Here is a 56,473-nt window from a genome sequence, read left to right as displayed (position 1 = left end):
GTTTGCCGAGCGCGGTAACCTGAACAAGGGGCTCGCGGCCCTGACGGATTATGTTGGGGCGACCCACTATCTGCTGGCGCGGTATGACCTGTCGCAGGATAATGGCCTGGACTTCGTCGTCTGCTCGGACTGGCCGTTCGATGTCGTTCAGCGACTCGGCAAGGTGATGTCCCAGCTCCATTCGAAGACCAACGAAATGGAAAAGTGCCTGTCGGTCATGCAGCCGGTCTTCATGAGCCTGCCGGATGATATCGACGTCAGCCGTGGCATCAGCCACGAATATTGCGCCATCACCTTCAATGTCGGCCGCACGCGGCTGTCGCTGATGCTTCTCTTCCCGCAGGACGTGATCCTGTCGCAGGAGAGCCTCCGGGATGTCGGTCTTCTCACCGGCTATTTCGCCAGCTTTACCACCGAGCGCGACGTTCGGTCGGATCGCGAATTCGAACTGACCGAGCGCGAGCTCGAATGCCTCTTCTGGATCGCGGAAGGCAAGACCAGCGACGAGATCGCCGTCATCCTCGGCATCTCGCGCAATACGATCAACAATTACATCACCAGCGTCATGCGCAAGACGGCCACAAAGACACGCTCCGAGGCCATCGCATACGCCGTTCGCAACAACCTCGTTTAGGAAAGCCGGCCATGACCTATTTCCTTCCGAATTCGCGTACACCGGACGATAGCAAGGCCGGTCGGCAGCAGGCTGCCAGGGCGTCACGGGCCGCGACGCTCGTCGCCCGGTTGCAGGCGATGCAGAAGCAGATCAATGCCAAGCATTTTGCCGTCCTGCGTCTGAATGGAAATAGCCTGCCATCGGCCCGCAAGCTGAACTGCGTCATCGATAACTGGGGTGCAACATCCGAGGCTACCGCGCACGAACTGGTCACCGCCTACGGTGCCGACATGCTCGCGCATCTGGATGCCTCGCTGCTCCCGGTGCTGTGGAATGGCACGGGCGAGCATCAGGCGGCCGAGGCGGGTGACTTTGTCCGCTTCACCCATCGATTCCCCACGCGCCTGCTTCCCTATTCCGGCATCGCTTTCCCGGTCCGGCTCGGGGCACAGGGCAACGGTTATGTCATCTTCACCGGCAGCTATATCGACCTGACGAGCGAGGTGATCATCGATCTGCACGGCCGTAGCTGCCAGATCATGACCGACCTTCTGGCCGCCGACGAGCGCCGGATGCCGCCTTCTGAAATGCTCAGCGACCGCGAGATCGGTTGCCTGCAGATGGCCGGGGACGGCTATATCAGCGAAGAAATCGCCGAAAAAATGGGACTGTCGGTCCATACCGTCAATGCCTATCTCGGCGCGGCGACGACCAAGCTGGATTCGGTCAACAGAATCCAGGCGATCGCGAAGGCCATCCGTCTCGGTTACATCAGCTGAAGCATGTCGCGCAGAAACGCACAGCGGTTTTGCGGTAACGACATGCGATAAGACAATAAGCGAAGAGATTGGTTTCGGCCATCATGGCCGCAGATCCGTGCCTCAGCCCGCCATCGCGGTGGGATAGGATCGAACGAACTTGGCTGCATTCAGGCTGTGCGCCAGGAAAGCCGTGTTCTCATCGGGGTCGCTGGAAGGCGTCTGGAAGTTGATGTGGTTGATCTCGAGGCCGGCTGTGTCCTTGCCGAGCGCGAGCTGTGCATAGACCGTGACGCCGTCCGGCTTCAATTCCAGATCCAGCGTGATTTCCGGCTGCGTATCCCAGTCCAGCTTGTAATTGCCACCGATTCCGAAATTCACCGTGCCGGGCAGAAAATAGAGTTCGGCAGCGGACGAGACCAGATCGGCCAGGCTCGCATGCGATTCAAACCGCAGCAGCGCAATGAAGTCGGCTGCATCGATCAGCCGCAATTCCGTCGCCACCGGACGAATCGCTTCGGCTACAATTTTCTCGCGTTGTTCGGAATATTCGCATTTTTTCATCGGGATTACGTCATCCGTTTCGTTTCGGCTGCGTTGCATAGACCCGGTGAATGAGTTCGGCGACTGCCTTGTAAAACACCGGTGGAATCACACTATCCACCGAGACTTGCGCAAACATTGAGCGTGCGAGAGGCGGATCTTCGAAAACCGGAATGCCGTTCTCCTCCGCCATTTCACGAATTTTGAGCGCGACCAGGTCCTGACCCTTGGCAACAACCACCGGCGCATCGCCTTCCTCGCGCACGTAACGCAGCGCGACGGCATAGTGGGTCGGGTTTGCAATCACCAGCGTGGCGCGGGGAACCGACGTGATCATGCGCCGGCGCGCCCGGTCGCGGGCAATGGAGCGAAGCCGCGCCTTGACGATCGGATCGCCCTGCGACTGCTTCAGTTCTTCCTTGACCTCCTGCTTCGTCATCCTGAGCTCGGTGTGCCAGTGGTGTCGCGTCCAGAAAAAGTCCGCGATGGCAATGATTGCGGTGGCGATTAGGATGACGATCATGATCTGATTAAGATCGTCGGACATGGTCGCGAAGATCGTCAACGGATCGGAAAACATCGATTCTAGCGACGCGTAGTAGTCGTTCCACAGGACGAGAACGATGACGACCGAGACGATCAGGATTTTGAACAGCGCCTTGGCGAACTCGACGAGACCCTGGATGCCATAGATGCGCTTGAACCCGGAAACGGGCGAAATTCGTTCCATCTTCGGCGCGATGCGGTCGAGGACCGGCGTGGGCAGGTTCTGCAAGACGGACGAACCGATACCGAAAACGATCACCAGGATGAAGAACGGGATCAACAGTGCGCCTGCCTTGGAAAACAGGTGCGTGATCAATGCGACGACATCAGTTGACGTTTCGATGCGCCACGCCTCCGGCTGCTCGAAGATATCCTTGAGCGATTCGGCGACGACGGTGAAACCCTGGGGCAGGAAGAAAACGATGAAGATGTAGATGGCCGCGACCGAGGCAAACATGGTCACTTCGCGCGAAAACGGCGTATTGCCTTTCTCGATTGCGTCGGAGATTTTTTTCTCGGACGCGTCTTCTGTTTTACTGTCCTTGTCCTGATCGTCCGACATCGGAAGAAGACCTCACGCGCTGCGTCTTCGTTGCGGAGACGAACCGATCGCCCGGGTCTTTGCGACCGGCATCATTCGCTCCACGACGGCTAAGCCGTCGGGACCGTTGTGAGCCGAGGTTTCAGGGCATGCAAGGGGACAGGGCACCGAAATGCCGGCGCTTCACAGAAACTCGCGGGAATCCGGGAGGATTTGAGGTGCGGATCAGGCTGCGACCGCAGCCTTTTCCTTCAGCTCGATCTGGCCGCTGGCGGCAAGACGGATGGCTTCCTGGGTGATCGAGCGGCGGGCAATCGCGATATCGCGCGGATTGATGCCGGCATCGCCGGAAGCGAGATCCGATTCGATCATGCGGCGCTGGCGAGCGCCGATCGAGGCAAGCACCGCCTCGCGCAGGTCCATGCTGGAGCCGCGCAGCGCCATGGTGATGATGTCGCCGGAAACGTCGTTGAACAGCTGAACGCGGCTGCGCTGCGGCATGAGCAGGACGTCGTCGAACAGGAAGATCTTCGGACGGACCTTCTTGACCGATTCGGTGTTGATCGATTCGAGCGATGCGAGCAGCGTATCGACCTGAGTCTTCTCCAGCTCGTTCATGACCTCGGCGATCTTGATCGAGCCGGTCGAATTGCGATCGGCTTCGAGTTCGCGGATCAGCTCCATGACGCGGGTCTCGATGATCTGTGCAGCCTTCGGGCTGACATTCTTCATGTTGACGGCGCGGTTGATAATGTCGGCGCGATCGGTTTCCGGCAGCTGCAGCAGAACCTTGGCGCCGAAGGTCGATGGCATCATCGACAGGACGTAGGCGATCGTCTGGGCATGTTCCTTGCCGAGGCTCTGGGCGACGGCGACCGGATCGGAATCCTGCAGGCGATCCCAGATATTGGCTTCGTAGGAGGCAAAGGCGGTGCGGCGGCCGAGCAGCCCGTCGACTTCATCCGGCGTCAGGCCTTCTTCGAGAATGCCTTCGATCGCCTTGGCGTTGTCCATCAGGCCGGCGCCTTCGGTGAACAGGTCCTCGAACTCGTTCACCAGGATTTCAAGTTCGTGGGGCGGGATCGAACGGAGCGACTGGGCAGCGGCGATAATGCCCTGCAATTCGCTCTGGGTGAAGAATTTCAACAGTTTGCCGGCAACGGGCTTGCCCATCGCAAGCAGAACGGCTGCGGCCTTGTCCATCTGGGAGAGGGGCTTGGAAACCGCCGTACTTTCAAAACTGTCAAAATCCATCATGGATCGATCCTCATGACCCTAACCGGGTTCAAACTTTACTGGTACCCTTGATTTCGATGAGTTTAACACCGAAACGTGTCTCGTCTTCCTCGAGAACCGTGATCTCGCCGCGGCCGATGACCCTGCCGTTGACGACGATCTCGACCGGTTCGCCGATTCGCCGATCCAGCGCGATCGTTGCGCCTTCCGTCAGATTCATAAGACCCGAAACTTGCATGCGGCTGGAGCCGAGGACGATCTGGACATCGATCGGGATGTCCATGATCAGGTCCATGTTGGCATTCATGCCACTGCCTGGCTCGCTGGCCGGCCGATCCTCGAAGCTGCTGCCGCCGAAATCGCTGCCGCCGAACGAACCGGTGTCGAATGAGGAGGATGCTGAACCACTATCGAGATCGCCGAAGCTCGTGGCGCCGAAATCACCGCCGAAGCTGTTGAGGTCGCCATCCGTGCTGCCGAATTCGCTGCCGAAATCCGATGTTTCGCCGAGCGTCGATGTCGCGCCGAAGTCCATGCCGAAATCGGTCTTCGGCGTGGTGCCGGCGGCGTCGTTTTGCAGGACGCCACGCAGATCGTCGATCGCCTGATCAAGCTCGGCGTCGCCGGCGTTCAGGATCGTCTGGTCGTCAATTGGTGCTTTCTTCGTAGCCATGTGCAAACTATTCCAGTTGAAACTTGCCCCAACCATGTTGCCGGGTAAGGCAGGGGATTTTTAACTCATGAGATGATGGAGAATGTCGCTCTCCGAACCTTGGGTATCCTTGATCCGGACCGTGTATTTGGTGCCGGACCGGCCGAACTCGCAGATGTACATGTCACGGCCGTTGGCATTGACCTCGACGCGCACATCCCTGGCGTCCTGGAAGGGAATGACGTCGCCCGGCTGCAGGCGGCTGATCGTGTCGAGCGTAAGGCTCTGCAGGTTGACGCGTGCCTCCAGCGTCACCGTCGAGCGACGGACCTGCTGTTCCAGCTGCTCGCCCCAGGCGGTCTTGGCCTTGCGCGCCTGGCCGACACCCTTCGGGAAAACGATGTTGGTCTTGAGGAGAATCTGCTGTGGCACGATGATCGAAAAGGTCGACAGAACCGGGCCAAGGCCCATCGTGACATTGATGCAGGCGGCGTAGGGATCGGTTGCTTCCGGGTCCGCTGCCGGCCGCTGGCTGGCATTGTAGGGTCGGCTCAGGGTCGGTTCGAAACCGCCGGGCGCGTTGACGGCCGATTTCAGCACTTCCGCGATCTTCTCGAAGACCATTGTCGCGACATCAAGCTCGATGGTGGACAGGTTGCGCGGCTTTGGCTCCTCGATGCCGGTCGGCGGTGCGCCGAGCAGCACTTCCATCAACGTGATGATGACGGGGCTGTCGCAGCTGATGATGAAATCCGGGCACCAGTTGCGCAGGGTCGTGTCGCACAGCGCCACGCCGTTGCCGAGCCTGGCGATCAACTCGGATTTCAGGCCGGTGTCGAAGCCGGCATAGCCGATCTCGATATCCAGACCTGTCTCGTTCTGGAAGATATCCGGCAGAAATTCGGTGAAGACCTGCCCGAGGTCGGCACAGAGCTTGCCGATCGTCTTGTTGTCGCCCAGCGCGCCTGTCATGCGGGCGAGCAGCTTGCGGTCGAAGGTGTAGACGTTGTTTTCCAAAGCCGATGTCATCCGATCAAGCCGCCTTGCTTTCGCCGCCGCCGCCCGGGTTCATCATTTCCTGCTCGACCGAATCGATCGACGGACGCTCGTAAGCCGAGATGGTCTTGCGGCCGTATTCGAGCGCAACCTGGGGAACCGAGCCGTTCATGTAGGCCAGCAGCGTCTGCTTGACGATGATGTAGAGGCGGTTTTGCTTTTCGCGCACCGACTTGACGTTGGCGATGACCGGAGCCACGACGCAGTAGGATAGGAAGATGCCGAGCATGGTTCCGACGAGGGCGGCTGCGATCTTGCCGCCGAGAACTTCAGGCGATTCCGAGATGGCGCCCATGGCCTTGATGACGCCGAGAACGGCCGCGACGATACCGATGGCGGGGAAGGCGTCGCTCATGGTGGTGAGCGCGTTGTACACCTTCATCTTGTCATGGGTGATCGTGTTGATTTCCTCGTCCATCAGCGCTTCGATCTCATGGCTGCGGGCATTGCCGATGATGATCAGGCGAACGTAGTCGCAGATGAAGGCCGTCAGTTCCTTGTTCTTCAAAACGGTCGGCGCCGACTGGAAGATCGAGGATTCATCGGGATTGTCGATGTGGCTTTCGATCTCGTTGCGTGACTTGGTGCGCAGGTCGCGCATCAGGCTGTAGAGAACGCCGAGCGTATCGAGATAGTTGCGCTCCTTGGGAACCTTGTGGGCGAAGGCTTCACCGAGCGCCTTGCCGGTGTCCTTCAGCACTTTCATCGAGTTCGCCATGACATAGCCGCCAAGGCCTGCACCGCCGATGATGACGAGCTCGAACGGCTGGTTCAGAACTTCCATATGGCCGCCCATGGCGATGAAGCCGCCGAGAATACAGCCTATGGTCAAGACGAGACCGATGATGATGTTCATTGAGATACCTGCCGCAATGATGGATTTTCGACGGTAGAGTTAGGCCTCCAGCCTTGCGTGAGGCTGGCTGTTTGGCCCCGATTACCGCCTTTGCGTGCAAACAGGTTCGCGCAAGCAAGCTGCGGCAATTTCCGTTCGATCGGCGCTATCCGCGCCATTTCTAATGGATGAACGGGGAAACGTCGTGACGACGACCTATACCAGCTACCAGATGATAGCAGGCAACCTGTCCAAATCGCTGGAACGGGTGTCCGCACAGCCGGATGTCGCCCGCGAGACCGAATATTACCTGAAGAACATCGGCAACGTGAAAACGATCGATGATTTCTTCGCCGACACGCGACTTTATAATTACGCGATGAAGGCGCATGGCCTCGAAGACATGGGCTACGCCAAGGCGTTCATGCGCAAGGTGCTGACCGAGGGCATCGACACCGACGAAGCCTTCGCCAAGCAGCTCACCGACAGCCGCTACACCGACCTGGTCGAATCCCTCAACTTCGCCCGTCAAGGCACGACAGCGACATCCTTCGACAAAGCGCAGAAGGGCGTTGCCGACAAATATGCCCGCCAGACGCTCGAACAGAATGCGGGTCAGGAAAACTCCGGTGTGCGTCTGGCGCTGTATTTCGAACGCATGGCGCCGTCCATCACCAATGCCTATGGTCTTCTGGCCGACAACGCCTTGGCAGAGGTGACGCGCACGCTGCTGCAGATGCCCGTCGAATTTGCCGCTTCCCATATCGACAAGCAAGCCGAAACGATCGAAAAGAACATCAATCTCAAGGATTTCAAGGATCCGGCCAAGCTGACGAAGCTGCTTGAGCGTTTCACGGCACTTTGGGAAATCAACAATTCCTCAGACCCCTATGACCCGCTCGCCGTCTTCGGCTCGTCGAGCGGCTACGGCATTTCCTCCGATCTTCTTCTTTCCATCAATACGCTGAAACTCGGGGGACGCTGATATGCAAACCGGTCTTTACGTTGCTGTCTCCTCGCAGATGGCGCTTGAAAAGCGCATGAATACGTTGGCCGACAACGTCGCCAATTCGACGACTGTCGGCTTCCGTTCGACCGAGGTGAAATTCAACCAGGTCCTGGGCGACACGCAGCCGACGAAGGTGTCCTTCGTCTCCGAAGGCCAGGAGTTCCTGAATACCAACAATGGCGGCCTGACCCGCACCGGCAACCAGCTCGATTTCGCCGTCAAGGGCGAAGCGTGGTTTTCGATCGATACGCCCGGTGGCGCAGCACTGACCCGCGACGGTCGCTTCACGGTGACGGACGGTGGCGAACTCGTCACGCTCAAAGGCTATCCGGTGCTTGACGCCGGCGGCGCACCGATCCAGCTCAATACGCAGGCGGGCGACATCAAGGTCGGCGCTGACGGTGCCATTCAGCAGAACGGCACCCAGATCGCAGCGCTCGGCCTTTATGAAGCCGATTTCAGCAACGGCTTTTCTCGCTACGACAACAGCTCCGTCATCCCGAATTCGCAGCCCGAGCCGGTCGTTGACCGCATGGATGTCGGCGTGATGCAGGGTTATGTCGAGGAATCCAACGTCAATCCCGTCCAGGAAATGTCCCAGCTCATCATGGTGTCGCGCGCGTTCGAAAATATCACCGCGCTGTTGCGTGATAGCGAAGGCTCGCTCGACGAAGCAATCAAGACGCTTGGCGGCAGCAAGTAACAGTTACCGATCTTCACAAACGACTGACGCCAACCCGCTGATGCTCCCCGGAGCAGGGTCAGGCAGACGGCAGGAGCCGGAATGCAGAACGAGACGATCCAGATCCGAAATTCCTCGACCTCGCTGGCCGCGCTTGCCGGCCTTGTCGGGCGTTATTCCAATCCGGAATTCTCGATCGCCCCCGGTGGCCATGTCCAGTCGATTTCGGCAGGGTATTATACGGTCAGTGGCCTTTCCCGGCATGTACGCCTTGGTGACTTCGTCGCCCACAAGAGTTCGACAGGCACCCATCTCGGCGAAGTCGTCAAGGTCGAGCAGGAAACCGTTGTGGTCTGCCCGATCGAACCGGGCGATCCGATCGGCATCCACGACACAGTCATCCGCAAGGGCGCCTTCCGTATCGCGCCGACCGCATCTTGGTGCGGCCGCACGATCAATTCTCTGGGCGAACCGATCGACGGAGGCGGGCCGCTGCTGCAGGGCGATATCCGCCGCCCGATCTCCAACACAGCGCCGCCCTCAATGACCCGCAAGCGCGTCGAGCATGGATTCCGCACCGGCGTGCGCGCCATCGACATCTTCTCGCCGCTCTGCCTCGGCCAGCGCCTCGGCGTTTTCGCCGGCTCTGGTGTCGGCAAGTCCACGCTGCTGTCGATGCTCGCTCGCGCCGATGCCTTCGACAAGGTTGTCATCGCGCTGGTCGGCGAACGTGGTCGTGAAGTGCGCGAATTCATCGAGGACACGCTCGGCGACAACCTGGCGAAATCCGTTGCCGTCGTCGCCACCAGCGACGAAAGCCCGATGCTGCGCAAAATGGCGCCGCTGACGGCCGTCACCATCGCCGAGCACTACCGCGACCAGGGTGACAATGTTCTCCTGATCGTCGACAGCGTTACCCGTTTCGCCCATGCCATCCGCGAAGTCGCGACCGCTTCCGGCGAGCCGCCGATCGCGCGCGGCTATCCGGCTTCCGTCTTCACCGAACTGCCGCGCCTTCTGGAGCGTGCAGGTCCGGGCGCCGAAGGTGCCGGCACGATCACGGCGATCATCTCAATTCTGGTGGACGGCGACAATCATAACGACCCGATCGCCGACTCGACGCGCGGTATCCTTGACGGCCATATCGTCATGGACCGCAGCCTGGCCGAAGAGGGCCGTTATCCGCCGGTCAATCCGCTGGCGTCGGTCTCCCGTCTGGCGCGCAAGGCTTGGACGCCGGATCAGGAAAAGCTGGTTTCACGGCTGAAGTCGCTGATCCACCGTTTCGAGGAAACCCGCGACCTGCGCCTGATCGGTGGTTACAGGCCTGGTAGCGATCCGGATCTCGACATGGCGATCAAGCAGGTGCCGGTGATCTACGACATTCTCAAGCAGACGCCAGGCGAAAAGCCGGCCTTTGATGCATTTACCGATCTGGCGAATGCGCTGAAGGCGGCAGCCGGCATGGGTAGTAATCCAGGGACCGTGCAGAACACGCGGGCGAGGGGGTAACGGTGACTGATTACGACGCCGACGAAATCGTGCCGCAGCGCAAGCGGACGGAACGCACGCCGATCATCGACAAGGCGCTGGGCGCGACCGGTATTGCGCTCGCTGCACTTGCTACCTTCTTCCCTTGGTATGCCTTCCTGCATCAGGACAAGTTCTCGATGCCGACGCTTTGGCAGGGCACGACCCAGGAAATGCCGGCCGGCAACGGCGGGCAGGCTTCACCGGTCGCTTCGCTGAACCGCGATGCGGATACGCAGGCCGCCCTCGACCAGCTGACGACAGCAACGGTCCCGGGCGAAATAAAGAAGCCCGGCGGCGAAGACGACCGCGAGCAGCCGTTCCCGGCCGCGACGGGCTTCCGTCTGATGCACGTCGCCAACGGCCGTGCGCTGATCGAAGACAGCAGCGGCATGTATATAGTCAAAATCGGTTCGACCCTGCCGGACAACAGTCGACTGGCAACATTGGAACAGCGCGACGGGCGCTGGGTGATGATCACCTCCAAGGGCGATATCTATAGGGCTGAGTGATCGCGCGATCCTTGATCGCCGACAGCCCCTGTGTCCGCATGCGCCTTCCGGCCGTGCGGAGCAGCATGGTTCATGATGCGCCAGATCCTTTCCCGTTCTCAAAATTCCGGTTTTCGGACACCAATGCGGGGCACGCGACAGCCGTCCCTGCAGCATTCACGGCCGTTGCCGTCTTTTCACCATCCGCATCAGTCCCACGCAAGATTGCTTCCCTAGGTTCGGGAGCAACAAGCATGGAGTCGCATGATGCAACCTATACAGCTTTTTGATCTCGCGTCCCGGCAGGCGCAATGGCTGGCAGTTCGCCAGAACGTCGTGGCCGGGAATATCGCAAACGCCAATACGCCGCACTACGCCGCCAAGGACGTCAAGCCGTTCCAGAGCGTGATGCAGGAAACCGGCTTCCAGATGGCCGCGACCAACCCGGCCCATTTCACTCAGAGCCCGATGGCGGCTCAGGTGACAGAAACCAGCATGATCGACGATGCACAGGTCGAGCAGTCGGGCAACAGCGTCCAGCTGGAAAGCGAACTGATGAAAACCGGTGAAATCAAGCGCGACTACGAGCTCAATACCGGTCTCGTGAAGGCGTTTCACCGGATGATGCTCATGACGGTACGGAAATAACGGCCATGGATCCTCTGGTTTCAGCTCTCAAGGTGTCAGCCACCGGTCTCGAAGCGGAATCGACGCGCCTGCGCGTCGTTTCGGAAAACATCGCCAACGCCCGTTCGACCGGCGATGCGCCGGGCGCGGATCCTTACCGCCGCAAGACGGTCAGCTTCGCTGCGGAAATCGACCGGATCAGTGGCGCATCCACCGTTGAGGTCCAGCGGCTCGGCACCGACGATTCGAACTTCACCATCGAGTTCGATCCGGGCAATCCGGCCGCAGACGACAAGGGCATGGTCAAGCTACCGAACGTCAACGTTCTCATCGAGATGGCCGACATGCGGGAAGCGAACCGCTCTTATGAGGCCAATCTCCAGACCACGCGCCAGGCCCGTGATCTGATTTCCGCAACCATCGACCTTCTGAAGGCTTCGCAATAATGATCGACGCAATCAAGACCATCAGCGCCGCGATCTCCTCGGTTCAGGACGTCGCCTCCTCCTCGAGCACCGCATCGGCGCAGAGCATTTTCGGCGGCGCGGCCGCCGCCGGCCAGACCCAGAGTTTTGCCGACGTCATGAGCAGCATGGCCACCGACATGGTCGGCAGCCTGCAGAAGTCGGAAGCGGCCTCGATCCAGGGCATCCGTGGAGAAGCCAATACCCGCGAAGTCATCGACGCCGTCATGAATGCCGAACAGTCGCTGCAAACCGCCATCGCCATCCGCGACAAGGTGGTCAGCGCCTATCTCGAAATCGCACGTATGCCGATCTAAAGGACAGATACAATGAAGGCTCTCTCGATCGCCGCGACCGGCATGAATGCGCAGCAGCTGAACCTGGAAGTGATCGCGAACAACATCGCGAACATCAATACCACCGGTTACAAGCGTGCGCGGGCGGAGTTCTCCGATCTCCTGTACCAGACCGAACGCGCCCAGGGCGTGCCGAACCGCGCCAACCAGGCCATCGTTCCGGAAGGCGCGATCGTCGGTCTCGGCGTACAGACATCCGCCGTGCGCAACCTGCATCTGCAGGGCAGCCTGATCTCCACCGGCAACGATCTCGACCTCGCGCTGGTCGGTCGTGGCTGGTTCCAGATCGAGACGCCGGATGGCGAAACGGCCTATACCCGCGCCGGCGCTTTCAACACCAATGATACGGGCCAGCTCGTGACCATCGACGGTTACACGGTCGCCCCGGCCATCACGGTTCCGCCGAATGCGAGCGAGATCACTGTTTCCACCTCTGGCGAAGTCTTCGCCAAGATCGACGGCAGCTCCATCCCGACATCCATCGGTCAGCTGACCATCGCCAACTTTGTCAACGAAGCCGGTCTCGAGCCGCAGGGCGACAACCTCTTCAAGGAAACGCCAGCCTCCGGCACCCCTGTCATCGGTACGCCGGCCGATCCGGGCTACGCCCAGATCAAGCAGAAGTATCTCGAAGCGTCGAACGTCGATCCGGTGAAGGAAATTACCGACCTGATCTCCGCCCAGCGCGCCTATGAAATGAACTCGAAGATCATCCAGGCCGCCGACGAAATGGCCGGCACGGTCAGCAAGAACCTGAGATAATAGAGGGAATGGCAAACATGACGTTCCGCCGGACTGCCAAAGCATCGATCCCGGCCGGCATCGCCACCCGCAGGGGACTTCTCCTGCGGACGCTGGCCGTCGCCGGTTCCATCTGCGCATGCCTGATGTCCGCGGATGCGGCCCTTGCCGAACAACGCATGGCGGTCATTCCCACGCAGACGATCTATCCCGGCGAAGTCATCGCCGCCAATCAGTTGCAAGCGGTCGAGGTTACCAATCCGGCACTCACCGGCAACTACGCCACGTCGCTCGACCAGGTCACCGGCAAGGTAACCAGCCGGACACTGCTCGCCGGCCGCGTCATTATTGTTTCCGGATTGCGTGATCCCTACGCTGTCGAGCGCGGCAAGGCGGTGCGGCTTGTCTTCACCAATGGACCGCTGACCATCACGGCCGGCGGCGCTCCGCTGGACAATGCTGCGATCGGCGATCTCATCCGGGTTCGCAACACCGATACCGGCGTCATCGTCTCCGGCACGGTGATGGAAGACGGCACAATTCATGTGGTGGCAAAATGATCTTTCGTTTCGGCAAATGGTGCCTGGCATGTCTGGCGGTGCTGGCGATGGCAATCGCGCCGGCCGAAGCCGCGTCGCGCATCAAGGACATCGCCTCGCTGCAGTCGGGTCGGGAAAACCAGTTGATCGGCTATGGTCTCGTCGTCGGCCTGCAGGGCACCGGCGACAGCCTGCGCTCCTCGCCGTTCACCGAGCAGTCGTTGCGGGCAATGCTGCAGAACCTCGGGATCTCGACGCAGGGTGGTGAATCCCGTTCGCAGAACATCGCAGCGGTGCTCGTAACCGCCAACCTGCCGGCCTTTGCCAGCCCCGGCAGCCGCATCGATGTTACGGTCGGTTCGCTCGGCGACAGCACGTCGCTGCGCGGCGGTACGCTGGTCATGACTTCCCTTTCCGGCGCGGATGGCCAGATCTATGCAGTCGCGCAAGGCTCCGTCGTGGTTACCGGCTTCAGTGCCCAGGGCGACGCGGCATCGGTGACGCAGGGCATCACCACGTCGGGCCGCGTCCCGAACGGCGCCATCATCGAGCGTGAGTTGCCGGCAAAATTCAAGGATGGCTTCAATCTGGTTCTCCAGTTGCGCAATCCGGACTTCTCCACCGCTGTCGGCATGGCGGCCGCGATCAACCGGTTCGGAAAGACGCAGTTCGGCGGCAGCATTGCCGAAGCACGCGACTCGCAGACCGTCGTGATCGACAAGCCGAAGATGGCCGACCTGTCACGGTTGATGGCCGACATTGAAAACCTTGTGGTCGAAACCGATGTGCCGGCCCGTGTCGTGATCAACGAACGCACCGGAACGATCGTCATCGGTCAGGATGTCCGGATCAACCAGGTTGCTGTCAGCTATGGCACGCTCACCGTGCAGGTCTCGGAAACGCCGACGGTCGTCCAGCCGGAGCCCTTCTCGCGCGGTGAAACCGCTATCGAGCCCAACACGACGATCGAGGCCTCGCAGGACGGCGGTACGGTTGCCATCCTCAATGGGTCGAACCTGCGCTCGCTGGTTGCCGGGCTCAACAGCATCGGCGTGAAACCGGACGGAATCATTTCCATTCTTCAGGGCATCAAGACTGCCGGTGCCCTTCAGGCGGAGCTCGTATTGCAATGACCGTGCATAGCATCCTTGGCCCATCCAACAGCCTGCGTCGCCGTCTCGTGATGATCGCAGCCGCCGGCACCATGCTGGCCATGCCCGGCGCGTTCGCCCAGGAAGTGGCGGCACCCGCGACGGGACTGCCCGCAAACAGCGACGAAATCCAGCAGTTCTGCACAAACATCGCCGACAAGGCGCGCGACCAGCGCTATCTCCTCCAGAAGAAGAACCTGGAAGACTTGCAGGCGGAAGTCGATGCCCGAATCGTCAAGCTCGAGGAGCGACGCGCGGAATACGAAGACTGGCTGAAGCGCCGCAACGATTTCCTCAAGCAGGCCGAACTCGGCCTGGTCGATATCTACAAGACCATGAAGGCTGACGCCGCCGCAGGACAGCTTGAACTGGTCAATCCCGCGATTGCAGCAGCCATCGTCATGAAGCTGCCACCGCGCCAGTCGAGCCTGATCCTCAGCGAGATGACCAGCGAAAAAGCGGCCGTCCTGACGAACATCATTTCCAGCGCCAGCGATTCTCAGACATCAAAGGAACCGTCATGAAATATCCTCTCCCGGTTCTTCTTGCCGCCAGTGTCGTGCTGAGTGGATGCACAAACCAGACATTCAACGAAATCGGCAGGGCGCCTTCGATGAGCCCCATCGGCAGCGGGCTGCAATATGCCCAGACGCCGCAGATGGCGATGTATCCCAAGGAGCCGCGCCAGATTGCCAATGGCTATTCGCTTTGGAGCGACAACCAGGCGGCGCTCTTCAAGGATGCGCGCGCCCTCAAGGTCGGCGACATCCTCACCGTCGACATCCGCATCGACGACCGGGCGTCGTTCGACAACAATACCGAACGCAGCCGCACCAATGACAGCGGCTTCAATATCGGCGCGAATGGAAATTCGCAGACCAGCGATTTCGGCTGGAAGGGCGGTCTCGATTACGGCTCGAACACGAAGTCTAAGGGCGAAGGCACGACGGAGCGGTCCGAAAAGCTGGTCCTGCTCGTCGCGGCCGTCGTCACCGGCGTGCTGGAAAACGGCAACCTGCTGATCAGCGGTTCGCAGGAAGTCCGGGTCAACCACGAAATCCGTATCCTGAACGTCGCCGGTATCGTGCGGCCTTACGACGTCGATGCGAAGAACATGATCTCCTACGACAAGATCGCCGAAGCGCGCATCTCCTATGGCGGTCGCGGCCGCCTGACGGAAGTGCAGCAGCCGCCATGGGGCCAGCAGGTCATGGATATCGTCTCGCCGATCTGACGCGGCTGTATTGCCGCCGGCGTCGCGGCTTGCTCTTGATGGATTTGGAAGATGGAAGAAGAGACAGCCCACGCGGCACCGAAAAAATCCTCGCCGATTATCCTCATCGCGGCACTCGCGGTGCTGACGCTGGTTGCCGGCGGTGGCGGCTGGGTCGTCGGTGGCATGCTGGCGCCCAAGCCGGTCACCGCCGAGGAAGCCAAGCTGATCGAACAGGCAAAGGCCGCCATCGCCAGCAAGGAAGCCGCTGAAAAGCCGGCGGGCGGCGAGCATGGCGGTGCGAAGAAGGATGAGGGATTACCGTTGATCGCGACGGAAGCCAACGGTGTCGTCCAGCTCGATCCGATCACCACCAACCTGGCCTATCCCTCCGAAAACTGGGTCCGGCTTGAGATCGCCCTGCTTTTCAAGGGTACCCCCGACGTCACGCTCTCCACGCAGATCCACCAGGATATCGCCGCCTATCTGAAGACGGTGTCACTGCAGCAGATCCAGGGACCGCGCGGCTTCCAGTATCTCAAGGATGACATCGAGGAACGGGTTGACCTTCGCTCGGAAGGGCGCGTAACCAATGTGATCTTCAGGACTTTCGTCATCCAATGATTCGCACATGATCCGTACAGTCGCATTCATCGTCGCCATGGTGGCCATGTCGGGTATCGCGGGAGCGCAGGGCTTCCCGAGCGATATCCTGAACACGCCTGTCGATGGATCGGTCGCGTCCTGGATCATCCGCACCTTCGGCCTGCTGACCGTCCTGTCTGTCGCGCCGGGCATCCTCATCATGGTGACGAGTTTCCCGCGCTTCGTCATTGCCTTCGCCATCCTGCGCTCCGGCATGGGGCTGGCCACCACCCCCTCGAACATGATCATGGTCAGCCTTGCGCTGTTCATGACTTTCTACGTCATGGCGCCGACCTTTGACCGCGCCTGGCAGGAGGGGATCAATCCGCTGCTGCAGAACCAGATCAACGAGACCGAGGCGATGACCCGCATCTCGGAACCGTTCCGCGAGTTCATGCTCGCCAATACACGCGACAAGGATCTGCAACTTTTCGTCGATATTGCCCAGGAGAAGGGCCAGACCGTGGTCGTCGATAACAAGGTCGATCTGCGCGCCGTCGTCCCCGCCTTCATGATTTCCGAGATCAGGCGCGGCTTTGAAATAGGCTTCCTGATCATGCTGCCGTTCCTGGTCATCGACCTCATCGTGGCCACCATCACCATGGCGATGGGCATGATGATGCTACCGCCCACGTCGATCTCGCTGCCGTTCAAGATCCTGTTCTTCGTCCTCATCGACGGCTGGAACCTGCTCGTCGGCAGTCTGGTCAGATCCTTCAACTGATCTCCTATTCGTGGTTAATGAAGGGTCAATTTCCGCGCAGGATGACCTCGTCTCGATTTTTCATATCTATTTGATTTTATGTGATAAATTTTTTATGCCTCGACTTGAGGTCGTCTATTCGTGTTTGAGCGGGCTCTGATATTCGCCCGGCATTTAAACATATCGAAAGCTTTGGCTGCGACATTACCCTCACATGACGGATTTGGACTTTCTGACCAACAGGGAGCCGAGTGGCATGATGCCGAACCGCCATTACCGGTAAGTATTCAGTCCGGTATGTCCCCCAATCTTGTATTTTGTATCTAGAGGGACAACCCCAATGACAAGCATCCTGACAAACTCTTCTGCAATGGCAGCTCTCTCGACGCTGCGCTCCATCAGCTCCGACATGGAAACGAGTTGGCGACGCTTCCGACAACGCTGCCTACTGGTCGATCGCAACGACCATGAAGTCGGACAACAAGGCTCTTTCGACGGTTCAGGACGCACTCGGCCTTGGCGCTGCCAAGACGGATACGGCTTACACCGGTCTGAACGCCGCCATCGACGTTGTTTCCGAAATCAAGGCCAAGCTGGTTGCAGCTCGCGAACCGGGCGTTGACAAGCTGAAGATCAACAAGGAAATCACCGAGCTCAAGAACCAGCTGGTTTCGACGGCAACTTCGGCTTCCTTCTCCGGCGAAAACTGGCTGTATCGCGACGCCTCTTCCGCAACTGCTCTCGGCACCAAGGAAATGGTCGGCTCGTTCACCCGTTCGGCTTCCGGCGACGTCTCTGTCGGTACCCTGGAATTCGATGCTTCGACTTCGGTTCTCATCGACACGCAGGACTCTTCGCTCGGTCAGCTGACCAAGGGTGTCGCAGTCGAGCAGGGCACCGCTGTTGGTACCGGTACGACCAACGCCACTTACAACCTGATCGTTGCATCCGGCGGTACCGCTCCGTCCGGCTCCACCACAGTCGAACTGACGGCATCGACCTCCGACGACAACATCGAAGGCATGATCAGCGCCGTTGACTCGATGCTGACCGACCTGACGGACGCCGCTGCAACGCTCGGCGCGACCAACAAGCGCATCTCGATGCAGGACGACTTCATGGCCGACCTGATGGACGTGATCGACAAGGGCGTTGGCCGTCTCGTCGACGCCGACATGAACGAAGAGTCGACCCGCCTCAAGGCTCTGCAGACGCAGCAGCAGCTCGGCATCCAGGCTCTCTCGATCGCCAACTCGGACTCGCAGAACATCCTGTCGCTGTTCCGTTAATCGAAAAACGGCGCGGGCCGGCCATCCCCCCCAAACGGCAGGTCCGCGACCTCAAGGAAAACCGCATCTCGAAAGAGGTGCGGTTTTTTTGTGCCCGCAAAAATGTTTTGGTCCTTTAGGTTTTCTTTAACCATGATGGTGTTTTCTATGACCATCGAAACAGCGGGTTAACCAAGAAATTTAACGCGTTAGCAAGCATGAGGCTGGCTGCTGTTTCCCGGTAACGACCGGAGTGCCCTTCCATTTCACCTGTTCAAAAGGGGCAGTTTACTATGACGAGCATTCTCACCAACTCGGCTGCAATGGCAGCTCTCTCCACCCTGCGCTCGATCGCCGATGGCATGGTTGGCGACGCTTCCGACAACGCTGCCTACTGGTCGATCGCAACGACCATGAAGTCGGACAACAAGGCTCTTTCGACGGTTCAGGACGCACTCGGCCTCGGCGCTGCCAAGACGGATACGGCTTATACCGGTCTCGACAACGCCATCGAAGTTGTTTCCGAAATCAAGGCCAAGCTGGTCGCTTCCCGCGAACCGGGCGTTGACAAGCTGAAGATCAACAAGGAAATCACCGAGCTCAAGAACCAGCTGGTTTCGACGGCTCAGTCGGCTTCCTTCTCCGGCGAAAACTGGCTGTATCGCGACGCCTCTTCCGCAACTGCTCTCGGCACCAAGGAAATGGTCGGTTCGTTCACCCGTGCGGCTTCCGGCGACGTCGCTGTCGGCATTCTGCAGTTTGACGCTTCGACCTCGGTTCTGATCGACACCGTCGATGCCTCGCTTGGCCAACTGACCAAGGGTGTCGCAGTCGAGCAGGGCACCGCGGTTGGTACCGGTACGACCAACGCCACTTACAACCTGATCGTTGCATCCGGCGGTACCGCTCCGTCCGGCTCCACCACAGTCGAACTGACGGCAACGACCGCTGACGACGACATCGAAGGCATGATCAGCGCCGTTGACTCGATGCTGACCGACCTGACGGACGCCGCTGCAACGCTCGGTGCGACCAACAAGCGCATCTCAATGCAGGACGACTTCATGGCCGACCTGATGGACGTGATCGACAAGGGCGTTGGCCGCCTCGTCGACGCCGACATGAACGAAGAGTCGACCCGCCTCAAGGCTCTGCAGACGCAGCAGCAGCTCGGCATTCAGGCTCTCTCGATCGCCAACTCCAACTCGGAAAACATCCTGTCGCTCTTCCGTTAATCGGATCCAAAACACGACAGGGACAGCGGGCGGCCATTACCGTCGCCCACTGGCATCCAACAGGCCGCGTCTCGAAAGAGACGCGGCTTTTTTCTTTTATTTCCAAAGAGAAACCATATTAATGTTTTGGCAATCGAAATTTATTTTTCTTCATTTTCATTACCGACTTTCTAACGCCCTTAAAGGTTTGTTAACCATAACGCTATTAAGTGTTCGTTAAGAGCGATAGGCTGCCCCTGGGCTAAACATAGGGCAGTTTGCATGACGCTGGTCCCGTCGCTGCCGGTTTTCAACCCGGAATGTTCCGTTTAATTTTCGAACTGGGGCAATGACCATGACCAGCATTTTGACCAATTCCGCCGCGATGGCGGCCCTTCAGACATTGCGTTCTATCAATACGAACATGGAAACGGTCCAGAGCCGTATTTCTTCCGGTTACCGCGTCGAGACCGCAGCCGACAACGCTGCCTATTGGTCGATCGCGACGACCATGCGTTCGGACAACGCCGCACTGTCGACCGTTCAGGACGCGCTCGGACTGGGCGCGGCGAAAGTCGATACCTCCTATGCCGGCCTCAGCTCCGCGATCGAGGTCGTTTCCGAAATCAAGGCCAAGCTGGTCGCCGCGCGCGAACCGGGCGTTGACAAGACCAAGATCAACAAGGAAATCACCGAGCTCAAGAACCAGCTCGAATCGGCTGCGGAATCCGCATCGTTCTCAGGCGAGAACTGGCTTTACAATGATTCGACGACTCCGCCTGGCACCAAGTCGATCGTGGCATCCTTCAACCGCTCGACGGACGGCACCGTTTCCGTTTCGACGCTGGATTACGACACCGCGACGTCAATCCTGATCGACACCAAGGACTCATCGCTCGGCCAGTTGACCAAGGGTATCGCGGTCGCGCAGCCTGTCGGTACGGCGCCGGCCACCACGATCAATGCCATGTACCACCTGATCCTGCCAGCTGGCGGTACGGCTCCGTCCGGCTCGGTTCTGGTCGAGCTCAGCACTGCGACTTCGGATAACGATATCGATGGCATGATCAGCGCCGTCGACATGATCTTCAGCAACCTGACGGATGCTGCATCCACGCTCGGCGCCATCACCAGCCGCATCGACATGCAGGAAAACTTCGTCGCCAACCTGATGGACGTGATCGACAAAGGTGTCGGCCGTCTCGTCGATGCTGACATGAACGAGGAGTCGACCCGCCTCAAGGCCCTGCAGACGCAGCAGCAGCTCGGCATCCAGGCGCTCTCGATCGCCAACACCAACTCCGAAAACATCCTGCGTCTGTTCCAGCAGTAAGCCTGATCCTGGCGGGCCGGTGGGCATCGATCCGGTCCTTGCCATCATTTCGCACCGTCGCTCCGTTGCGGGCGCCGGACACGTCTTTCCTCCGCGCCGCCGGTCATCGGCTCGTTGGAAACGGTTGGACCGCGCTCATTGCCCAAGCGCGGTCCAACACCTACATTTTCGCGCAAGTTTGGCCGGATAGTCTCCACCCGCAGCCATCCTCGTCCCGGTTGCCAGCCAATATGAATGTTGCGCTGCCGTTGTATGCGGCCCCACGTTTCCGGACCTCCCGGAAAGTGAGCCGATACGGATAGAAAATGTTCGGGCCTTGCCCGCCGGCATCAGCCGGTTGCGGGGTCTTGAAGGAGACATTCCGGAAGTGTCACAGTCTTTTGTTTCAAGGCCATCGGGCCACATGCTGTCGGCAACCGAGCAGGGGGCAGGACGAGACGCGACCGCAATTTGGACGTTGGAGGCTCGTTCATGAGCGCTTCCATCTCTCGCTATCTCAAGGACTTCAGCGCTCCGAAGGTTGATCTTTCCATCGTCCCCCAGCGTTATTTTCCGGATCTGGACGACGATATTTCCAGCGAGGCGGTTTTCGCCGTGAAGCAGCAACCTCAAATTCCGCCACCACCCGTTCAGCCGCAAATCGATGTTGAAGCGGAGCGCCGCGAGGCGTCCATACAGGGTCGTCTGGAGGCCGAGAAGGAACTGAGCGCTGCGCATGCCAAGGAGATCGCGAAGCTGACAGCGCGTCACGCCGCAGAACTCGAAACGATGCGCACGCGATTCGATACGGAGATCGCGGCGATGATCAATAATCGCGTTTCCGAGATGGGATCCCAGATCGCCACACTGCTGGCCGACCAGACCGCGCGTGTGCTGGCGCCGGTGATGGACCAGGTCCTGCTGCAGAAATCCATCGCGGACCTCGCGAAAATGATCGAGCATTCGATCGACGCCGGAGAGGGCTGCAAGATCAACGTCAAGGGACCGCTTCCGCTGTTCGAAGCCTTGAAGCGTCACCTCAAGGACGAAACCCTGATTTTCCGCCACCAGGAAACCACCGACATCGACCTGTCCGTCGAGTTCGGCGAATCGATCCTGGTGACCAGAATGGCCGCATGGGCCGATACGGTAGGTAAGGTGCTGGCATGAGTGAGAATGAAGGCCATCATCACGGCAAGAACGAAATCATCATCATCAAGCGCCATGGCGGTCATCACGACGGCCATCACGGCGGCGCGTGGAAGATCGCTTACGCCGACTTCATGACGGCGATGATGGCCTTCTTCCTCGTCATGTGGCTGATCAATGCGGCCAACCCGCAGACCAAGGCAGCGCTCGCATCCTATTTCAACCCTGTCCAGCTCAGCGATGCCAAGCCCTCCGAAAAGGGCGTCAAGGCACCGGCAAAGGACGCCAAGGGTGAAGAAGACCAGATGAAGTCCAAGGTCGACGGCAACGAGACCAAGACCGGCGGCTCGGCCAAGAGCGGCAACGACATGACGGCGACGTCGGGCGAGGAAACCCAGTATTCCGACGCCGACTTCTTCGAAAATCCCTATTCAGTCCTCTCCGAAATCGCCAACGAAGTCGGCCGTCAGGCCAACATCAGCGCCAAGGGTGAGGGCGGTGCCTCCACCTCCGGCCCGGCAACCGGTGCGGAGGGCGGCGAAGCCTATCGCGATCCTTTCGATCCGGATTTCTGGACGAAACAGGTCGAACTGCAGAACGCCGAAAAGGGTGGCGAAAGCCTTGAGGCGAAGGCCGGAAACGGACCGAGCGACGACACCAAGGATGCTGCCGGCAAGGAAAAGTCTCCCGAGGAGTTGAAGGCGGAGGCTGACAAGGCTGCCACGCAGAAACCCGACGAGAAGGCGGCCGAAACGCTGAAGGCGGAGATCCAGAAGGAAATCGGCGGCGCTGCGGGAAAGCTGTCCGAGGGCCTGCTTGTCACCCCGACCGAGGGCGGCCTGCTGGTCACGATCAGCGAGCAGGGCGAAGCGCCGATGTTCGGCGTCGGTTCGGCCGTGCCGCAGAAGGACATGGTCATCGCCATGGAAAAGATCGGCAAGCTACTGGCGGCCCGAAAGGGAAGCGTCGCCATCCGCGGACATACGGACGGACGCCCCTTCAAGAACGGTGCCTATGACAACTGGCGGCTTTCTTCCGATCGCGCGCAGAGCGCCTATTACATGCTCGTTCGCGGCGGTCTCGCTGAAGGGCGCGTCAGCCAGATCAGCGGCTTTGCCGACAAGCGGCTGCAGGTGACCAACGATCCGCTCGCACCGGCCAACCGCCGCATCGAAATCCTGTTGCAGACGAACCAGGGCTGAGCCGATGTTGAAGGCGATCCGCACACTTCTTCTCTGTGCCAGTGCGTTCGGGGCCTTTTCGGGCTTTGCGGCGCATGCGGACGAGCTTGAGGATCTGCCACCTTACAAGATGCTGCGTTCGCTACAGCACATTCAGGATTCCATCGTGCTCGGCGACCATTCGGCCGCCGAAATGCAGCGGTTCATGCTGGCGGCGATCGACAAGAGGCTGCGTGAGGCGGATCCGTCGGTGTTCGACGATCCGCGCAATGTCGATGCAGCCTTCATCTACGCCATGAGCGGCGGCAATCCCGAGACGCTGTCCTATCTCGCCAACCACGATATCGAAGGCAATTTCGACAGCCGTATCATCGACGCGCTCAACCATTACCTGGCGGGCAAGGGCGGTTTGATGGTCGGCTATCTGGAGAAGGCGATCCCGGAATACCGCAACTCGCGCGTGGGGCCTTATCTCTATCTGGTTCTCGGCAATGCCACGGCCATGCAGAATCCGGCGAACTCGCTGAAATATTACGATTGGGCGCGCCTGACCTCGCCGGGCACCAATATCGAGGAAGCAGCGCTCCGCCGCTCGATCGCGCTGGCTACCCGCGGAGCGATGCCCGACAAGGGCTTCACCTATTCGCTTTCCTATGCCCGCCGTTTCCTGACATCGCCCTATGCCAGCCAGTTTGCCGACGTTTTCGTCGAGCTGGCTGTTGCCAACTACAGCGACCAGACGGAAGCGAAGATCCAGGAAATCCTCAGCTTCATGGACAAGCCCCGGCAGCGCGAGGTCTACCTGCGCATTGCTCGCCGCGCCGCGATCGGGGGCATGCAGGCACTTGCAAAGCTTGCGTCGGACCGGGCCGGAGAGCTTTCCGATGGCACGGATGCAGGGCCGAAGGCGCTCGCCAGTCTCTATTCCGGCCTGGTCGGCATTCCCTCGAAGGGGATACTGGAGGCCGTCAAAGATATCAGCGCTATACCGGAGGCGGAGCTTTCGCCGCGCGATCGTGCGCTTCGCCAGGCCGCCACAGTGGTCGCCGAGGAAGTCTTGCGCGCCCCAGATCCAGAAAGCTTGACGCAAGCGACTGATTCTAAAGTCGTTCCTGAAAACGTGAACATGACGGGGGAAAACGGAGCAGAGACGGGAAGCGGCGATAGCCCGTTTGCAGTCCCGGCGTCCGGTGTGGCGGAGAATGCTGCGCAACCGGAACCGGAACAGCAGGTGGCATCGTCGGAAAATAATCCGCCTGATCCGGTTCTCGATGCGTTTCTGACCAATGGTCGCACGAAACTCGACGAGATCGATTCTCTCCTGAAGGGGGATGAGGACAAATGACGACGGTGGACGACAACTTACTTGCTGCGACATTGCGGACTGCGAAATCCGGTTCGAAGGCTGCGGCCAAGCATCTCGATATGGATGCCGCCAAACAGCGTTCGGCTTTCGAGAATGCCTTTGCCGATGCGGGCAAGAAGAAACCGACGATCGCTATCGATGGCAAGTCCATCTCGACCGATTCAACGCCGCGCGCGAACATCGCGATTGCGCAGAAGCTGACCGCCAGCACCGTGAAGACAACAGCATCGTCGAATGATGCGAACGATATAAGGTCCACGACGCAGGTTCAAGCCAAGGTCGAGGTCGAGAAAAGGGCCAAGATCGAGGCCGAGAGCAAGGCCGAAGTCAGGGCAGACGCACGCGTCGAGGCGCGCCAAAAGGTCGAGGACAGGCTGGAAGCCGATGCCGAGGCCAACATTGACGCCCGCGCCGATATGGACGCAGAAGCCCCTTCCGCATCAGGCGTCGACAGCGCCGAAACGGGCGCCTTCGATGATGCTCCAATCGACGTGAAATCGATCTACGCGGATGCGGCCAAGACAACCGAAGAGCCATCCACCGAGGTTGCGGCGGATGACACTCCCGTCTCACACGGCGAGGAAGCTGAGGAAGAGCCTGTTTCTGCCGCACGATCGGCTTCCAAGAGCCTTCCTATGTCCGGCGATCTTTCGGTTTCCAGCGCCCTGTCCACGCTCACCGTTCTGGACGATGTCGAGCCTCAGTCGGATTCCGTGCCGGACCTGAAGGCACCCATTGATGCCGATCCGAAAACGGCGCGGGCTCTGCCGGTTGATGAATTCAAGTCGAAACCGAAGATTTCTGACAAACTGGATGCTCAGCAGGCATCGGCTCTGCCGAAGTTGGAAACCAGGAAACAGGAGCCGCAGCCGACCGTTCTGCCGCAAGGCAGCGTGGACGCTTCTATCAATGTCATCAAAAAGACGGATGAGAAGGCCGCTGATCCCGTCGTAAACCCGACCGTGACGCCTGAAAAGGCAATCGAGACCAAGGTAAGTGGTAGCAAGACCGAAGCGTCGAAAACAGTCGAAGCCAAAGTCAGCGGGGTTAGTGCTGCTGAAGTGAAGGGCAACAGTCCCAGAGCCGACGAGGTCAAGGCGCAAGACTTCAAGCCGGCGCAGCCGGACCTTGCCGGGTCGGTACAATCGACGGATGACACGGCACCTGTCACGACAGCACCCGCAACGCAAGCGACCGCGGATGTCAGCCATTTGCTGACTCTCCTGAGCCCCGCGCCGCTACCTGTTGCGGAGACAGCAGTTGCGAAATCGGAAACCACGCCGGCCCTGTCGGAATTCCATGCTTTGGCTGATCGCGCCGGAATGGCCGCCACTGCTCCCAGGGATCGGGCAGAAACAAAGTCTGAAACCAAGGATGATGCCGCACCGGTGAGCGACAAGATCGCCGTGGGCAGCGAGAAGGCGGCGGCATCTACCGACGCAAGCACCGCAAACAATACCGTTTCGGCGGACACTGATCAAATCTTCCGCTTTGCTCGTTCCGACGGCAAGGGGCAGATTGTTTCCATGAATGTGGTTGCTGACGGTGACAAGACCGCCGTCAAGAACGACATTCCGGTGGTCGGCGCCAAGGCTGAAACGGTTACTGTCGTAGAGGCGCGGCGATATCTCGGCTTGGCGCCCTCCAGCAATGCTGCAGCGGTAACCAGCCAGATTGTATCCAACCCGGAATGGGCCAAGACACTCCAGCCGGCAGATGTGGGCGCCACGTCTTCGGCGCAGGCCTCCACAGGCAAGGTTCTCAACACGCTGAAGATCCAGATGCATCCGATTGACCTTGGCACCGTCACAGCCACGCTGCGGCTCAAGGAAGACGAATTGCATGTCGAACTGAAGGTTGAGACCGGAGGAGCATTCCGGCAGCTCAGTGACGATCAGAATGACATCGTGAAGTCGCTCCGGTCGCAAGGCTTCGCCGTCGATCAGGTAAATATCGTTTTCAACGCACCGGATTCGTCCGGCAGCACGACACAACAGCAGGCGCAGCCTCAGACTGCCCAGCAGGGCCGTGAGGCGTTGGCGGATGGCTCCCCGCAGGGCAGGGGCCAGCGCAACGACAATGGCAGCCAGCAGCAAAGCAGCGGAAGGTGGACCGGGAATGAAGGCACGAGCGACCCGTCTTCTGGGGCTGACGCTAGCCGGACTGGTGACGTCTATATCTAGTGCCTTTGCCAGTGCAGGGGTCTGCGAGAGCGAAATCACGGCAGCAGCGGCAAAGTACCAGATCCCTCCTGGCATCCTCTATTCGGTCGGCCTGACCGAAACGGGACGCAAGGGATCTCTGCAGCCTTACGCGATGAATATCGAGGGTAAGGCCTATTTCGAGAACAGCGCGCAGGGCGTTCTGCAGCGTTTCTCGGAGGCACGCGCGCAGGGCGCCAAGCTGATCGATCTCGGTTGCATGCAGATCAATTATCACTTCCATGGCGAGAATTTTGCCTCGCCAAACGAGATGCTGGATCCGAAAAAGAACGTCGAATATGCGGCGCGCTTTCTGTCCAATCTTCACGCCAGGCATGAAACCTGGACCATGGCCGTCGCCCGCTACCATGCGGGACCGAACAACAACCCCGCACAGAAGAAATATGTGTGCCGGGTGATCGCGAATCTCGTCGCGACAGGCTATGGAAAGTGGACGACCAACGCGTCTACGTTCTGTCAATAACACAACTTAAAAGAGAAATCTCATATCGACTTGCTGCGCTGCGGTAGGCTTCGCTAAAAATGTGGAAAAATTAAGCGCAAGCCATGTCTTAATCACATGTTAACGTTTCCACAAAAAAATTAGTGCCCCATTTTGACGCACCCACTATATCTAGTTCAAATCGGCACAGAAATCTTAATCTACTATTAATTTCACCCACTAACTTTCCATAGTTGTTCAAGAATCCCCCGATTCGTACCTCTTAGTCATCGAGGCACCATACTGATTCGGAGGCGGACGAATGATCGTAGTGGTTGATGAGCGTGAGCTCGTGAAAGACGGATACACTTCTCTTTTTGGACGTGAGGGCGTGCCCTCCCAAGGGTTCGACCCAACGGAATTTGGCGACTGGGTTTCGAAGGCTGCCGACAGCGACATCGACGCTGTCGAAGCCTTCCTAATCGGCCAGGGCGAGCGGGCGATGAGCCTTCCCCGGGCGATCCGGGACCGGACGACGGCACCGGTGATCGCGATCAGCGATTCGCCTTCCCTGGAACAGACACTGGCGTTCTTCGACTGCGGCGTCGATGACGTCGTGCGCAAGCCGGTTCATCCCCGGGAGATCCTGGCGCGAGCTGCGGCCATCCGCCGTCGTCTCAAGGCCCTGGTCAACTTCACCGACATCGGCCCGATCCGGGTTTTCTCCGATGGCCGCGACCCTGAAGTCCAGGGCGAAGTCTTTGCCCTGCCGCGCCGCGAGCGCCGCATTCTCGAATATCTGGTCGCCAACCGCGGCCGCCGTGTTTCCAAGTCCCAGATCTTCAACGCGATCTACGGCATCTTCGACGAGGACGTCGAGGAAAACGTCGTCGAAAGCCACATCAGCAAGCTGCGCAAGAAGCTGCGCAAGAAGCTCGGCTTCGATCCGATCGATTCCAAGCGGTTCCTCGGTTACTGCATCGACTGGGAATAACCCTTTGCGATCCGGTGGTTCGGATGTGGCGGCAACCGATTCACCTACCAAGACAGGTTCACGCAAGGCCCAACTTCTAGTCTTGCGATAACGACGAAAACGAGGATCGGACATGAGTCTTTACGGAATGATGAGAACCGGTGGTTCCGGCATGAATGCACAGGCTAACCGCCTGGGCGCGGTGGCTGAAAACATCGCCAATGCCAACACCACGGGTTACAAGCGCGCATCGACGGAATTCTCCTCGATGATCCTCCCGACCACCAACGGATCGTACAATTCCGGCGGCGTCGAAACAAAGATCCGCTACAACATTGCCGCTGAAGGCGCCAAGACCTACACGACATCGGGTTCGGACCTGGCGCTCGATGGCGGCGGTTTCTTCATCGTCGAAGGCGGCAACGGCCAGGAATTCCTGACCCGCGCCGGCGCTTTCACCCAGGACGGTGACGGCAACCTCGTCAATTCCGCAGGTTACAGCCTTCTCGGCTACGAATACGGCAACGGCGCCGATCCGACGGTCGTCGTCAACGGCTTCGATGGCCTGAGCAAGGTCAATCTCGCTTCTGATGGGCTCGTGGCCAAGGGCTCGACCACAGGTACGATGGGTGCCAACCTGCCTTCGGGCGCCGCCATCGGTGACGTCTCCACAACTTCGCTGATCGTCTACGACAGCCAGGGCAATACCCGCATTCTCGACTTCAACTACGAGAAGACCAACGCTAACGAGTGGTCCGTCGAGGTCATCGATCGCGATACAGGAACATCGCTCGGCACTAAGGCCCTCCAGTTCAACTCGGATGGTGAGCTGACGACGACACCGACGACGATCGCGACAACGGCCATGACCGGTCTTTCCGGCACCGGCGCCGACCTTGGCGTCCTGACCATCGACCTCGCGAAGACCACCCAGCTGGGTTACAAGTTCAATCCTGACGGCGGCACGATCGACGGCAATTCGCCGAGCAAGGTGGCGGGCTTCCAGATCGACGACGACGGCATCGTCTACGTCAAGTACGAGAACAATACGCTCGAGCCGCGCTATCGCATCGCTCTTGCCAGCGTCCAGAGCCCGGACAATCTCGTGCCTCAGTCTGGCAACGTCTATTCGCAGGGCACCGAGTCCGGCGTCATCGTCACCGGCTTTGCCGGCTCCGGCGACTTCGGCACCATCATCTCCGGCGCACTGGAAAGCTCGAACGTCGACATCGCGGAAGAACTGACGGCGATGATCGAATCCCAACGTAGCTACACGGCAAACTCGAAAGTGTTCCAGACAGGCGCAGATCTGCTGGACGTTCTCGTGAACCTGAAGCGCTGATCAGTAATTAAGGGACGGACTGCGCATGTCGCTCGCTGCCGCAATAAATACGGCCCAGACGATTTTCAGCAATACGGGGCAACAGACCGCCATCGTATCGAAGAACATCGCCAATTCCGGCAACGCAGACTATGTGCGCCGTCTCGCCCTGATGGGCATCGATTCCCAGGGCTCGCATTACATCAAGATCGAGCGTGCTCAGAACGATGCGATGTTCAAGCAGAACATCTCCAATATCTCGATCGCATCGTCGCAGTCCGTTCTTCTCGACGGGCTGCAGCGGATGCAATCGGTATTCGGCGGCGACGAATACCCCTCCTCGCCGTCCAACTACCTCGCGACCTTCCGCGCCAGCATGCAGACCTATGCGGCCGCGCCCGGTAACGTCACGATCGCGTCATCGACTATCGCTGACGCGAAGGATCTTGCCTATTCATTGACCACCAGTTCCACGGCTATCCAGGATGTGCGGGCGACGGCGGACAAGGAGATTCAGGAGCAGGTTGGCCAGCTGAACAGCTATCTGGATCAGTTCGCGACGATCAATAACGAGATCGTTGGAAACCTTGCGACCGGCAAGGATGCCAGCGACGCGCTCGATCAGCGCGACAAGCTCCTGAAGGCGATGTCGGAAATCGTCGGCATTTCGACCGTCACGCGCACCAACATGGATACCGTCATCTATTCTTCCGATGGTACCGTTCTATTCGAGACGATCCCGCGCAAGGTCACCTTCACTCCGACCGATACCTATGATTCGACGGTCACTGGCAACAAGGTCTATGTCGACGGTGTTGCGCTCAAGGGTGGCACCGGCGGCAACACGACCGGCGAGGGCTCGCTTTCGAGCCTGCTGCAACTGCGTGACGATCTTGCCCCGAAAATGCAGTCGCAGTTGGATGAAATTGCGCGCGGTCTTGTTACCATGTTCCAGGATGGCGGGCTTCCCGGCCTTTTCACCTGGTCCGGTGGCACGGTTCCTGCGGCAGGCACGCTGGAGCCCGGCATCGCATCCAGCATCCAGGTCAATCCGCTTGCCGATGCCAATCCGACCCTGTTGCGCGATGGCGTTAACGTGAACTCCAACACGGCCGGAAATGCGGGCTACACCGCTCTGCTGGATAGTTACATCGTCGCAATGGATACGAACATGTCGTTCGATACGGCGGCGGATCTTGGTGGCACCGCCACCATCATGACTTATGCATCGTCGTCGATCGGGTGGCTTGAACAGTTGCGCAAGGCCGCAACCACCGCGAATGAAAACAAGTCGGCCATGCTGGCCCAGACCCAGCAGGCGCTCAGCAACGAGACGGGTGTCAGTCTCGATGAAGAACTCTCGCTGATGCTCGATCTGGAGCAATCCTACAAGGCATCGGCAAAACTTCTCAGCACGGTTGATGAGATGCTGAGAACACTTCTGGATACGGTGAGGTAATCATGAAGACGTCCTTCGTCTCCAATCTGGCGGTTCAAAATGCCATGCGGGTCACGATCCAGCAGGGGCAGCTCGAAGTCATCAAGCTGCAGCAGGAAGTGATCACGGGGAAATACGCAGACAGTGGCGCCGAACTCGGCGCAAGTTCGTCGCGTGCGGTGAATCTCAAGAACGAGCTGGCTCGCCTGGAAAATCTCAAGGAAACCAATGCGGTCGTCACGCAGCGTCTATCGGCGTCGCAGATGTCGCTGGAAACCATGCGCAAGGCCGCCGAGCAGATCAACACCACGTTGATCGCGACGCTGGGCAACGACGACGCGTCCCGACTGACGATCGCCAAAACCGATATCAATGGTGCGCTTGAAGCCTTCGTTGCTGCGGCCAACGTACAATTCAACGGCGAATTCCTGATGTCGGGTATCAATACCGACGTGAAGCCGCTGGCCGAATACAATGCGGCATCGCCTGCCAAGGCCTCGTTCGATACTGCGCTGTCCGGCTTCATGACGGCCAATGGTATCGCCTCGATGAGCGACTTTACGGTCGCGCAGATGGACGATTTCATCGAGAATACGCTGGAGCCGATGTATACCGGCACGCAATGGGATACGGACTGGTCGGAAGCTTCGGATCAGAACGTCATGAGCCGCATCAGCGCCAGCGAAGTGATCCCCAGCACGACGAACACCAATACCGACGGTGTTCGCAAGTTCGCACTGGCTGCGGTGCTGACGACCGAATTGCTCGGTGCGAATGTCTCGTCCACCGTGCGCTCGGCTATCAATTCGCATGCACAGAACTATGTACAGCAGAGCTCGACGTCTCTCATCGAGACGACCAGCACGCTCGGCATTTCGGAGTCCCGGGTCACCAAGGCGAATACATCGCTGGAGTCGCAGGTCAAGCTGATCCAGACGCATATCAACGACATCGAGGGTGTGGACCCTTATGAAGCGTCGACGCGGATGAACACGCTGCTGACCCAGATCGAAACTTCCTACACGCTGACGTCACGGCTTCAGCAACTGAGTTTGATAAATTTCCTCTGATGCGGTGAGGACCAGGACAAACATGAAGGATGTCTGAATGTATCAGTTTTCATACGCCGAGATCATGGAGGACGGCGTCGCCGACTCCAAGGATCGCGAACGGCAAGTGCTCGACCGCTCTATTGCGCTGCTTGCAGCCGCAAGACTGCAGAAAGGGTACTCAAGGGAGGCGATCGAGGCGATCTACTACACACGACGGGTCTGGATCCGCTTCATCGAGGATCTGCGAGCGTCGGACAACCAGTTGAACGATGAGTTGCGCGCCAACCTCATCTCCATCGCCATCTGGATACTCGGTGAGACGGAGAAGATCCGCAAGCGCGAGTCTTCGAACTTCCAGGGCATCATCGATATCACAACCATCATCAGGGATGGACTCAAATGAAGAGCACACTGCGTATCTCGCTTAAGTCGGGCGAACGGATTTTTGTCAACGGGGCAGTGTTGCGTGTTGATCGCAAGGTTGCAGTCGAGTTCCTGAATGATGTGACATTCCTGCTCGAAAACCACGTCCTGCAGCCGGAGGACGCTAATACTCCGCTGAAGCAGCTCTATTTCATCGCGCAGATGATCCTGATCAATCCGGAAGGCGCTGAGCAGTCGACGAGCATGTTTCGCAAGTCGGTAATCATGCTGCTCAACTGCTTCAAGAACGAAGATATCGTCTCCGAGCTGAAGCGGATCGACGGCATGGTGACGCAGGGCCGTGCCTTCGACGCGCTGAAGGCCATCCGCGGCCTCTATGCCGCCGAAGACCGGATCCTCAATAACCAGGAAATCACCCCTGCTACGATCGAGCAGATCCGCAAGGAGATTGCGCCATGGCGGTAAGCGGCGTTTCGGCCAACAAGACGGCGACGAACCAGACGACGGGGACGGGTTCCGACGCGTCCAACGCGTCTGCCAACGCCAGCCTGAACTACGACAGCTTCCTGAAGCTGCTCGTGGCGCAGATGAAGAACCAGGATCCGACGGAACCGATGGATTCGACCCAGCAGATCGCCCAGCTCGCGACCTTCTCGCAGGTCGAGCAGACGATCAAGACGAACACCAATCTCGAAAGCCTGCTGCAGCGCACGTCGCTCAGCGAAGCCAATGCGGTGATCGGCAAGACGGTGACCAGCGCCGACGGCAAGACAACTGGCGTCGTCAAGGAAGTGAAGCTATATTCGGATGGAATCATTGCCGTCCTCGATAACAAGGAAGAACTGGTTATCGGACCCGGCGTTACCATAAAGTGATAGCTCATGAATGAGGCAGATGCCCTCGATATCGTGCAGGCGGCGATCTGGACAGTGGTCGTCGCCTCCGGGCCTGCCGTTCTCGCCGCCATGGTCGTCGGCGTCATCATCGCCTTCATCCAGGCGCTGACACAGGTTCAGGAAATGACCCTGACCTTCGTGCCGAAAATTCTCGCCGTTCTTGTGACGGTCGCCCTGACAGCCTCTTTCGTCGGATCGCAAATCTCGATCTTCACGAATATCGTCTTTTCCCGCATTCAGAGCGGCTTCTGACAACGCGCGGCGCCTGTTTCGACCCCCGGCGTTTTTCGTGCTTTCTTTCCCTTCTTTCCGACACGGATGCCACCCTCGCGCAAGCTTGGCGGGGTAGGTCTGCTCTCTAGTATGGGCAGCAGGTATGAATGCTGTCCGCCTCTCATGAAGAGACGGAATTTCCGATGGCACAACCACCTGCACTCGTCATCCCGAAACTGGCGCCAAAAGGCCGGGATATCGGCTTCGCGCTCGGCATCGTCGCGATCCTCTCGATCCTCTTCCTGCCGATCCCGCCATTTCTGATCGATATCGGTCTGGCCTTCTCCATCGCGTTCTCGGTTCTGATCCTGATGGTTTCCCTCTGGATCCAGAAGCCGCTGGATTTCTCGTCTTTCCCGGTCATTCTGCTGATTTCGACCATGACCCGTCTGTCGCTCAACATCGCGACGACGCGTGTTATCCTTTCGCACGGCCACCAGGGGCATGATGCCGCCGGCGGCGTCATCGCCGGTTTTGCCGAACTGGTCATGGGTGGCGATTTCGTCATCGGTCTGATCGTCTTCCTCATCCTGATCACGGTAAACTTCATCGTCATCACCAAGGGCGCGACACGTATCGCGGAAGTCGGCGCTCGCTTCACCCTCGATGCCATCCCCGGCAAGCAGATGTCGATCGACGCCGACCTGTCGGCCGGCTTGATCGACGAGAAGGAAGCGCAGCGCCGCCGGCGCGAGCTGGAAGAGGAAAGCTCCTTCTTCGGCTCCATGGACGGTGCCTCGAAATTCGTGCGCGGTGATGCGATTGCCGGCCTGCTGATCACCGCCATCAACGTCTTCGGCGGCATCATCATCGGTTACGTTCGTCACGGCATGTCAATTGGTGAAGCCGCCGACGTCTTCGTCAAGCTCTCCGTCGGTGACGGTCTGGTCTCGCAGATCCCGGCGCTCATCGTTTCGCTCGCCGCCGGCCTGCTCGTGTCGCGTGGCGGTACCTCGGGCTCGACCGACCAGGCTGTTGTCAACCAGCTGGCCGGTTATCCGCGCGCCCTGATGGTCGCTTCCGGCCTGATCATCATGCTGTCCCTGATGCCGGGCCTTCCCTTCCTGCCGTTCGCAGCCTTGGGCGGTGGCATGGCTTTCATCAGCTACGTTATTCCCCGCAGACTCGCTGCCGCCAACAAGATCAAGCACGAGCAGGAGCAGCAGACCGCGCAGCAGAAGACCGATACGGAGAAGGATTCGGTCAAGTCGGTCCTCAAGACGGCGGAAATCGAGCTGCTGCTCGGCAAGCAGGTATCCACCCGCCTTCTCGGCGCCCATCAGGAACTTGGCTTCCGCGTCGGCAAGATGCGCCGCAAGTTTGCTGGCCAGTACGGCCTCATCGTTCCGGAAATCAAGGTGTCCGACGACATCGCCATTCCGGACAAGGCCTATCAGGTCCGCATCCATGGCACGACGATCGCCTCCAACACGGTCCGCGTCGGCGAAGTCATCGTCGTCACCGGCGGTGGTCGCAAGCCGAGCTTGCCGGGGGACGATATCCGCGAACCCGCATTCGGCATGCCGGCGGTCTCGATCCTCGAAGCCTTTACCGAGGACCTGAAGCGCGAAGGCTTCCACCCGATCGACAACGTCTCGGTCGTGCTCACCCATTTGTCGGAAGTCATCCGCAACAACCTGCCGCAGCTTCTGTCCTACAAGGACGTGAAGATCCTGATCGAGCGTCTCGATCCGGAATATCGCAAGCTGGCAGACGAAATCTGCACGTCGCACATGTCCTATTCGGGTCTGCAGGCCGTGCTGAAACTGCTGCTGGCCGAGCGCGTGTCGATCCGCAACCTGCACCTGATCCTCGAAGCGGTCGCCGAACTCGCGCCGCATGTCCGCAAGACCGAGCAGATCGTCGAGCATGTTCGCGTCCGCATGTCGCAGCAACTCTGCGGCGATCTTGCCGATAACGGCACGCTGCGCGTCCTGCGCCTCGGCAACAAGTGGGACATGGTGTTCCACCAGGCGCTCAAGCGCGATGCCAAGGGCGAAATCGTCGAGTTCGACATTGATCCGCGCCATCTGGAAGAGTTCAGCGAGCAGGCGACCAAGGTTATCCGCGAACATCTCGACCGCGGCATGCCATTCGTACTGGTAAGTTCGCCCGAATCCCGCTCTTATGTCCGCATGATCATCGAGCGCCTGTTTGCCACATTGCCGGTCCTGTCCCATGTCGAACTCGCCAAGGGTCTCGAGATCAAGATCATTGGCTCGATTTCATGATTTCCGATCCTGAAGGCACGGTGCTGGCGCTCTTTGCCGCATTCTGCCGGATCGGAGCCTGCCTGATGGTCATGCCGGGATTCTCCACGGCGCGCGTATCGGTTCAGATCCGTCTCTTCGTCGCGGTGGCCGTATCCATGGCCATCCTGCCGATCATGTGGAACGAGATCTATCCGCAGGTATCGGGCAAGGGACACACCTATATCTACATCATTGCCACCGAGACCGTGATCGGCAGCGTCATAGGGCTGATCGCGCGCTATTACGTGCTGGGGCTCCAGTTCGCCGGAACGGTCATCACCATGATGATGGGCTTCAACGCGCCGCCGGCCAACGACGTGCTGGAAGATACGCCGGAAAACCAGCTGACCAACCTGATCAGCTTTACCGGCCTGATGCTGCTGTTCATGCTGGATTTCCACCATGTCATCCTGGCGAGCATCGTCGATTCCTACAAGGCGATGCCGCTGGGCATCGGCTTCGATCAGCAGGGCGTGCTGATCACGCTCACCAATGCGCTGGAAACCACCTTCTACATCATGCTGCGGCTGGCGAGCCCGTTCCTCATCTATGGCCTGTTGTTCAACGTCGCCATCGGCATGGTCAACAAGCTGGCGCCGCAAATCCCGCTCTATTTCATCTCGCTCCCCTATCTGATCATGGGCGGCATGTTTCTCCTCTATCTCGGCATCGCCTCGATGCTGAAGCTTTTCGCCGACGGCTTCGGCCCGTTGATGCAAGGGAGTTGAGTCCCCAATGAAAACCCGTTCGGAAAAGCTCAAGCGTCTCGTCACAGTTCAACGCCATCTCGAGCAGATGGCCGAGAGCGAACTGGCCGATACCTCCCGTCAACGCCGGGAGCTCGCCGAGACCATCGATGTCGTTGTCGATGCGATGGGGTCTGCGAGCCCGTTGCACGCCATGTTTTCCGGTCATTACTCCTCGCAGCTCGGCCGTCTCGCGCAGAAAGACCAGATGCTGCTGAGCATCCAGCAGGTTCACGAGGCCCGCGTTCTCAAGGAGCGGGTCAAGGGTGACCGTCTCGAAGAGCACATGAAGGATGCGCGCGATCTCGAAGACCGCGAAAGTGCAGACAATGCGATCTACGATCTCGTCGATCAGCATGTGATGAGCAAGTCACCAGCTTCCGGTAAGGTTGACGGCTCATAGTGTGGCCTCGGGATTGGCCGCGACCGCGTCTGATCCAATCGTTCAAACTGCTGAAATTACGGCATTATCCAGTGCGCGAGAACGCGCCGGGTGAGCGTCGTGACCAAGAGGACAACGCATGGCCATTTCTCCTCCGAGTGATCTTGTACTGGATGTCGTGCGCGCCGCCGATCCGGCCAAGGTCGAGGAAGCGCAAGCGCGGCTGAAAGCCAATCGCGCGGCCTTCCAGGCATCGAGCCTTGCCGAAAACGGCAACGGTTTTGCCAATACGGTGGCCATTCTCGAAAACAGCCCCAGCAACAGCCTCGGCGACATCAACAACCGCGCCGAAGCCAAGAAGATCCCCGAGACCTATCGCAAGTTCGAGGCCATGGTGCTGCAGAACTTCGTCAAGTCCATGCTCCCGGCCGAGAGCGAGGAAGTTTACGGCAAGGGGACGGCCGGCGATATCTGGAAGAGCATGATGGCCGAGCAGATCGGCAACACAATGGCGAAGGGCAACGGCATCGGCATTGCCGAAAGCCTTGTGACGGACCGGATCGTCGGTTCCGATGGCACCGACCGCGTCAACGCCTCGCTCGGCGGCAACGACAACAATGTCGCGATGAGCATGGTCCAGGAATATCAGCGCAAGGCAGTCGCCGACTTCACGGGAACGGAAGACAAGACAGACCAGCAGTAGGATATCCCGGCCGACTGCCTGGGATAGCCTGATACGGAAGTTTTGCGCATGCATCACGCCAGGGGCCGAGGCCCGCGTGCAGCCAGCGCCAACGGGAGCGAAATGATGGAAGTTGTTGCATCGGGTGACGTGCGGATCCAGAACGTGCTGGGACGTCTTGAAATGATCCTCGACAACGAGAGTGCCCGCATCGGCGTCGATCCGACGTTCGATCTGAAGGCGTCGAATGCCCGCAAGAGCCGTTGCCTGTATGAGCTGACGATGCTGCACCGCGATGCATCGCCGGACGAAATCTCGCCGGCCTTCGTCTCGCAGACGAAGCACATCCAGAGCAAGCTGGTCGCAAATTCGCAGAAGGTGAATGCGCATATGGAGGCCTGCCGCTCGGTGGTCGATATTCTCAAGGCTGCGGTCCAGGATGCGGATGCGGACGGCATCTATTCCGAACAGCAGTTCCGCTACGGCGATTTCTGATGCTCAAGCTCGTCATTACCGGCGCCTGGATTTGCGCGGTCTCGCTTGGATCGGTCTATTTCTCGATCCAGCATGCTTCCGCGCCGATCGTTTCCGATGCGGAGGCTGAGCGCCGCGCATTGCAGGAATATGTGCCAGGTGAACTGATTACCGTACCCGTCATCACCGATGGCGGCGTGCAGGGCTATTTCCTCACCAAGCTTTCGTTCTCGGTCGACAAGGCCAAGGCGAAGAACATGGAAATCCCGCTGAAGGAATCGGTGACCAATGCCCTGTTCGATATCCTTGTCGGACAGAAGCTGATCAATGTCGCGGATTCCAACAGTTTCGATCTCGCCAACTTCAAGACGGTGGTGAAGGAGCAGCTGAACAAGCAGCTCCGCGACGAGGTAATCTTCGAGGTCCTGATCGAACAGCTTGAATATCTGTCCAAGACCGACGTTGCCCGCATCGCCAATTCGGCGAATCAAAAGCAGCAGAAACCGGTCCCGATCGTCGATAAGAAGGGCCAGACCGCCCACGATGTCCTGCCGGGTAAGGAAGCTTCAGCCGGCCACTAAGCCCGGCAGGCAACACTGTGCGACGCGGCTCAGTTCTTTTCGGGATTGCGGTACTGTTCGTTGACGAAGCCGAATTCCATCATTAGCCGCCCGACAGCGACATAGAAATGGTAGAGCCCTGCCGATGGCAGGTTGGCGGATCGCCACAACAAGACGCCGCGAAACGGCGAAGCTGCCAGAAGCGCCAGAGATTTGGCGATCGTTCTGATCCGCCCGGCGAAGCCCGGCCTCGCGCGATGCTCCAGCACGGCTGAAATGGCGCCGTTCCTCAGGCTGCGCGCCCGGATCCACGACATCTCCGTTCGCCGCGCCGGCACGGTTTCGGCAACCCAGGCTTCCTTTGCCCAGGCAAAGGTAAAGTTCTTTTCCTTGCAGCGCCGATAGAAATCGCTGTCGCCTCCACCGATGAAATTGAACAGCGGATCGAGGAACGGACGCGGCATCGCGTCCAGAACCGGCCGGGTGATCAGGACATTTCCGGAGGAATAGAGGATCGGTACAGGGCCGCTCGTGTCATAATGAGGCATGAACACGGGATGGCGCTTGCGATCGTTGCGGGTCTGGTCCTCGAAGTCGGGCAGCTGTGGACCGCCGACAAGGTCCGAACCCGTTTGTTTTTGTACCGAAACGAGACTATCGAGCCAATCGGGGGCCGCGACTTCATCGTCATCGATCACGGCGATGGCGCGAAGATTGGCATAATGGGACAGTGCCATCGACCAGCCGGCATTGTAGGCGTGGCAGTTTCCACGCTGATGGGCGATGACCACCAGGCCATTGACGCGGTGGTCGGCAAAGAACTTTTTCGCGGTATTTGCGCCCTCCATACCATCGGCATCGTTCTCCATCACAACGATGGCAAAGGCGCAGCCAGGGGCTTGGGACACCACGGTTTTCAGCGTTTTGACCAGATGTTCCGGCCGCCGGAATGTCGGGAGCGTGACGACCAGTTCGACGCTGTCAGCCGGATCGACTGTCGCCTGGGAAAACACGGTCACATCCTGGAGGGGCGGGTTCATGGCGGCAACCTGTTGACGGCGAGGATTTGAAAAGCACTAAACCAAATCTTCCTAAACAGATGCTGAATTTCCAATTTCGCTTTTGAATGAATGATTTAAAGGTCATTTTACATCGCGTTGATACAGTCGCCGCAGTTGTTCTCAAGTCTCGTGTGGCGACATGCATCTGGTTTTCGTTTCCTCGCTGGTGCCGGTGGAGAACCCTTCATCGGGTTTCGACATTGCAAACCGCGCCGTGCTGGACGGCCTTCGCGCCTTGGGCCATCAGGTCAGCGTCGTCGGCTTTCTGCAGCCGGGGCAGACCGTTGCGCCGGACGGAGCTATGTATGTCCTTGGTGAACTGGAAGTCGCCAATGCCAAGGTCGGAGCATCCACGAAGCTACGCTGGCTGGCCAAGGCATTTCTCAACCACACCACCGTCTCGTCCGCCAAGCTGCTGACGGTCGATGCCGATCATATTGACGCGATGTTGACGGAACTGCAGCCGTTCGACGGCATCATCCTCAATTCCGTGCAATTGCCTGGCGCATTCGCCAGCGTCTTCCAAAAATATCCGACGATCTACATCGCCCACAATGTCGAAGCGGACTCGGCGCTGGAAAATGCCGAGCGTGCATCGAGCTGGCTGCAAAGGATGCTTTTCCGGCGCGAGGCACGTTACCTTGAACTGCTCGAAAAGCAGCTGACCCAGGTGGCTTCGGCGATCTGGACCTTCGCGGAAGCGGATCGTTTCGGATTCGGATACACGGTTTCCGATCGGGCGGCTGTCCTGCCGCTGGTCACCCGCTGGGAGCCGCCGCAGGACCGGATCGGCGCGGTCGTGGAACATGATCTCGCCCTGATCGGAACCTGGAGCTGGCAGCCCAACCGGATCGGTCTCGACTGGTTCCTGTCGAAGGTCGTGCCGCTGCTGCCGGCTGAAATGACCATCGCCATCGCGGGCCAGCTGCCGTCCGTACCCGCCGTTTCCCATCCGGGTGTCCGCTTTCTCGGACACGTGCCGGATGCGCGCGCCTTCGTCGAGGCTGGAGCAGTCGTTCCGCTGATCAGCCGCGGCGGCACGGGCGTCCAGTTGAAGACGATTGAGACCTTCGAACTCGGCATGCCGAGCGTTGCCACGCGCGCATCGCTGCGCGGTGTAGGCTCGCCGCCGGCAAACTGCTCGGTCACCGACGATCCCGCGGATTTCGCGCGGTTGCTGACCGAGCGCGTGGCCGAGGTTCGCGCCGGAAATCGCAAGCGCCTGTCTGGCAGGCTCTTCCATCAGGCTCAGAAGACGAAGCTACTCGAAACGCTTGAAAAGGGCCTTTGCAGCCTTGGCAAACGCTTTGCGGAAAAAGGTTTCGCATCGTCCTGGGAAGAACCCGAGCCGGCCCGGGCAAGCAAGAAGACAGCCGGTGCGCCGTTTGGCTTTGCCGTGCATGAGGGGGGCAAGTCCCGATGAACGTTTTTCCGGAGACATCGATCGTCGCGTCGCAACGCGCGATCCTCGACCTGCCCGTCTGTGATTTCGGCTGGGCGGATGCGTTTGCGTTTGCCGACGAGATCGCCTCGCTGCCGATCGGTCAGACGGTAATCTCGTTCCTGAACGCCAACAACGCCAATCTGATGATGCGCGATGCCGACTATCGCGCCATCCTCAACCGGCACATCGTCCTTCCCGACGGGCACGGCGTCGACATCGCGTCCTGGCTGTTCCATGGCAAGGTGTTTCCGGCCAACCTGAACGGTACCGATTTCGTGCCGGGATTGTTGACGTATATGACCACGCCGCGTCGTGTGGCGATGATCGGTGCCCGTGCCGATGTGATTGAACGGGCGGCGGAAAATTTCAGGAAGCATGCGCCCTGGCACGAGTTCATCGCCGTTGCCGACGGCTATTTCGACGATTCCAGGTCGGACGAGGTCATGGCCAGGGTTCGCGAACTGAAGCCCGACATTCTGCTGATCGCCATGGGGAGCCCGAAACAGGAAAAGTGGATCGATCGTTATGTCGGTCCGGGTCACGCACGACTGGTCATCGGTGTCGGCGCATTGTTCGATTTCGTCGCGGGCGAGGTGCCGCGTGCATCATTGACGATCCGGCGTTTGCGGATGGAGTGGCTGCATCGGCTGGCCTACGAGCCGGGCCGTCTCTGGCGTCGCTATCTGCTTGGAAATCCGCGCTTCCTCTTTTACATCCTCCGTCATAAGCTGAGTCTGAAATTCAAAACTCCGGAGGTTGGCGGTCGCCACTCCGGGTCGCGGTCTTTCTGACGGAACCCATCATGCGCACTGCTGTCGTGACAGCGTCCTACGCCAATGATTTTGAGCGCTGCCGCCTGCTGTGCGAAAGCATGGATCTGCGGCTGAAAGGCGATTGGACGCATTATCTGCTGGTCGCCCCGTTCGACGTCGCGCTGTTCCGGCAGTTGGAAGGCCCGCGCCGCCGCGTGATCAGCGAAGGCGACCTATTCCCCTGGTGGCTGCATGCGGTGCCGGACCCGATGACGGCTGGTCGACGCAAACTCTGGATCAGCCCCTACAGCCTGCCGTTGCGCGGCTGGCAGGCGCAGCAGTTGCGCCGGCTCGCGCTGGCGCGCCATATCGACGAGCCCGTGATGTTCGCCGTCGATTCCGACGTCGTCTTCCTGCGCGATTTCGACCCGGCCAACCTCTGGCAGGGCGATCGGTTGACGCTGTACCGCAAGGATGGCGGCATCGGTCAGCGGATGCGCTCCAATCATCTGGAATGGCTCGCTCATTCCGACCGGCTTCTCGGCATCGGCCCCTTCAGCCTGCCGGCCAACGATTACATCAACACACTGATCGCCTGGCGCACCGACACGACGCGGGCGCTTCTCGACCATATCGAGACCCTGCATGGCCGCCACTGGATCCGGGCGATCATCCGCTCGCGTCAGTTCTCGGAATGCCTGATCTATGGCCGGTTCGTGGACGAAGTCCTGAAAGGGCAGGGGCATGTCGCGTCGCCCGATGGCCTTTGCCATGTTCTCTGGTTCGAGGACAGTTATGCGCGCGATATCAATGGCCTGCGCCACTTCATGAACGACATGGCGCCGCACCAGATCGGCATCGGCGTGCAGTCCTTCGTCGGCCACGACCTGACCGATATCCGCAACATCGTTCTCGAACGGGCCGCCTGATGTTCTTTAGATGACCCGGCTCGTCTCCCGGCGCATGGCGCTGTAGGTGAGGGTGAAGGAAGCGGCATAGAGCGCCAGATAGACACCGTTGAGCATTGGCGACCAATAGGCGACATCCGTGCTGGCCGTGAAGAGCGCCGCAAGCAGCCCCACCTTGACGATCCCCGCGATAACCAGATTGACTATCCGGCGTACCGTGCGGCCGGTCGCATAGAGCAATTCTGAATGATACTCGACGAGATTGCGGAAGGACGGCACCAGCAGCACGGCTATCAGATAGGGTGCGGCTTCGGAGACATTGTTGCCGAGCCCGCGCGGAAAGATCCAGAGATAGACGGCCATGCCGGTGATCGCCACCAGCGAGACACCCGCCACCAGCCCCTCGATCGTCAGCCGGGTGCGCCACGAACTGATCGTGCCGGGTGTGCGCATGATCTTCTGGACCAGCAATGTGTTGAAGGACCTGACCGGCAGCGCCGTCAGGTCGGCCAGCCGCATGATGATCGCGTAGATGCCCGAAACTTCCGGCCCGCTGATCGCCAGAACCGCGATCTTGTCGAATTCCGACTGGATGTAGAACAGCACCTCGGCGCCCGCGACCGAGACCGAATCCGCCCATCTGCGGATATAAAGCTCCGGCCGCCAGCGCAGCCGCACTCGGGGAAAATACCAGATGATGGCGATGACGAGTGCGAGCGCATTGGCGCCGAGATAGAACAGCGACCATGCCTCCAGCGACGACCAGTGAAGCACTGAAAAGGCCAGGGCGGCTGCTGTGCGCATGCCGGTGCCGATGACGACGAGAAACGCGGCGCGGCCAAAGCGGCCGAGCCCGTTCAGCACGATGACGACGACTTCCAGCCCACGCCAGCAGATGATTTCGGCGACCATCAGGGCAAGGAAGACGTGAAGCGCGATGTCGCGCTCGAAAACGGCATAATAGACCGCCAGGCACAGGACAGCCAAAAGCGGCAGCGACGCGAGCGCCCCGACGATAAAGCCGGCACTATAGGTGCCGACCAGCAGCGGCTTGACGGTTGCGACCCGGTAGAGCGGCGACATGAAGCCGAAGGCGAGCACGCGCGAAATCATGATGCCGGCCGCAGATGCGGTGGCAAACAGCCCGAATTCGGCAATCGACAGGCCGTTGGCAACGCAGATGAAATAGACGAGCGATAGAACCAGACGGCCCGCAGACCCGCCTGTCATCGAGATATAGGCGTGAATCACGCCACTGTGGCGCTTATAAAGGGTCTTGGCGAAATCGATCAAGGGGCGGGGTCCAGCTATGCTGTCCCGTTTTAGACCTTAAAGCTTAATGAGCGGTTTGGCGGCGTCTTGTCGAGGTCACATTGCCGTGAGAACGGGGCCGCCGTTAACGGTTTGTTTCCCATAAAAACTTAAGCTCCATTCATATTCATTGGTGTGCCCAATTGCGGGCGTTTGCAGGTTCTGATGTTCGATCCGGATGACAACAAGCGGAACGCCGCTCGCCGCTCCCTCCTCGACCTTGCGTCGAAGGAGCAGGAGATGCCGCGCCGTGCCCCACAACGGCAGAGCCCCGGCTCTTTGCTTGATCGCCTGTCCAGTTCAACGGCAAAGCCGCAATCCGCGCAAAACGAGGCTGCGCCGCAGCCGGGCGACATCTCCGAACAGCCGATTTCCACCAGCCGTCTGTCGTCCTGGCTCAAGGGTTCGGAAAAGGTCAAGCCTTCACCGCAACGTGAAACTGGAGGTTTCGCCCACGAACCCACACCGACATCCGAAATCTACCTCGACGATACGCGTGACCGGCCGCTGATCGATATCGCCACGATCCTCTCGTCGGTCTGGCAGATGCGCAAGGTCGTCGTCGTCCTGACAGTTCTGGGCGCTGTCGGTGGCGTGGCGCTGGCCATGTCCACGCCGAGCATTTACGTGGCAGACAGCAAGCTTTACGTCGATCCGCGCGAAGTCCGTTTGACGGATTCCGATCTCTCCAAGGAAAGCCTGGCGACCGAGGCCATTTTGGCGCTGGTCGATAGTCAGCTGGAAGTTCTGCGGTCGCGCACGGTCCTGGAAAAGGTCGCGATCGACATGGGGCTGGACCGTGATCCGGAGTTTGGTGGCAAGTCCACCGACAAGGGAAATCTGGCGGCTGGAATCGATGTCATTCGCGACATCGTCTCGCCCGGCAAGGGACAGCCCGCGCCGGCGTCCGGGGTCAGCCCGCAAACGCTGGAGAAACTCAGCGATGCGGTATCGGTGTTCCGCGATCAGAAAACCTTCATCGTCACCGTCGAGGTGGAAAGCCGTGATCCACAGAAGTCGGCGCTGATCGCCAACCGCATCGTCACGACGTTTCTCAGCGAGGAGCAGGCCGCTCAATCCGGCTTCTTCCAGCGCACCACTGCGGCCCTCGACAGCCGGCTGGCAGACCTGCGCAAGGAACTCGATGCCGCCGAAAACGCGGTGGAGAAGTACAAGGCCGATCACGATATCATCGGTGCCAACGGCGAGCTGATTTCCGACAAGCAATTACTTGCATTGAACGATCAGGTCGGTGCGGTGCGCAGCCGGATCGCCGATGCGCGCGCGAAAGCGGACGTGGTCACCAAGACCCGGCTGAATGACGTGCTGAGCGGCGCCGTGCCGGAAGAGCTGAGCTCAGTCACGCTGCAGGAACTTCGCAAGCAATATTCGCAGGCACGCGCGCAACTCAGTTCGCTCGATGCAAGTCTCGGCCCGCGCCATCCGCAACGGCTGGCAGCTGCGCAGGCACTCGAGGTTGCCCGCTCCGAAATCGGCAACGAACTGCGCCGTATCGAAGCGACATCGCAGACCGAACTCGATCGGGCGATCCGCACCGAGAAGGATCTTCTTCAGCAGCTTGCAGTGCAGAAGGCACAGCAGGTCAATTCCTCGACCGGCTTTATCGAACTGCGCGAACTGGAGCGCAAGGCGAATGCTACCCGAACGATCTATGAATCCTTCCTCAAGCGGGCGAGCGAAACCGGCCAGGAAGAAAAGCTGACGTCCAAGAATATCCGCGTGATCTCGTCGGCCGAGCCGCCACTTCAGGCCAAGGGGCCGTCGCGCAAGCTCATTGCCATCGGCGGTATGATCGGCGGCTTCATGGCGGGTATTGGTCTCGGGATTGTGCTCGGCGCCTATCGAAGTCTGCGGGACATGTTCCGGCGGTCGAACCGTGCGCCTGTGGTGGTTCCGGATCGCGACCCGCCGGGGCAGGACGATCATCCAAGTGGGCCTGTTCCCACACGGCGGTTCGAAGAGCCGGTGCCCGCGGCATCGGTATCGGCCGTCAGACCGCGCATGCCGGCGGCGCACCATGCCGAGGCATCCGCCGCAGCGCTCTCCGCTCTGCCGGTACGCCACGCGGCAGCGACGGACTACGAGCGGGATTACCCGTACGACAACCGCGGTTACGAGCGGGAAGACGGCAATGTCGCTCAGGTCCAGGCCGACCTGCGCGCGCTTCGCTCCCGCGTCGAACACTACGCCAGACTGCGTACTGGTACCGGCCGTTAAAGCCTCTTCGGCAAAAGACAATCCGTGCCGTATCCGGCGCGGGTTTCGCCCATTTCCTCACCAATGCAAGAAAATGAAAGACGCATGGCCTTCGCGTCCATCATTGCGCTTTCGGCCTTGATTTATTCGATCTGGACAGCTTAGGACGCATTGAGGCCATCGATATTATCCGCTGGCATTAGAGTGATAAAAAACGAACGACCATCTGGGAGAACACCGTGACGACTGTGATTGATGGCAAGCAGGTTGCAGCGTCGGTGATCGATGCCGTGAAGGCCGCATCCGAGACACTGACGAAGGAAACGGGCGTCAAGACGGGTCTCGCCGTCGTCATCGTCGGCAGCGATCCTGCCAGCCACGCCTATGTCGGCGCCAAGGGCCGCATGGCCAAGGAATGCGGTTTCACTTCGGTGCAGCATACCCTGCCGGAGGAGACGACCCAGGAAGAACTCGCCGCACTCGTCCAGACGCTCAATGCCGACGAGACGCTGCACGGCATCCTCGTTCAGTTGCCGCTGCCGAAACACTTGAATTCCGAGCCGATCATCCAGTCGATCCTGCCGGAAAAGGATGTCGACGGTCTGCATGTCGTCAACGCCGGCAAGTTGGCGACCGGCGATCTCGATGGTGGCCTCGTGTCCTGCACCCCGGCCGGCGCCATGGTGTTCGTCAAGCGCACGCATGGCGAGGATCTTTCCGGCCTGAACGCCGTGGTCATCGGCCGCTCCAACCTGTTCGGCAAGCCGATGGGGCAGTTGCTGCTCGCCGCCAATGCGACGGTGACGATCGCCCATTCGCGTACCAAGGACCTGCCAGCCGTCTGCCGCAACGCCGACATCCTGGTCGCCGCTGTCGGTCGCCCGGAGATGGTGAAGGCCGATTGGGTCAAGCCCGGCGCCACCGTGATCGATGTCGGCATCAACCGCATCGCGGCACCCGAAAAGGGCGAGGGCAAGTCGAAGCTCGTCGGCGACGTCGCATTCGAGGAGGCCGCCAACGTTGCAAGCGTCATCACGCCGGTTCCAGGTGGCGTCGGCCCCATGACCATTGCGATGCTGATGGCGAATACCGTCATCGCCGCCTATCGCAAGGCGGGCAAGAAGGCGCCAAAGTTCTGAGTTGGAAGGCTTGACTGATCTTCACGACCGTGCGGCAGGGCCGGTGGAGGCCCTGACGATCAGTTCCGTGCGCCACAGTTCCTGATCCGGATAGTCACCGGTCTTGAGGATGCGCGAGATCAGCCGTGTCGCGATGCGTGACCCGGCTGCCCGAAGCGACGATCGCGTTGTTGTCAGAGGCACGCTGAAATTCTCCGGCTTCAGCATCGGCAGAACGTCGTCATGGGCGATCAGCGAGATATCGCTGCCGATCTGCAGCCCGGCCTTGTTGATGGCCCTGACGGCGCCGAGTGCTATCACGGTACTCGAACACAGCACTGCGGTCGGCGGGCGTTCGCTGTCCAGAAATTGCTGCATGGCCCGATGGCCGTATTCGTCGGTCATCAGAGAGTTATGCACGAGGCTCTCGTCCAGCGTCATGCCGTTTTCCTCCAGCGCGCGCCGCATGCCCTTGGCCCGGCGGATGGAGAAGGTCAGGTTTCCCGGGCCGTTGATCAGCGCGATCCGCCTATGCCCAAGCTGGATCAGCAACCGCGTTGCGTCATAAAAGGCGCCGGTATTGTCGATGTCGAGAAACGGATAGTCGGCCGCTTGTCCGATCGCGCGGCCATGGACGACGAAGGGGATCGACAGCGATTTCAGCATGGCTATGCGCGGATCGTTGGCGCGGACATAAGCCAGGAAAAGGGCATCGACATTGCCGCTCGCCGCCAGTCGCTTGAATGTTGCTTCCTCGTCGTCAGGCGCGCTCGGATTGATGACGAAATGGAAATCGTGGCGAACGGATTCCTCCCCGAGACCAGCCAGGAATTCGCCGAAATGCACATCCGAATCGATGCCCTGCGCGATCGGCATGACGAGCCCGATCGACCCGGCCCGACCCGTCGCTAGTCTCTGGGCGGCGCGATTGGGGCGATAACCGGTGTCGCGCACGGCGCTCAGTACACGCTGGCGCGTTTCCGCATTCACCTCCGGATAGCCGTTGAGTGCGCGGCTGACCGTCGTTTGCGACAGGCCCAGCATCTCCGCCAGCTGCTTCAAATTCACGTTCATTGTCAGCGCATCCTCCCAAAGCGCTTTGATTTTTATTAGAATTTCCTTTTTCAGTGTCAAGGCGCGGACGGTTTTGTAACACTCCGTGACGCACCAACAAAGAAAAATTGGCTTCATTGCGACGCAAACCTTCGCTGCAGTGCATAAAATCATCGGCATTTTCCCGGCTGTGGGAAAGCACTTGACTTTCTGCCCCTCAAAATGATTTGTTAGCAAACTCAAAGCGCTTTGAATTTTGTGGGCGCAATGATATCCGCCCGGCAACAAAATGGGTCGGGCATTTCTTGGGAGGAAATGACGTGAAAAGAACATTCTTGATGGGAGTGGCAGCGCTGGCGCTTGTGGCTGGTGCCGCGAATGCCGCCGAGCTGAAATTCAAGCCGGGTGAAGATTCCAAGTTCAACTGGGGAAGCTACGAAGAGTTCAAGAAGGGTCACGACCTCAAGGGTCAGACGCTGACCATCTTCGGACCGTGGCGCGGTGAGGACGAGGCCCTTGTCCAGTCCGTACTCGACTATTTCCGTGATGCAACCGGCGTCGATGTGAAATACTCCTCCTCGGAAAACTACGAGCAGCAGATCGTCATCGACACGCAGGCTGGCAGCCCGCCGGATGTCGCCGTCCTGCCGCAGCCGGGCCTCATCGCCGACCTCGCCTCGAAGGGCTACCTGACGCCGCTCGGCGAGGACACCAAGAAGTGGCTCCTCGAAAACTATGCCGCTGGCCAGTCCTGGGTCGATCTCTCGACCTATGCCGGCAAGGACGGCAAGAAAGAACTCTACGCATTCCCCTACAAGATCGACGTGAAGTCGCTGGTCTGGTACGTGCCGGAAAACTTCGAGGATTCGGGCTATGAAGTTCCGAAGACCATGGAAGAACTGAAGGCGCTGACCGAAAAGATCGTTGCCGATGGCGGTACGCCCTGGTGCATCGGTCTGGGCTCCGGCGGTGCGACCGGCTGGCCGGCGACCGACTGGGTCGAAGACATGATGCTGCGCACGCAGCCGGCCGAAACCTATGACAAGTGGGTCACCAACGCGCTTCCGTTCAACGACCCGGCTGTCGTCGGCGCCATCGACGAGTTCGGCTGGTTCGCCAAGAACGACAAGAATGTCGATGGCGGTGCTGCTGCCGTTGCTTCGGCCGACTTCCGCGACAGCCCGAAGGGCCTGTTTGCGTCGCCGCCGAAGTGCTACCTGCACCATCAGGCCTCGTTCATTCCGTCGTTCTTCCCGGAAGGCACGGTTGTCGGCGAAGATGCTGATTTCTTCTACATGCCGCCTTACGCCAGCAAGCCGGAGCTCGGCAACCCGGTTCTCGGTGCCGGCACGCTCGCCATGATCACCAAGGACACGCCGGCTGCGCGCGCCTTCATCGAATTCCTCGAAACGCCGATCGCGCACGAAGTCTGGATGGCTCAGACGAGCTTCCTGACGCCGCTGAAGAGCGCCAACAAGGAAGTCTATGCCAACGGCCCGATGAAGAAGCAGGGCGAAATCCTGCTGAACGCAACGACCTTCCGCTTCGACGGCTCCGACCTGATGCCCGGCAAGATCGGCGCGGGCGCGTTCTGGACCGGCATGGTCGATTACGTTGGTGGCAAGTCGGCACAGGATGTCGCCGACGGCATCCAGAAGGCATGGGACTCGATCAAGTAAGATCGGTCAGGCCATTCGCGCCTGAAGCGCGCAGTTCACAAGACCGGCTCCGGAAGAAATCCGGGGCCGGCAAGAAAAAGACTGCAAGGCCTGAAACCCATCGAAACGCGTTCGCCTGTGAGGCGCTGACGATGGTGACGAAGCCAACATAAAGCGCCTTGGAATAGGAACCGCTGCCGAGCGTATGTGACGCCCGGCAAAGAGGCGGTGCGACCGTTCCGGCCCAGCATGCATCCCGTATCGAGGATATCATGCGGCAAAGGCGGCCAGGCCGTACATCCGGCCTTACATTCCTGGGGAGGAAGTTGCCATGCAGCAGTTGTTATTCGCCATCGCCACGATGGCTGCGGGGGTTCTCGCCTGCGCCGCCTATTTCTTCGGTACGAACTGGATCCTCGACAGGATCTTTCCATCGAAAGGGCTGACAGGTCCGGTCGCCTCGCGCAACCTGCGCATCACCAATGCCATCCGACCCTGGCTCTTCCTCGGTCCGGCGCTGTTTTCGCTGACCATCTACCTGATTTATCCCGTCATCGCCTCCGTCTGGCTCAGTCTGCATGACAGGGCAGGTGAGAATTTCGTCGGATTGAACAATTTCATCTGGATGTTCAATGACGGCGAGTTCCGCCAGTCGATCTACAACAACTTCCTCTGGCTGCTGGTCGTGCCCGCCGCTGCCACCTTCTTCGGCCTGATCATCGCGGCGCTCACCGATCGCATCTGGTGGGGCAATATCGCCAAGACGCTGATCTTCATGCCGATGGCGATTTCCTTCGTCGGCGCGTCCGTCATCTGGAAGTTCATCTACGATTACCGCGCCGAAGGCACCGAGCAGATCGGTCTCCTGAACGCCATTGTCGTCTATTTTGGTGGCTCGCCGGAAGCCTGGGTGACGCTGCCCTTCTGGAACAACTTCTTCCTCATGGTCATCCTGATCTGGATCCAGACCGGTTTTGCCATGGTCATCCTGTCGGCCGCCCTGCGCGGCATTCCGGAAGAAACCATCGAGGCTGCCGTCATCGATGGCGCCAACGGCCTGCAGATCTTCTTCAAGATCATGATCCCGCAGATGTGGGGCACGATCGCGGTCGTCTGGACGACCATCACCATCCTGGTGCTCAAGGTCTTCGACATCGTGCTCGCCATGACAAACGGGCAGTGGCAAAGCCAGGTTCTCGCCAATCTTATGTTCGACTGGATGTTCCGCGGGGGCGGGGACTTCGGCCGTGGTGCTGCGATCGCCGTCATCATCATGGTTCTCGTGATCCCGATCATGATCTGGAACATCCGCAACGCGACCAAGGAAATGGAGGGCCATTGAGATGATTGCTTCTTCCCGCTCGCCACTTGTCTGGCTCGTCCATATTTCCGTCGTCCTGCTGGTGGTCCTCTGGACCCTGCCGACCGCCGGCCTCCTGATCTCGTCGCTGCGTGACAAGGACCAGTTGGCCGTTTCCGGCTGGTGGACGGCTCTGTCCACATCATCGCAGAACCTCACCGGTCGTGCCGCCTTGCCAGAAACGCAGGTCGAGCGTGACGGCAAGTTCGTCATCGCGGGGAACCTTCTGGAAGGCGGCAATTCGAAGGTTTCGGCCTTCGGTGTCCGGCCGCTGCAACCGACCGCATTTGCTGTTGGTATGGCTGCCGACCTTGGCGATGGCCAGACGCTGACCGTCCAGGACGACGGCTCTTACGAGATCGTTTCGCCAACCCGTATGGAAGGCACGCGCGGACAGCGCATCTTCTACACTGCCGCCGTTCCGCCGCGCTTCACCTTCGACAATTATCGCGAAGTCATGCGGGCCGCCGGCATCGGCGCATCCTTCATCAACTCGCTGACCGTCGCCATTCCCGCGACCGTCATCCCGATCCTCGTTGCCGCCTTCGCAGCCTATGCACTGGCCTGGATGAAGTTCCCCGGCCGCGCGATCCTGATTGCCGTCGTCGTCGGCCTGCTCGTCGTGCCGCTGCAGATGTCGCTGATCCCGCTGCTGAAATTGTATAATGGCGTCGGCGCGTTCTTCGGTGTCCCGGCCAAGACCTATGTCGGCATCTGGCTGGCGCATATGGGCTTCGGCCTGCCGCTCGCCATCTATCTCCTGCGCAACTACATGGCCGGCCTGCCGCGCGAGATCATGGAATCGGCCCGTGTCGATGGCGCTTCCGATTTCGATATCTTCATCAAGATCATCCTGCCCTTGTCCTTCCCGGCGCTGGCATCGTTCTCGATCTTCCAGTTCCTCTGGACCTGGAACGACCTGCTGGTCGCCATGGTCTTCCTCGGCACCGGCAATGACGAACTGGTTCTCACCGGCCGTCTCGTCAACCTGCTCGGCTCGCGCGGCGGCAACTGGGAAATCCTGACGGCCTCGGCCTTCATTACCATTATCGTGCCGCTGATCGTGTTCTTCACCCTGCAGCGCTACCTGGTGCGTGGTCTGCTGGCGGGCTCGGTCAAGGGCGGTTGAAATCTCGTAATCTCAAGGACGTCTACAGGAATGAATATGAGCATGACCCAGGCAATTGGTTCGACATTGCAGGCCGACCGGGACTGGTGGCGGGGCGCGGTGATCTATCAGATCTACCCGCGTTCCTACCAGGACTCGAACGGCGACGGCATCGGCGACCTGAAGGGCATCACCGCACGGTTGCCGCATGTCGCGTCGTTGGGCGTGGATGCGATCTGGATCTCGCCGTTCTTCACCTCGCCGATGAAGGACTTCGGCTATGACGTGTCGAACTATACCGGCGTCGATCCGATCTTTGGCCTGCTTGCCGATTTCGACGCGCTGATCACGGAGGCCCATCGCCTCGGCATCCGCGTGATGATCGACCTCGTCATGTCGCATACGTCGGACCAGCATCCCTGGTTCGTCGAAAGCCGCTCCAGCCGCTTCAATCCAAAGTCCGACTGGTATGTCTGGTCGGATTCGAAGCCGGATGGCACGCCGCCGAACAACTGGCTGTCGATCTTCGGCGGCTCCGCCTGGCAGTGGGACCCGACACGCCTGCAATATTACATGCACAACTTCCTGACCTCGCAGCCGGATCTCAACCTGCACAATCCGGAAGTTCAGGACGCGCTTCTGGCTGTCGAGCGTTTCTGGTTGGAGCGCGGCGTCGATGGCTTCCGGCTGGATACGATCAACTTTTACTTCCACGATCTGGAACTGCGCGACAATCCGGCTCTGGCCCCGGAACGCCGCAATGCCAACACCGCGCCGGCGGTGAACCCCTATAACTATCAGGAACATCTCTACGACAAGAACCGCCCGGAGAACCTCGAATTTCTCAAGCGCTTCCGCACCGTCATGGACGAGTTCCCGGCAATCGCCGCCGTCGGCGAAGTCGGCGACAGCCAGATCGGTCTTGAGATTGCCGGCCAATACACGTCCGGCAATGACAAGATGCACATGTGCTATGCCTTCGAGTTTCTGGCGCCCGATCCGCTCACGCCGGCGAGCGTCGCCCAGGTGCTGCACGATTTTGCCCGCGCCGCTCCCGAAGGCTGGGCGTGCTGGGCTTTCTCGAACCATGACGTCGTGCGCCATGTCAGCCGCTGGGGCCAAGACATCGCCGATCATCAGGCGCATGCGAAGTTTCTCGTCAGCCTGCTGACCACGCTGCGCGGCTCGGCCTGTATCTATCAGGGTGAGGAACTGGGCCTGACGGAAGCGGACCTCGCCTTCGAAGATTTGCAGGACCCCTACGGCATCCAGTTCTGGCCCGATTTCAAGGGTCGCGACGGCTGCCGCACACCGATGGTCTGGGAACAGGACGCGGTCAACGGCGGCTTCGGCGAAGGCAAGCCTTGGCTGCCGGTGCCGAAGGAGCATCTGGAGCGCGCTGTTTCCGTGCAGCAATCGGATCAGCAGTCGGTGCTCAATCACTACCGGCGTTTCCTGGCTTTCCGCAAGCAGCATCCGGCCTTTGCCAAGGGCGAGATCGAATTCCGGCCCTATGCCGCGCCGGTACTCGGTTTCGAGCGGACATTCGGCAACGAGACGATCCTCTGCCTGTTCAACATGAGCGGAGAGGCAACGCGTATCGAACGGCCGTCGGAGCAGCTGGAAGTTCTGGAAGGCCACGGCTTCGCATCGCAATTGACGGACGACGGGATCACGCTGCCGGCATGGGGCGGGTTCTTTGCCCGTATCGTCTAAATCGGATCAAGCCGGCCCGCATAAAGGTCCGGCCAAAAATGAGAGAATGAAGGGGAGGATGACATGGCAGGTTTGCAACTGAAGAATATCCGCAAGTCTTATGGCGCGGTGGATGTCATTCATGGCATCGATCTCGACATCAAGCAGGGCGAATTCATCGTCTTCGTCGGTCCGTCCGGCTGCGGAAAATCCACGCTGCTACGCATGATCGCCGGCCTTGAGGAAATCTCCGGCGGCGAAATGTATATCGCCGACCGCCTGGTCAACGATGTGCCGCCGTCGCAACGCGGCATCGCCATGGTCTTCCAGTCCTACGCGCTCTATCCGCACATGACGGTTTACGACAACATGGCGTTTGGCATGCGCATCGCCAAGGAAAACAAGGAAGAGATCGATCGCCGCGTCCGTTCAGCCGCCGACATCCTCCAGCTCACCAAGTATCTCGATCGCCTGCCCAAGGCGCTCTCCGGTGGTCAGCGCCAGCGCGTCGCTATCGGCCGCGCCATCTGCCGCAATCCGAAGGTCTTCCTGTTCGACGAGCCGCTGTCCAACCTCGACGCGGCCCTGCGTGTCGCGACCCGCATCGAGATCGCCAAGCTGTCGGAACAGATGGCCGATACGACGATGATCTACGTTACCCACGACCAGGTCGAGGCCATGACGCTCGCCGACCGCATCGTCGTGCTCTCTGCCGGCCATATCGAACAGGTCGGCCCGCCGCTGGAGCTTTATGAGCGCCCGGCCAATCTGTTCGTCGCCCGCTTCATCGGTTCACCGGCCATGAACATCATCCCGGCAAAGATTGTGTCCACCGGCGCTGAGACAACGGTCGAGCTGCCCGGCGGCAAGAAGGATGTGCTCGACATCCCGACGGCCGAGTCCGAAAATGGCAAGACGGCAAGCTTCGGCGTCCGTCCGGAAGACCTGCGCGTCTCGACTGGTGACAGTTTCCTCTTCGAAGGCACGGTGTCGATCATCGAGGCGCTGGGCGAAGTTACGCTTCTCTACATTGAAGGCCTGGTCGCTGGTGAGCCGATCATCGCCAAGATCCCCGGCATCCTCGATATCAAGCGCGGCGAGAAGGTTCGCTTCACGGCTGACAAGGCGAAGCTCCACCTCTTCGACGCCAACGGAAAGACCTACCGGGTCTAACCGAGCAACACCCTCGAAAAGCCCGTCTGGACTGCGGTTCAGGTGGGCTTTTCATGATGTGTATCATTTTAGATCTTCGTCTCATGCTCCGTTAAAGGCTCCCGTGCCATCTTTTCCGGACGGGTAGACGAGGGCAAGGGCGATGCGGGGAGTAGCGTCGGACAGGCCGACATATCTGAGCCGGGAAGAATCCTTCATGTATGATCGGGAAGCCTATTTCCCGCTGGAGGAGACGCATAACGAGGCCCGGATCGAGTATACCGAAAACGGCATGCTCAACCTGACCTCACGCCGCTGCGAGTTGCTGCAAATATCGAAGAGCAGCGCGGTCATCGGCATCACCACCCAGTTCAGGTTGCCGCAAAATTTCTACCTCGATATCACCGGTGCCCGCATCGGCATGATCGGCTGCCTTGTCCGCCGCGTCCACGCCAACAACATCCTCGAAGCCCGTTTCCTGCGGCTGATCTCGGACCGAGACCTCAACAAGATTTTCGTTTATTCCACGCATCCCAATCACCGTGGCCGAGTGCTGGATATCTACAATTGATGCTCCATCCCACCGGCTGACACCCACGCGCGCTTGACACCATGGCCATGGCAATGTGTGACTGATCATTCGTCACTGGAGCGGGATGATCGAGCATGGAAAAACCCTACAAGCTTTCCTGTCACTGTGGTGAAATCCGCTTTGAAATCGATGAGGAAATCGGCGAACTGATCGAATGCAACTGCTCGACTTGCCGGCGCTCCGGCTTCCTGCACTGGAAGGTCCCGGCCGACCGGATCAAGCTTCTCAGCGAAAAACGCCAGATGGCCACCTATGTCTGGCGCTGTATCACCGAGGGGCATCATTTCTGCCCCACCTGCGGGGTCGCCCTGCTGCGCACCGGTTATCCCGCCGGAAAAGTCTCGGTCAACGCCCGCTGCATCGACAACATCGACCTCTTCGAACTGACGATCGAACGCTACGACGGACGGCGCGACATGCATCCTGGGCCGTTGCCGTGAAGGCGGCAGGTATAGCGGCAGAAGAACAAGCCCCTCACCAACAAAATCTAACACTTAGCCTGCGGCTAAGATGTTGATTTTGTGTCCTCTCCCGCAAGGGGAGA

The 56,473-nt window shown here is 59.7% G+C and carries 58 protein-coding genes and 1 pseudogene (1 of these 59 running past the window's edge); 50 read left to right on the top strand and 9 right to left on the bottom strand.

All coding sequences use genetic code 11. From position 1 onward, the window contains the following. On the top strand, positions 1-634 hold the 3' portion of the coding sequence (gene visN / locus ASG68_RS02695; RefSeq protein ID WP_413813985.1) for a transcriptional regulator VisN. Its footprint begins 56 nt before the window's first position; 634 of the gene's 690 nt are visible here — the last part of the coding sequence; its start codon lies beyond the left edge, outside the window; its stop codon occupies positions 632-634. Between the two features lie 11 nt (positions 635-645). Then, positions 646-1,395: a transcriptional regulator VisR gene (gene visR / locus ASG68_RS02690; protein WP_062583375.1), complete on the top strand. Its 750-nt coding sequence runs from the start codon at positions 646-648 to the stop codon at positions 1,393-1,395. A gap of 102 nt (positions 1,396-1,497) precedes the next feature. Here the strand turns inward: visR and ASG68_RS02685 are convergent, their stop codons facing one another. The 6 genes from ASG68_RS02685 to motA all read right to left on the bottom strand — a co-directional run bounded on the left by ASG68_RS02685 (position 1,498) and on the right by motA (position 6,804). Then, positions 1,498-1,944 carry a hypothetical protein gene (locus ASG68_RS02685; protein WP_200943261.1) on the bottom strand — a complete coding sequence of 149 codons (447 nt, stop codon included), beginning with the start codon at positions 1,942-1,944 and terminating at the stop codon, positions 1,498-1,500. Between the two features lie 4 nt (positions 1,945-1,948). Continuing rightward, a complete protein-coding gene (gene flhB / locus ASG68_RS02680) occupies positions 1,949-3,025 on the bottom strand; it encodes a flagellar biosynthesis protein FlhB (protein WP_062583377.1) in 1,077 nt (358 codons plus the stop codon). A gap of 204 nt (positions 3,026-3,229) precedes the next feature. Next, a complete protein-coding gene (fliG, locus tag ASG68_RS02675) occupies positions 3,230-4,261 on the bottom strand; it encodes a flagellar motor switch protein FliG (RefSeq protein ID WP_062583378.1) in 1,032 nt (343 codons plus the stop codon). A 28-nt stretch (positions 4,262-4,289) separates the two neighbouring features. After that, positions 4,290-4,913: a flagellar motor switch protein FliN gene (gene fliN / locus ASG68_RS02670; RefSeq protein WP_062583379.1), complete on the bottom strand. Its 624-nt coding sequence runs from the start codon at positions 4,911-4,913 to the stop codon at positions 4,290-4,292. 60 nt (positions 4,914-4,973) lie between these two features. Next, entirely contained in the window at positions 4,974-5,921 is a 948-nt protein-coding gene (locus ASG68_RS02665; RefSeq protein ID WP_062583380.1) for a FliM/FliN family flagellar motor switch protein, read from the bottom strand. Between the two features lie 4 nt (positions 5,922-5,925). Continuing rightward, on the bottom strand, positions 5,926-6,804 hold the full coding sequence (gene motA, locus ASG68_RS02660) for a flagellar motor stator protein MotA (RefSeq protein ID WP_062583381.1): 879 nt from the start codon (positions 6,802-6,804) through the stop codon (positions 5,926-5,928). 184 nt (positions 6,805-6,988) lie between these two features. Here motA and ASG68_RS02655 point away from each other — a divergent pair, with 184 nt between their 5' ends. From ASG68_RS02655 to ASG68_RS02480, 36 genes and pseudogenes are all read left to right on the top strand, one after another. After that, on the top strand, positions 6,989-7,768 hold the full coding sequence (locus tag ASG68_RS02655) for a DUF1217 domain-containing protein (RefSeq protein WP_062583695.1): 780 nt from the start codon (positions 6,989-6,991) through the stop codon (positions 7,766-7,768). Between the two features lies 1 nt (position 7,769). Next, complete coding sequence (gene flgF / locus ASG68_RS02650) at positions 7,770-8,495, top strand: flagellar basal-body rod protein FlgF (protein WP_062583382.1); 726 nt, start codon at positions 7,770-7,772, stop codon at positions 8,493-8,495. An 81-nt stretch (positions 8,496-8,576) separates the two neighbouring features. Next, the gene (fliI, locus tag ASG68_RS02645) at positions 8,577-9,986 is read left to right on the top strand and encodes a flagellar protein export ATPase FliI (protein WP_062583383.1); all 1,410 of its coding nucleotides are present in this window, start codon (positions 8,577-8,579) and stop codon (positions 9,984-9,986) included. A gap of 2 nt (positions 9,987-9,988) precedes the next feature. Further along, entirely contained in the window at positions 9,989-10,516 is a 528-nt protein-coding gene (locus ASG68_RS02640; protein WP_062583384.1) for a hypothetical protein, read from the top strand. Positions 10,517-10,762: 246 nt separating this feature from the next. Beyond that, positions 10,763-11,143: a flagellar basal body rod protein FlgB gene (flgB, locus tag ASG68_RS02635; RefSeq protein WP_062583696.1), complete on the top strand. Its 381-nt coding sequence runs from the start codon at positions 10,763-10,765 to the stop codon at positions 11,141-11,143. Positions 11,144-11,148: 5 nt separating this feature from the next. Further along, positions 11,149-11,568, top strand: a complete 420-nt coding sequence (gene flgC / locus ASG68_RS02630) for a flagellar basal body rod protein FlgC (RefSeq protein WP_062583385.1) — start codon at positions 11,149-11,151, stop codon at positions 11,566-11,568. Further along, entirely contained in the window at positions 11,568-11,903 is a 336-nt protein-coding gene (locus tag ASG68_RS02625; RefSeq protein WP_062583386.1) for a flagellar hook-basal body complex protein FliE, read from the top strand. Before flgC ends, ASG68_RS02625 begins: the two co-directional genes overlap by 1 nt. A gap of 12 nt (positions 11,904-11,915) precedes the next feature. Continuing rightward, positions 11,916-12,704, top strand: a complete 789-nt coding sequence (flgG, locus tag ASG68_RS02620) for a flagellar basal-body rod protein FlgG (RefSeq protein WP_062583387.1) — start codon at positions 11,916-11,918, stop codon at positions 12,702-12,704. A 17-nt stretch (positions 12,705-12,721) separates the two neighbouring features. Beyond that, positions 12,722-13,243, top strand: a complete 522-nt coding sequence (gene flgA / locus ASG68_RS02615) for a flagellar basal body P-ring formation chaperone FlgA (RefSeq protein ID WP_062583697.1) — start codon at positions 12,722-12,724, stop codon at positions 13,241-13,243. Further along, on the top strand, positions 13,240-14,355 hold the full coding sequence (locus ASG68_RS02610) for a flagellar basal body P-ring protein FlgI (RefSeq protein WP_062583388.1): 1,116 nt from the start codon (positions 13,240-13,242) through the stop codon (positions 14,353-14,355). The genes flgA and ASG68_RS02610 overlap by 4 nt, the downstream gene beginning before the upstream one ends. After that, positions 14,352-14,897: a MotE family protein gene (locus ASG68_RS02605; RefSeq protein ID WP_062583389.1), complete on the top strand. Its 546-nt coding sequence runs from the start codon at positions 14,352-14,354 to the stop codon at positions 14,895-14,897. Before ASG68_RS02610 ends, ASG68_RS02605 begins: the two co-directional genes overlap by 4 nt. Then, entirely contained in the window at positions 14,894-15,607 is a 714-nt protein-coding gene (gene flgH / locus ASG68_RS02600) for a flagellar basal body L-ring protein FlgH (protein ID WP_062583390.1), read from the top strand. Before ASG68_RS02605 ends, flgH begins: the two co-directional genes overlap by 4 nt. Positions 15,608-15,658: 51 nt before the next feature. After that, positions 15,659-16,210, top strand: coding sequence for a flagellar basal body-associated FliL family protein (locus ASG68_RS02595; RefSeq protein ID WP_062583391.1), 552 nt, complete (start codon positions 15,659-15,661; stop codon positions 16,208-16,210). A gap of 7 nt (positions 16,211-16,217) precedes the next feature. After that, positions 16,218-16,955, top strand: coding sequence for a flagellar type III secretion system pore protein FliP (fliP, locus tag ASG68_RS02590; RefSeq protein WP_062583392.1), 738 nt, complete (start codon positions 16,218-16,220; stop codon positions 16,953-16,955). Between the two features lie 319 nt (positions 16,956-17,274). Further along, positions 17,275-18,223: pseudogene (locus ASG68_RS02585) on the top strand (flagellin). 272 nt (positions 18,224-18,495) lie between these two features. Then, on the top strand, positions 18,496-19,437 hold the full coding sequence (locus ASG68_RS02580) for a flagellin (protein ID WP_062609120.1): 942 nt from the start codon (positions 18,496-18,498) through the stop codon (positions 19,435-19,437). 334 nt (positions 19,438-19,771) lie between these two features. After that, positions 19,772-20,749: a flagellin gene (locus ASG68_RS02575; RefSeq protein ID WP_062583698.1), complete on the top strand. Its 978-nt coding sequence runs from the start codon at positions 19,772-19,774 to the stop codon at positions 20,747-20,749. 471 nt (positions 20,750-21,220) lie between these two features. Continuing rightward, positions 21,221-21,898: a hypothetical protein gene (locus tag ASG68_RS02570; protein WP_062583394.1), complete on the top strand. Its 678-nt coding sequence runs from the start codon at positions 21,221-21,223 to the stop codon at positions 21,896-21,898. After that, positions 21,895-23,079 carry a flagellar motor protein MotB gene (locus ASG68_RS02565; RefSeq protein WP_062583395.1) on the top strand — a complete coding sequence of 395 codons (1,185 nt, stop codon included), beginning with the start codon at positions 21,895-21,897 and terminating at the stop codon, positions 23,077-23,079. The genes ASG68_RS02570 and ASG68_RS02565 overlap by 4 nt, the downstream gene beginning before the upstream one ends. A gap of 4 nt (positions 23,080-23,083) precedes the next feature. Further along, positions 23,084-24,403: a chemotaxis protein MotC gene (motC, locus tag ASG68_RS02560; protein ID WP_062583396.1), complete on the top strand. Its 1,320-nt coding sequence runs from the start codon at positions 23,084-23,086 to the stop codon at positions 24,401-24,403. Continuing rightward, positions 24,400-26,607 (top strand): flagellar hook-length control protein FliK, encoded by a 2,208-nt coding sequence (locus tag ASG68_RS02555; RefSeq protein WP_062583397.1) that lies wholly within the window; start codon positions 24,400-24,402, stop codon positions 26,605-26,607. Before motC ends, ASG68_RS02555 begins: the two co-directional genes overlap by 4 nt. Continuing rightward, positions 26,543-27,109 (top strand): transglycosylase SLT domain-containing protein, encoded by a 567-nt coding sequence (locus ASG68_RS02550; RefSeq protein ID WP_062583398.1) that lies wholly within the window; start codon positions 26,543-26,545, stop codon positions 27,107-27,109. Before ASG68_RS02555 ends, ASG68_RS02550 begins: the two co-directional genes overlap by 65 nt. Before the next feature lie 280 nt (positions 27,110-27,389). Then, complete coding sequence (gene rem / locus ASG68_RS02545; protein WP_062583399.1) at positions 27,390-28,061, top strand: transcriptional activator Rem; 672 nt, start codon at positions 27,390-27,392, stop codon at positions 28,059-28,061. Between the two features lie 112 nt (positions 28,062-28,173). Next, positions 28,174-29,382 (top strand): flagellar hook protein FlgE, encoded by a 1,209-nt coding sequence (locus ASG68_RS02540; protein WP_062583400.1) that lies wholly within the window; start codon positions 28,174-28,176, stop codon positions 29,380-29,382. Between the two features lie 25 nt (positions 29,383-29,407). Further along, positions 29,408-30,820, top strand: a complete 1,413-nt coding sequence (flgK, locus tag ASG68_RS02535) for a flagellar hook-associated protein FlgK (RefSeq protein ID WP_062583401.1) — start codon at positions 29,408-29,410, stop codon at positions 30,818-30,820. A 2-nt stretch (positions 30,821-30,822) separates the two neighbouring features. Next, complete coding sequence (locus ASG68_RS02530; RefSeq protein ID WP_062583402.1) at positions 30,823-31,869, top strand: flagellar hook-associated family protein; 1,047 nt, start codon at positions 30,823-30,825, stop codon at positions 31,867-31,869. A gap of 37 nt (positions 31,870-31,906) precedes the next feature. Continuing rightward, positions 31,907-32,254 carry a flagellar biosynthesis regulator FlaF gene (gene flaF / locus ASG68_RS02525; RefSeq protein ID WP_062583403.1) on the top strand — a complete coding sequence of 116 codons (348 nt, stop codon included), beginning with the start codon at positions 31,907-31,909 and terminating at the stop codon, positions 32,252-32,254. After that, positions 32,251-32,700, top strand: coding sequence for a flagellar biosynthesis repressor FlbT (gene flbT, locus ASG68_RS02520; RefSeq protein WP_062583404.1), 450 nt, complete (start codon positions 32,251-32,253; stop codon positions 32,698-32,700). Before flaF ends, flbT begins: the two co-directional genes overlap by 4 nt. Next, positions 32,691-33,110 (top strand): flagellar hook assembly protein FlgD, encoded by a 420-nt coding sequence (gene flgD / locus ASG68_RS02515; RefSeq protein ID WP_062583405.1) that lies wholly within the window; start codon positions 32,691-32,693, stop codon positions 33,108-33,110. The genes flbT and flgD overlap by 10 nt, the downstream gene beginning before the upstream one ends. 6 nt (positions 33,111-33,116) lie before the next feature. Then, on the top strand, positions 33,117-33,383 hold the full coding sequence (gene fliQ, locus ASG68_RS02510; protein WP_062583406.1) for a flagellar biosynthesis protein FliQ: 267 nt from the start codon (positions 33,117-33,119) through the stop codon (positions 33,381-33,383). Positions 33,384-33,547: 164 nt separating this feature from the next. After that, entirely contained in the window at positions 33,548-35,635 is a 2,088-nt protein-coding gene (flhA, locus tag ASG68_RS02505; protein ID WP_062583699.1) for a flagellar biosynthesis protein FlhA, read from the top strand. Continuing rightward, on the top strand, positions 35,632-36,384 hold the full coding sequence (gene fliR / locus ASG68_RS02500) for a flagellar biosynthetic protein FliR (protein ID WP_062583407.1): 753 nt from the start codon (positions 35,632-35,634) through the stop codon (positions 36,382-36,384). The genes flhA and fliR overlap by 4 nt, the downstream gene beginning before the upstream one ends. Before the next feature lie 7 nt (positions 36,385-36,391). Further along, positions 36,392-36,805: a hypothetical protein gene (locus tag ASG68_RS02495; protein WP_062583408.1), complete on the top strand. Its 414-nt coding sequence runs from the start codon at positions 36,392-36,394 to the stop codon at positions 36,803-36,805. 118 nt (positions 36,806-36,923) lie between these two features. Beyond that, positions 36,924-37,487 (top strand): rod-binding protein, encoded by a 564-nt coding sequence (locus ASG68_RS02490; protein WP_062583409.1) that lies wholly within the window; start codon positions 36,924-36,926, stop codon positions 37,485-37,487. A gap of 105 nt (positions 37,488-37,592) precedes the next feature. Next, positions 37,593-37,961, top strand: coding sequence for a hypothetical protein (locus ASG68_RS02485; RefSeq protein WP_062583410.1), 369 nt, complete (start codon positions 37,593-37,595; stop codon positions 37,959-37,961). Then, positions 37,961-38,521 carry a hypothetical protein gene (locus tag ASG68_RS02480; protein ID WP_062583411.1) on the top strand — a complete coding sequence of 187 codons (561 nt, stop codon included), beginning with the start codon at positions 37,961-37,963 and terminating at the stop codon, positions 38,519-38,521. Before ASG68_RS02485 ends, ASG68_RS02480 begins: the two co-directional genes overlap by 1 nt. Before the next feature lie 29 nt (positions 38,522-38,550). On the opposite strand, the gene ASG68_RS02475 is transcribed toward ASG68_RS02480, so the two are convergent. After that, positions 38,551-39,540 carry a glycosyltransferase family 2 protein gene (locus ASG68_RS02475; protein ID WP_062583412.1) on the bottom strand — a complete coding sequence of 330 codons (990 nt, stop codon included), beginning with the start codon at positions 39,538-39,540 and terminating at the stop codon, positions 38,551-38,553. A 160-nt stretch (positions 39,541-39,700) separates the two neighbouring features. Between ASG68_RS02475 and ASG68_RS02470 the strand changes: the two genes are divergently transcribed. The 3 genes from ASG68_RS02470 to ASG68_RS02460 are packed head-to-tail and all read left to right on the top strand — an operon-like array spanning position 39,701 to position 42,686. Next, the gene (locus tag ASG68_RS02470; RefSeq protein WP_082478233.1) at positions 39,701-40,984 is read left to right on the top strand and encodes a glycosyltransferase; all 1,284 of its coding nucleotides are present in this window, start codon (positions 39,701-39,703) and stop codon (positions 40,982-40,984) included. Next, complete coding sequence (locus ASG68_RS02465) at positions 40,981-41,796, top strand: WecB/TagA/CpsF family glycosyltransferase (RefSeq protein WP_062583413.1); 816 nt, start codon at positions 40,981-40,983, stop codon at positions 41,794-41,796. Before ASG68_RS02470 ends, ASG68_RS02465 begins: the two co-directional genes overlap by 4 nt. A gap of 11 nt (positions 41,797-41,807) precedes the next feature. Beyond that, positions 41,808-42,686, top strand: a complete 879-nt coding sequence (locus tag ASG68_RS02460; protein ID WP_062583414.1) for a DUF6492 family protein — start codon at positions 41,808-41,810, stop codon at positions 42,684-42,686. Between the two features lie 6 nt (positions 42,687-42,692). Here ASG68_RS02460 and ASG68_RS02455 read toward each other — a convergent pair whose 3' ends face one another. Further along, positions 42,693-43,958, bottom strand: a complete 1,266-nt coding sequence (locus tag ASG68_RS02455; protein WP_062583415.1) for a lipopolysaccharide biosynthesis protein — start codon at positions 43,956-43,958, stop codon at positions 42,693-42,695. A 258-nt stretch (positions 43,959-44,216) separates the two neighbouring features. Between ASG68_RS02455 and ASG68_RS02450 the strand changes: the two genes are divergently transcribed. Then, positions 44,217-46,214 (top strand): GumC family protein, encoded by a 1,998-nt coding sequence (locus tag ASG68_RS02450; RefSeq protein WP_210173825.1) that lies wholly within the window; start codon positions 44,217-44,219, stop codon positions 46,212-46,214. 218 nt (positions 46,215-46,432) lie between these two features. After that, entirely contained in the window at positions 46,433-47,332 is a 900-nt protein-coding gene (gene folD / locus ASG68_RS02445) for a bifunctional methylenetetrahydrofolate dehydrogenase/methenyltetrahydrofolate cyclohydrolase FolD (protein ID WP_062583417.1), read from the top strand. A gap of 21 nt (positions 47,333-47,353) precedes the next feature. Here folD and ASG68_RS02440 read toward each other — a convergent pair whose 3' ends face one another. Then, positions 47,354-48,385, bottom strand: a complete 1,032-nt coding sequence (locus ASG68_RS02440; RefSeq protein ID WP_062583418.1) for a substrate-binding domain-containing protein — start codon at positions 48,383-48,385, stop codon at positions 47,354-47,356. Positions 48,386-48,684: 299 nt separating this feature from the next. Between ASG68_RS02440 and ASG68_RS02435 the strand changes: the two genes are divergently transcribed. From ASG68_RS02435 to ASG68_RS02405, 7 genes are all read left to right on the top strand, one after another. Beyond that, entirely contained in the window at positions 48,685-50,043 is a 1,359-nt protein-coding gene (locus ASG68_RS02435) for an ABC transporter substrate-binding protein (protein WP_062583419.1), read from the top strand. Positions 50,044-50,353: 310 nt separating this feature from the next. Beyond that, positions 50,354-51,364 carry a carbohydrate ABC transporter permease gene (locus ASG68_RS02430; RefSeq protein WP_062583420.1) on the top strand — a complete coding sequence of 337 codons (1,011 nt, stop codon included), beginning with the start codon at positions 50,354-50,356 and terminating at the stop codon, positions 51,362-51,364. 1 nt (position 51,365) lies between these two features. Further along, entirely contained in the window at positions 51,366-52,511 is a 1,146-nt protein-coding gene (locus tag ASG68_RS02425; protein WP_062609119.1) for a carbohydrate ABC transporter permease, read from the top strand. 42 nt (positions 52,512-52,553) lie between these two features. Continuing rightward, positions 52,554-54,206, top strand: coding sequence for an alpha-glucosidase (locus ASG68_RS02420; RefSeq protein WP_062583700.1), 1,653 nt, complete (start codon positions 52,554-52,556; stop codon positions 54,204-54,206). Positions 54,207-54,269: 63 nt separating this feature from the next. Beyond that, a complete protein-coding gene (locus tag ASG68_RS02415; RefSeq protein ID WP_062583422.1) occupies positions 54,270-55,358 on the top strand; it encodes an ABC transporter ATP-binding protein in 1,089 nt (362 codons plus the stop codon). 142 nt (positions 55,359-55,500) lie between these two features. Next, positions 55,501-55,908 carry a hypothetical protein gene (locus ASG68_RS02410; protein ID WP_082478235.1) on the top strand — a complete coding sequence of 136 codons (408 nt, stop codon included), beginning with the start codon at positions 55,501-55,503 and terminating at the stop codon, positions 55,906-55,908. Positions 55,909-56,003: 95 nt separating this feature from the next. Next, a complete protein-coding gene (locus ASG68_RS02405) occupies positions 56,004-56,369 on the top strand; it encodes a GFA family protein (protein ID WP_062583424.1) in 366 nt (121 codons plus the stop codon). Positions 56,370-56,473: the final 104 nt, after the last annotated feature.

Origin of the sequence: Rhizobium sp. Leaf453 (genome assembly GCF_001425605.1) — a bacterium.
Taxonomy (GTDB): Bacteria; Pseudomonadota; Alphaproteobacteria; order Rhizobiales; family Rhizobiaceae; genus Pararhizobium.
This window is presented reverse-complemented; position numbering and strand designations above follow the sequence as displayed.

Excerpts from the sequence above, each read along its gene's own strand:
- visR (WP_062583375.1), top strand. The coding sequence starts at position 646 with ATGACCTATTTCCTTCCGAATTCGCGTACACCGGACGATAGCAAGGCC.
- flhB (WP_062583377.1), bottom strand. The coding sequence starts at position 3,025 with ATGTCGGACGATCAGGACAAGGACAGTAAAACAGAAGACGCGTCCGAG.
- fliG (WP_062583378.1), bottom strand. The coding sequence starts at position 4,261 with ATGATGGATTTTGACAGTTTTGAAAGTACGGCGGTTTCCAAGCCCCTC.
- fliN (WP_062583379.1), bottom strand. The coding sequence starts at position 4,913 with ATGGCTACGAAGAAAGCACCAATTGACGACCAGACGATCCTGAACGCC.
- ASG68_RS02665 (WP_062583380.1), bottom strand. The coding sequence starts at position 5,921 with ATGACATCGGCTTTGGAAAACAACGTCTACACCTTCGACCGCAAGCTG.
- motA (WP_062583381.1), bottom strand. The coding sequence starts at position 6,804 with ATGAACATCATCATCGGTCTCGTCTTGACCATAGGCTGTATTCTCGGC.
- flgF (WP_062583382.1), top strand. The coding sequence starts at position 7,770 with ATGCAAACCGGTCTTTACGTTGCTGTCTCCTCGCAGATGGCGCTTGAA.
- fliI (WP_062583383.1), top strand. The coding sequence starts at position 8,577 with ATGCAGAACGAGACGATCCAGATCCGAAATTCCTCGACCTCGCTGGCC.
- flgB (WP_062583696.1), top strand. The coding sequence starts at position 10,763 with ATGCAACCTATACAGCTTTTTGATCTCGCGTCCCGGCAGGCGCAATGG.
- flgC (WP_062583385.1), top strand. The coding sequence starts at position 11,149 with ATGGATCCTCTGGTTTCAGCTCTCAAGGTGTCAGCCACCGGTCTCGAA.
- ASG68_RS02625 (WP_062583386.1), top strand. The coding sequence starts at position 11,568 with ATGATCGACGCAATCAAGACCATCAGCGCCGCGATCTCCTCGGTTCAG.
- flgG (WP_062583387.1), top strand. The coding sequence starts at position 11,916 with ATGAAGGCTCTCTCGATCGCCGCGACCGGCATGAATGCGCAGCAGCTG.
- flgA (WP_062583697.1), top strand. The coding sequence starts at position 12,722 with ATGACGTTCCGCCGGACTGCCAAAGCATCGATCCCGGCCGGCATCGCC.
- ASG68_RS02610 (WP_062583388.1), top strand. The coding sequence starts at position 13,240 with ATGATCTTTCGTTTCGGCAAATGGTGCCTGGCATGTCTGGCGGTGCTG.
- ASG68_RS02605 (WP_062583389.1), top strand. The coding sequence starts at position 14,352 with ATGACCGTGCATAGCATCCTTGGCCCATCCAACAGCCTGCGTCGCCGT.
- flgH (WP_062583390.1), top strand. The coding sequence starts at position 14,894 with ATGAAATATCCTCTCCCGGTTCTTCTTGCCGCCAGTGTCGTGCTGAGT.
- ASG68_RS02595 (WP_062583391.1), top strand. The coding sequence starts at position 15,659 with ATGGAAGAAGAGACAGCCCACGCGGCACCGAAAAAATCCTCGCCGATT.
- fliP (WP_062583392.1), top strand. The coding sequence starts at position 16,218 with ATGATCCGTACAGTCGCATTCATCGTCGCCATGGTGGCCATGTCGGGT.
- ASG68_RS02580 (WP_062609120.1), top strand. The coding sequence starts at position 18,496 with ATGACGAGCATTCTCACCAACTCGGCTGCAATGGCAGCTCTCTCCACC.
- ASG68_RS02575 (WP_062583698.1), top strand. The coding sequence starts at position 19,772 with ATGACCAGCATTTTGACCAATTCCGCCGCGATGGCGGCCCTTCAGACA.
- ASG68_RS02570 (WP_062583394.1), top strand. The coding sequence starts at position 21,221 with ATGAGCGCTTCCATCTCTCGCTATCTCAAGGACTTCAGCGCTCCGAAG.
- ASG68_RS02565 (WP_062583395.1), top strand. The coding sequence starts at position 21,895 with ATGAGTGAGAATGAAGGCCATCATCACGGCAAGAACGAAATCATCATC.
- motC (WP_062583396.1), top strand. The coding sequence starts at position 23,084 with ATGTTGAAGGCGATCCGCACACTTCTTCTCTGTGCCAGTGCGTTCGGG.
- ASG68_RS02555 (WP_062583397.1), top strand. The coding sequence starts at position 24,400 with ATGACGACGGTGGACGACAACTTACTTGCTGCGACATTGCGGACTGCG.
- ASG68_RS02550 (WP_062583398.1), top strand. The coding sequence starts at position 26,543 with ATGAAGGCACGAGCGACCCGTCTTCTGGGGCTGACGCTAGCCGGACTG.
- rem (WP_062583399.1), top strand. The coding sequence starts at position 27,390 with ATGATCGTAGTGGTTGATGAGCGTGAGCTCGTGAAAGACGGATACACT.
- ASG68_RS02540 (WP_062583400.1), top strand. The coding sequence starts at position 28,174 with ATGAGTCTTTACGGAATGATGAGAACCGGTGGTTCCGGCATGAATGCA.
- flgK (WP_062583401.1), top strand. The coding sequence starts at position 29,408 with ATGTCGCTCGCTGCCGCAATAAATACGGCCCAGACGATTTTCAGCAAT.
- ASG68_RS02530 (WP_062583402.1), top strand. The coding sequence starts at position 30,823 with ATGAAGACGTCCTTCGTCTCCAATCTGGCGGTTCAAAATGCCATGCGG.
- flaF (WP_062583403.1), top strand. The coding sequence starts at position 31,907 with ATGTATCAGTTTTCATACGCCGAGATCATGGAGGACGGCGTCGCCGAC.
- flbT (WP_062583404.1), top strand. The coding sequence starts at position 32,251 with ATGAAGAGCACACTGCGTATCTCGCTTAAGTCGGGCGAACGGATTTTT.
- flgD (WP_062583405.1), top strand. The coding sequence starts at position 32,691 with ATGGCGGTAAGCGGCGTTTCGGCCAACAAGACGGCGACGAACCAGACG.
- fliQ (WP_062583406.1), top strand. The coding sequence starts at position 33,117 with ATGAATGAGGCAGATGCCCTCGATATCGTGCAGGCGGCGATCTGGACA.
- flhA (WP_062583699.1), top strand. The coding sequence starts at position 33,548 with ATGGCACAACCACCTGCACTCGTCATCCCGAAACTGGCGCCAAAAGGC.
- fliR (WP_062583407.1), top strand. The coding sequence starts at position 35,632 with ATGATTTCCGATCCTGAAGGCACGGTGCTGGCGCTCTTTGCCGCATTC.
- ASG68_RS02495 (WP_062583408.1), top strand. The coding sequence starts at position 36,392 with ATGAAAACCCGTTCGGAAAAGCTCAAGCGTCTCGTCACAGTTCAACGC.
- ASG68_RS02490 (WP_062583409.1), top strand. The coding sequence starts at position 36,924 with ATGGCCATTTCTCCTCCGAGTGATCTTGTACTGGATGTCGTGCGCGCC.
- ASG68_RS02485 (WP_062583410.1), top strand. The coding sequence starts at position 37,593 with ATGGAAGTTGTTGCATCGGGTGACGTGCGGATCCAGAACGTGCTGGGA.
- ASG68_RS02480 (WP_062583411.1), top strand. The coding sequence starts at position 37,961 with ATGCTCAAGCTCGTCATTACCGGCGCCTGGATTTGCGCGGTCTCGCTT.
- ASG68_RS02475 (WP_062583412.1), bottom strand. The coding sequence starts at position 39,540 with ATGAACCCGCCCCTCCAGGATGTGACCGTGTTTTCCCAGGCGACAGTC.
- ASG68_RS02470 (WP_082478233.1), top strand. The coding sequence starts at position 39,701 with ATGCATCTGGTTTTCGTTTCCTCGCTGGTGCCGGTGGAGAACCCTTCA.
- ASG68_RS02465 (WP_062583413.1), top strand. The coding sequence starts at position 40,981 with ATGAACGTTTTTCCGGAGACATCGATCGTCGCGTCGCAACGCGCGATC.
- ASG68_RS02460 (WP_062583414.1), top strand. The coding sequence starts at position 41,808 with ATGCGCACTGCTGTCGTGACAGCGTCCTACGCCAATGATTTTGAGCGC.
- ASG68_RS02450 (WP_210173825.1), top strand. The coding sequence starts at position 44,217 with ATGCCGCGCCGTGCCCCACAACGGCAGAGCCCCGGCTCTTTGCTTGAT.
- ASG68_RS02440 (WP_062583418.1), bottom strand. The coding sequence starts at position 48,385 with ATGAACGTGAATTTGAAGCAGCTGGCGGAGATGCTGGGCCTGTCGCAA.
- ASG68_RS02430 (WP_062583420.1), top strand. The coding sequence starts at position 50,354 with ATGCAGCAGTTGTTATTCGCCATCGCCACGATGGCTGCGGGGGTTCTC.
- ASG68_RS02425 (WP_062609119.1), top strand. The coding sequence starts at position 51,366 with ATGATTGCTTCTTCCCGCTCGCCACTTGTCTGGCTCGTCCATATTTCC.
- ASG68_RS02420 (WP_062583700.1), top strand. The coding sequence starts at position 52,554 with ATGACCCAGGCAATTGGTTCGACATTGCAGGCCGACCGGGACTGGTGG.
- ASG68_RS02415 (WP_062583422.1), top strand. The coding sequence starts at position 54,270 with ATGGCAGGTTTGCAACTGAAGAATATCCGCAAGTCTTATGGCGCGGTG.
- ASG68_RS02410 (WP_082478235.1), top strand. The coding sequence starts at position 55,501 with ATGCGGGGAGTAGCGTCGGACAGGCCGACATATCTGAGCCGGGAAGAA.
- ASG68_RS02405 (WP_062583424.1), top strand. The coding sequence starts at position 56,004 with ATGGAAAAACCCTACAAGCTTTCCTGTCACTGTGGTGAAATCCGCTTT.